Raw genomic sequence first — 56,348 nt, 5'->3', positions numbered from 1 at the left:
GAGCCACGAGCGCTGCGCGGCGAGCTTCTCCTCGGCCTCGGCCTGCGCGCCCGCGTCGCCTGCGGCGCGCGCCGCGGCGAGCTGCTCCTCGAGCTCCGCGATCGATGCCTCCAGCTGACCGCGCAGGCCCTCGCTGCGCGCCTTCGTCTCGGGGTTCGTCTTCCGCCAGTGCTCGTCCTCGAGCCGCTTCACGTGATCCTCGATCTTGCGCAGCCGCGACTCGATCTCGCGGAGGGCCTCGCGGGGCACGCGGCCGATCTCGTCCCAGCGCAGCTGCACCTCGGTCAGCTGCTTGCGGGCCGATGCGTGGTCGTCGACGGAGAGGATCGGCTCCGCCTCGTCGAGGAGCGCCTGCTTCGCGGTCAGGTTCGCGGCGTACTCCTCGTTGGTCTGCGCGACCTCCGCGGCCTTCGCCTCGTAGAGCACGTCGCCGGCGGCCTTGAAGCGGGCCCACAGCTGGTCGTCGAGCTTGCGGCTCGCCCGGCCCGCCGCCTTCCACTCGTCCAGCAGCGCACGGTAGGCGGGGATCCCGTCGATGCCCCGGGGCGCGAGTGCCTCCGCGGCGGCGATGATGCGCTCCTTGCGCTGGCGCACCTCCTTGTTGTTCGCGTCCATCTGCGCGAAGTGGGCGCGGCGGGCTGAATCGAAGGTCTGGCGCGCCGAGCGGAAGCGCTTCCAGAGCGCATCGGCCTGCGACTTGGGGATCTGCGGCCCGCTGCGCTGGGCGGACTGCCAGTCGGCGAAGAGCTGCTCGAAGGCCAGGCTCGTGTCCTTCCACCGGATGGACGCCTCGGGCTGGGCGGCCAGGCGCTCGGCCTCTGCCACGATCGCCTCGCGCTTCGCGACGGCCTCCTGCCGCGCCGCCTCCCGCTCTGCCTGCTGCTTCTCGCTGAGCTCGGCGGTCTTGCCGGCGAGCTTCTCGACGCGCTCGCGCAGCGCGGCGATGTCGCCCACGGCTGCCGGCTCGACGAGCTGCTCGCGCAGCTTCGCGACGGTGTCGGCGGCGGAGGCGTCGGCCGTGCCGCGCGCGATGCGAGCCTCGAGCAGGGTCACCTGACCCTCCAGGTCCGCGAACTTGCGCGTGAAGTAGGCGAGCGCCTCCTCGGGCGTCCCGTCGGGGAAGGAGCCGACCACCCGCTCGCCGTCTCCCTCGCGCACGTAGACGGTGCGCTCGTCGTCGACGCGCCCCCAGCTCGATTCGTTGCTCGCTGCACTCACGGTTCTGCTCACCTGTCGTGTGTGGGCCGGCGCGCCGACCGTACGGATAGTCCCCTCCACTATGCCACAGGGGCCCAGCGCGCGGTTGCCCAGGCGATGCGCGTGTGCGCGCGATGTCTGCGGTGCTCAGTAGCATGGCCGTGTGGATCCCAAGCCCCTCGCTTCGCCGACCGCGCCGCTCGCGGTGCGCATGAGGCCGCGCTCGCTCGACGAGGTGGTCGGCCAGCAGCATCTGCTCGGCCCGGGCTCGCCGCTGCGCACGCTCGCCGCCGGAGGCGACGGCGCAGGAGGCGCGGTCTCGGTGATCCTGTGGGGGCCTCCGGGCACCGGCAAGACGACCCTCGCCCAGGCGATCGCGCACTCCAGCGGGCGTCGCTTCGTCGAGCTCTCCGCGATCACCGCCGGCATCAAGGACGTGCGCACGGTGATGGAGCGCGCGCTCGACGACCGCGACCTCTACGACATCGCGACCGTGCTCTTCCTCGACGAGATCCATCGCTTCACCAAGGCCCAGCAGGACGCGCTGCTGCCGGGCGTGGAGAACGGCTGGGTGACCCTCGTGGCGGCCACCACCGAGAATCCCTCCTTCTCGGTCATCAGCCCGCTGCTCTCGCGTTCGCTGCTGCTCACCCTCGAACCCCTGCAGGACGGCGATCTGCGTACGCTGCTCGCACGCGCCGTCGAGGATCCCCGCGGCCTCGGGGGCGCGGTCGCGGTCGAGGACGAAGCACTCGATGCCCTCGTGCAGCTCGCCTCGGGAGACGCGCGCCGCGCGCTCACCGGCCTCGAGGCGGCGGCGTCCTCGGCGATCGCCCTCGGCGCGGCCGAAGAGGAGGGGGGAGCGGCTCCCGCCGTCACCCCCGACATCGTCTCCGCGGCGGTCGACCGCGCGCTGCTGCGCTACGACCGCAACGGCGACCAGCACTACGACGTGATCAGCGCCTTCATCAAGTCCATGCGGGGTTCCGACCCAGATGCCGCGATCCACTATCTCGCCCGCATGATCGAGGCGGGCGAGGATCCCCGCTTCATCGCGCGCAGGCTCATGGTGCACGCCGCGGAGGACGTCGGCATGGCCGATCCGCACGCGCTCTCGGTCGCCGTCGCCGCGGCGGAGGCCACCCAGCTCATCGGCCTGCCCGAGGCGCGCATCCCGCTCGCCGAGGCGACCATCTACATCGCCACCGCGCCCAAGTCGAACGCGGTGATCAGCGCGATCGACGCCGCCATCGCCGACGTCAAGGCGGGAAGATTCGGTCAGGTGCCGCTGCACCTGCGCGACGCGCACTATCCGGGCGCGAAGCGCATGGGGCACGGCAAGGGATACCGTTACCCCCACAGCGACCCGCGCGGCGTGTCCCCGCAGCAGTACCTCCCGGACGAACTGCGAGACCGCGTCTACTACCAGCCCACCGCGCACGGCAACGAGCGCGAGGTCTCCGAGCGGCTGGAGAAGATCCGCCGCATCACCCGCGGCGGATGAGCGGTCGCGAGCGCCCGCGCGACTCTTCCGCCGGTGGCCGGGACGGGCGCGGGTGCGCGGGGATCTGCTAAGCTGGTCGCTGGCCAACATCGCTTCCGCCGCCGGCTGCAGGCGGGATGCGCATGGCAGTCGCCCTGTAGCCGGGTTTCTGCGCTGGTCGTTCCCTCACCGAAGACGGTGCGCTGCGTCGCGTGCATGACGAGTTCATGCGGGCGCAGCCTGGCCGAGAGAACACGCGCCTCCCACCGGAGCGCGAAGAACATACAGAAACCCGAAAGGACCCACGTGTCGACTACCTCGCGTACTCGCTCCCAGACCCGCCGCTCCCGCGCGCTCGGGATCGCCCTCACCCCGAAGGCCGCCCGCTACCTCGAGAAGCGCCCCTACGGCCCCGGCCAGCACGGCCGCACCAAGCGCAAGAGCGACAGCGACTACGCCGTCCGCCTGCGTGAGAAGCAGCGTCTCCGGGCCCAGTACGGCATCCGCGAGAAGCAGCTCGTCATCGCCTTCAAGGAGGCCCGCCGTCAGGACGGCCTGACCGGTGAGAACCTGGTCGAGCTGCTCGAGATGCGCCTCGACGCGCTCGTGCTGCGCGCCGGCTTCGCCCGCACCACCGCGCAGGCCCGCCAGCTCGTGGTGCACCGCCACATCCTCGTCGACGGCAAGATCGTCGACCGCCCCTCCTTCCGCGTGAAGCCGGGCCAGCTGATCCACGTCAAGGAGCGCTCCGAGGCGCTCGAGCCCTTCCAGGTGGCGGCCGCGGGCGGCCACGCCGAGGTGCTGCCCAACGTCCCGGGCTACCTCGAGGTCGAGCTCGACAAGCTCCAGGCGCGGCTCGTGCGCCGCCCGAAGCGCGCCGAGGTCCCCGTGACCTGCGAGGTGCAGCTCGTGGTCGAGTACTACTCGGGTCGCTGAGCCGCCCACGGCAACTCACCAGGGGCGCCGGAATCCGAGCGATCGGGATCCGGTGCCCCTGGTGTTTTCCCGGGCGCCCCGCATCCCAGGCGCTAAGCTTGAGGGGTGCTTCCGAGGCGCGGCGACACGGCCGCGCGCATACGGCGAAGGAGGAAACCGGACATGCGCAAACTGAGCTGGCTGCTGAGCGGTGTCGTGCTGGGCTTCGTCGCAGCGCATTTCGTGAACGGAACGCCCGGCGGACGCCGCTTCTTCGAGCGCGTGAATCGCGGCGTCGAGGAGTTCAACCGCGCGTTCTCGACCGGCTACCACGAGGCGGAGGCCGCCGTGGATGAGCTCGCAGACGACGTCGAGTCGGCGCTGAGCAAGCTGCGCGACAAGAACGCCGCCGACTGATCCTCGCGGATCGCGGTCCCGCGGGCCGATCCGCCGCACCACCCCCGACCCCCCGACCGCCCTCACCTTCGAAGGACCCCCATCCCGATGCAGACCGCTGAGATCCGCCGCCGCTGGCTCGACTTCTTCGAGCAGCGGGGACACACCGTCGTGCCCTCCGCCTCCCTGGTGAGCGACGATCCCAGCCTGATGTTCACGGTCGCGGGCATGGTGCCCTTCGTGCCGTATCTCTCGGGGCTGGTGCCCGCGCCCTACCCGCGGGCCACGAGCGTGCAGAAGTGCATCCGCACGAACGACATCGAGGAGGTCGGCAAGACTCCCCGGCACGGCACCTTCTTCCAGATGTGCGGCAACTTCTCCTTTGGCGACTACTTCAAGGAGGACGCGATCCGCTTCGCCTGGGAGCTGCTGACGAGCAGCGAGGCCGACGGCGGCCTCGGCTTCGACCCGGAGGACCTGTGGGTCACCGTCTACGAGGACGACGACGAGGCGCTCGCGCTCTGGAAGCAGCACTCGACGCTGCCGGACGAGCGGATCCAGCGGCTGGGCAAGGACACGAACTACTGGTCGACCGGTCAGCCGGGGCCCGCCGGCCCGTGCTCTGAGATCTTCTACGATCTCGGACCCGAGCACGGGATCGACGGCGGCCCGGCCACCGACGACGACCGCTACGTGGAGATCTGGAACCTCGTGTTCATGCAGTACCAGATCACCGATGTCCGCTCGAAGACCGACTTCACCATCGTGGGCGAGCTGCCCAACAAGAACATCGACACCGGCATGGGTCTCGAACGCGTCGCCTTCATCAAGCAGGGCGTGCAGAACATGTACGAGATCGACCAGGTGCGGCCCGTGCTCGACCGTGCCGCCGAGCTCGCCGGGAAGCGCTACGGGGCGAACCACGAGGACGACGTGCGCCTGCGCGTGATCGCCGATCACGTGCGCAGCGGCCTCATGCTCATCGCCGACGGGGTGACCCCGTCGAACGAGGGCCGCGGGTACATCCTGCGCCGCCTGCTGCGCCGGGTGATCCGCTCGATGCGGTTGCTCGGCGTGGAGGGTGCGACCTTCCCCGAGCTGTTCCCGGTGTCTCGCGACGCGATGAGCGCCGCCTACCCGCAGGTCGCGAGCGACTTCGACTTCATCTCGCGGGCGGCTTACGCCGAGGAGAAGACCTTCCTGCGCACGCTCGCCTCGGGCAGCCAGATCCTGGACACCGCCGTCGACGCCGCGAAGCAGGCGGGCGCCGAGGTGCCCGGTGACACCGCGTTCCTGCTGCACGACACCTACGGCTTCCCGATCGAGCTGACGCTGGAGATCGCGGAGGAAGCCGGTGTCGACGTGGACCGCGGCGTGTTCGCGACGCTCATGCAGGAGCAGCGCGACCGTGCCAAGGCCGACGCGAAGGCGAAGAAGGGTCAGCGGGCGGACCTCTCCGTCTACAAGGAGCTGCGCGGGCTCGGCGAGACCGCGTTCGTCGGCTACGACGAGCTCGTGCATGAGAGCCGGGTGCTCGGGATCGTCGTCGACGGCGCCCCCGCTCCCGAGGCGCGCGAGGGGCAGATCGCGGAGATCGTGCTCGCCGAGACCTCGCTGTGGGCCGAGTCGGGCGGGCAGGACTCGGATCAGGGGCTCATCGTGGGCGACGGCTTCGAGGCCGAGGTGCTCGATGTGCAGAAGCCGGTGCCGGGCCTGATCGTGCACACGGTGAAGGTGACCGTCGGCACGGTCGCGCTCGACGCGCGCGCCGAGACCCGCGTCGACGCCGACTACCGCCGCGGCGCCACGCAGGCGCACTCGGGGACCCACATCGTGCACGCCGCGCTGCGGGAGGTGCTCGGCCCGAACGCGCACCAGGCGGGCTCCTACAACAAGGCGGGCTACCTGCGCCTCGATTTCACGCACAGCGATGCGCTCTCGGCGGAGACGAAGAGCGAGATCGAGGAGATCTCGAATCTCGCGATCCGCAGCGACTACGAGGTGGTCACGCGGGAGATGCCGCTCGAGGAGGCGAAGGCGCTCGGCGCAATGGCCCTCTTCGGTGAGAAGTACGGCGACCGGGTGCGCGTGGTCGACATCGGCGGTCCGTGGTCGCGCGAGCTCTGCGCGGGAACGCACGTCTCCAGCTCGGCCGAGGTCGGCATGATCAGCCTCGTCTCCGAGAGCTCCGTCGGCTCCACGAACCGCCGGGTCGAGTCCCTCGTCGGCATCGAGGCCTTCCGGAACTTCGCGGCCGAGCGCACCATCGTGCAGCAGCTCACCAGCGGACTCAAGGTGCCCCGCGCCGAGCTCGTGACGAAGGTGCAGGATCTCGGCGCCCAGCTGCGCGCGGCGGAGAAGAAGATCGCGGCGCTGGAGGCCGAGAAGCTCACGCAGCGGGTGCCCGAGCTGCTCGCCGGCGCAGAAGAACTGAACGGCGTGCGCGCCGTGCTCGGCTCACTCGGCGCCGTCGGCTCGGCCGATGAGGTGCGCGCCCTCGCGCTGCAGCTGCGCGAGCGGCTCGGATCGGATCCCGGCGTGGTCGTGCTCGCGGGGGAGTCGGCCGGCAAGCCGCTCGTGATCGCCGCGACGACGGCGGCAGCCCGCGATCGCGGCGTGCGCGCGGGCGATCTGGCGAAGCTCGGCGCGGGGGTCCTCGGCGGTGGCGGCGGCGGCAAGCCCGACCTCGCCCAGGGCGGCGGCAGCGATGTGGCGAAGATCGGCGACGCGCTCGCCGAGATCCGCCGGAGCCTCGCGGGCTAGTGCGGCGCGGAACCCGTCTCGCGGTCGACGTGGGCAAGGCCCGCATCGGCGTCGCCCGGTGCGATCCGCACGGGATGCTCGCCACGCCGCTCGAGACCGTGCAGCGCGATGGGGGCGGGGCGACCGACCTCGCCCGGATCCTTGCCCTTGCCGAGGAGTTCGAGGCGATCGAGGTGGTGGTCGGGCTCCCGCTCAATCTGCGCGGGGAGCGCACTCCGTCGACCGACGACGCGGTGCGCTTCGCCGAGCGGCTCGCCGCTCGCGCCTCAGCGGCGCCGCAGGGGCCGGCCGTGCGCCTCGTCGACGAGCGGCTCTCGACGGTCTCAGCGCAGGGTCAGCTGCGGCAGGCGGGGAAGAACACGAAGAACAGCAGATCCGTCATCGACCAGGCCGCGGCCGTGGTGATCCTCCAGCACGCGCTCGACGTGGAGCGCGCGCGGGGGGAGGCGCCCGGGCGCGCCGTCGAAGCGGCGACCGGTCCCGAGGAGGAGACCCGATCATGAACGCACGCGTACACGGAGAGCCCCGACATCTCGGGAGGCGGATCCTCATCACGCTGCTCGTCGTCATGGTCCTGCTCGGGGGCCTCGCCGCGGCGGGCGCCGTCCTGTGGTCGTCCTACGGCGCGCAGGTCTCGCAGGCGCTCGGGTGGACCAGCAACGACTACGAGGGGGAGGGGCACGGTGAGACGATCGTGGTCGTGACCTCCGGGGAGATCGGCGAGGACGTCGCGAACAGCCTGGAAGAGGCGGGCGTGGTGAAGACCTCGGAGGCGTTCTACGAGCTGCTGCTCGCCCAGGAGCCCGCGGTGGAGTTCATGCCGGGCTCGTACCGGCTGCGCTTGGAGATGAGCGCGCAGGCGGCGCTCGACGCGCTCCAGGATCCGGCGAACCGGATGGCGTTCACCGCGATGATCCCCGAGGGCAAGACCGTGGCGCAGACGCTGGAGATCGTCTCGGCCGGCGCGGACATCCCGCTCGAGGAGCTGGAGGCCGCCGCGGCCGATCCCGCGGCCTTCGATCTGCCGCCCGGGGTGAGCAGCCTCGAGGGCTGGCTCTTCCCCGCCACCTACGAGTTCGAGGGGGACACCACGGGAGCGGAGGCCGTCGCCACGCTCGTGAACCAGCAGAAGGCCGTGCTCGACGAATTCGGCGTGCCGCTCGAGGATCGCGAGCGCGTGCTCAACATCGCCGCGATGGTGCAGCGCGAGGCCGGACGCGCCGAGGACTTCGGCAAGGTGGCGCGCGTGATCCAGAACCGCCTCGACCAGGGCATGAAGCTGCAGATGGACTCCACCGCCCAGTACGGCATGGGCCAGCACGAGGACGGGAGCGTCTGGTCCACGGACGAGGCCCTCGCCGACGACAACCCCTGGAACACCTACGTCCACGAGGGCCTCCCGAAAGGCCCCATCGCGAATCCCGGGCGCGATGCCATCGCCGCCGCACTGAATCCGGAGCCGGGGGACTGGCTCTACTTCGTGGCGATCGACCTCGACACGGGGGAGTCGGTGTTCTCGAAGACCAACGAGGAGCACGAGGCCGCGGTGCAGCGGCTCAACGAGTGGTGCGCCGCGAACCCCGGCAAGGGATGCTGAGTGTCTGACGGGGTGCTGCGGGAGCGGCTCGCGGTCCTCGGCTCTCCGGTCGCGCACTCCCGCTCGCCGCTCATCCACCGAGCCGCCTACGCGGTGCTCGGCCTCGACTGGGAGTACGGCAGGGAGCGCCTGGAACCCGAGGGGCTTGCTGGCTTCCTCGCCGCGCGAGGCCCCGAGTGGCGGGGCTTCTCGGTCACGATGCCGCTGAAGGAGGAGGCGCACCGGATCGCCGCCGTGCGGGATCCCGTCGCCGAGGAGAGCGGCGTGGTCAACACCCTGCTCCGGATCGCGAGCGGCGTGGGCCGGAGGCCGAGCTGGGCCGGTTTCAACACCGATGTGGCGGGCCTGGCCTCCGCGATCGCGCGTGCGGGACTCGATGCGAGCGCCACCGTGGTGATCGGATCCGGAGCCACTGCGGTGTCTGCCATCCTCGCCGCGCGCAGCCTCGGCGCCGAGCGGGTGACCGTGCTCGCCCGCCGGCCGGAGGCGCTCGCCGAACTCGCAGCGCGCTTCGACGGCAGCCGTGAGCCGGGCGCACCGGCGGCCCTCACGGTGGCCTCCGCCCCGCTTTCGGCGGATCCGGGCTCGGTGGCGGCGGAGGCACTCGCCTCGGCCACGCTCACCGTGTCGACGCTGCCCGGCCCCGCGGGCGCGGGGCTCGCGCTGCCGCCCGGCGCCGAGCGCGTGCCCTTGTTCGACGTCGCCTACAGTCCGTGGCCCTCGCCGCTCGCCGGCCGGTGGGCGGCGGCCGGGGGGAGGGCGCACGCCGGCATCGAGATGCTCGTGGAGCAGGCGATCGTGCAGATCAGGATCTTCGCGCACGGCGATCCGGGGCGCCGGCTCGACGCCGAGGAGCGCGTGCGGGAAGCGATGCGCGACGCGGCGCAGCTCCCCGGTGTGGGAGGATAGAGGGTATGCTGCGTTGGCTCACGGCCGGAGAATCCCACGGCCCCGAACTCATTGCCGTCCTGGAGGGACTGCCCGCGGGCGTCCCCGTCTCGCTCGACGGGATCCGCGAGGATCTCGCCCGCCGGAAGCTCGGTTACGGCCGCGGTTCGCGGATGAAGTTCGAGCAGGATGAGCTGCACCTCTCGGGCGGCGTGGTGCAGGGCGTCTCGATCGGCGGCCCCGTTGCGATCCGGATCGGCAACACCGAGTGGCCGAAGTGGACCGAGGTGATGAGCGCGGAGAAGACCGAGCTCTCGGAGAGGTCCCGCGGGCGCGGGGCTCCGCTCACGCGGCCCCGGCCGGGACACGCCGACCTGACCGGTATGCAGAAGTACGGCTTCGACGAGGCCCGGCCGGTGCTGGAGCGCGCGAGCGCCCGTGAGACCGCGGCGCGCGTCGCGCTCGGAGCCGTCGCGCGGGCCTTCCTCGCCGAGCTGGGCATCCGGCTCGTCAGCCACACCGTCTCGCTCGGGGAGGTCGCGGTGCCCGCCGGAGGTCCGCTGCCACGGCCGGAGGATGTCGCGGCGCTCGACGCGGACCCGCTGCGCTGCTTCGACGCGCAGACCAGCGCGCGCATGGTCGCGGAGGTCGACGACACGAAGAAGTCGGGGGACACCATCGGCGGCGTGGTCGAGGTGCTCGCCTACGGCCTGCCCGTCGGCCTCGGTTCCTACGTGCACTGGGACCGGCGGCTCGACTCGCGTCTCGCGGGCGCCCTGATGGGGATCCAGGCGATCAAGGCGGTGGAGGTCGGGGACGGCTTCGAGACGACGCGGCGGCGCGGATCCGTCGCTCACGACGAACTGCACATCGCCGACGGCCGCATCGCACGCGAGACGGGGCGGGCCGGCGGCATCGAGGGCGGCATGACCACCGGCCAGGTGCTGCGGGTGCGCGCGGGCATGAAGCCCATCGCCACCGTGCCGCACGCCCTGCCCACGGTCGACACGGCCACCGGTGAGGAGGCGAAGGCGCACCATCAGCGCAGCGACGTCTCCGCGGTGCCCGCCGCCGGCGTCGTCGCCGAGGCGATGGTGGCGCTCGTGCTGGCCGACGCCGTGACCGAGAAGTTCGGCGGCGACAGCGTGGCCGAGACGAAGCGCAATCTCGAGTCGTATCTGGCGGCGATCCCCGAGCGGCTGGCGACCGTCATCGAATCGTGAGCGGTCACCGGCGGGTGAACCGGGACGCCGGTCCGCCGGCGGCGACCCGGCCGAAGCCCGGCCCGCCCACGCAGCCGCTGCGGCAGATCCCGGCAGCCGAGGCCGAAGCGGCGGCTTCGTCGTCCGAGCCGGGGCAGCTCCGCGCGCCGCGCAGACGCCGGCGGCGGCGCGGGAGGGGCGGATCCCGCCTGCCCGAGCGGGCGATCGTGTTCGTCGGCCCCATGGCGGCCGGGAAGACGAGCCTCGGGAAGCGCGTGGCGCGCGAGCTCGGCATCGAGTTCGTCGACACGGACGCGGTGTTCGTGCGTAAGCACGGGGTGATCGCCGAGTTCTTCGAGCGACACGGGGAGGCCGAGTTCCGCAGGCTGGAGGCCGAGGTGATCGCCGAGGAGCTCGCGGTCCCGGGGCCCCGCATCGTGGCGCTCGGCGGCGGCGCGGTCATCGCCGAGCAGACGCGCCGGCTGCTGCGCGAGCACCCGGTGGTGCTGCTGATGACCACGCAGGAGGCGGTACTGCGCACCGCGAATATCGCCCGCCGCCCGCTGCTGCGGGATGACCCGGAGGCGTGGGGCCGCATCCTGGAGGAGCGCCGCGGCTTCTACGAGGAGGTGGCCGACGTCACCTACCGCACGGACCGGGCGACGAAGGAGCAGCTCGCGCGCCGGGTGGCGCAGTGGGCGCGCGGCTATGAGCGGCAGCGACGGCGCGCGGACGGTGCGCGACGCCACCGTGATGCCGCGCACGAGCCGAGTGAGGGAGAGTAGCAGATGGGTGAGGCCGTGAAGATCCCGGTGACGGGCGAGAGCGAATACTGCGTGACCGTGGGGCGGGGCATCCTCGACCGCGTTCCCGAGGCGCTCGGCGACCGCGTGGCGAAGGTGCTGATCGTGCACACCGCGACGGTCGGGAAGCTCGCCGACGAACTGCGCTCCTCGCTGCAGCGGCGATACGGCCAGGTGCTCCTCGCCGAGGTCCCCGACGCCGAGGCCGCCAAGCGGGTCGAGGTGGCGGCGTTCTGCTGGCAGATCATGGGGCAGGCGGACTTCACCCGCACCGACGCCGTGATCGGGCTGGGCGGGGGCGCGGTCACCGATCTTGCCGGCTTCGTCGCGGCGACCTGGCTGCGCGGGGTGCGCCTGGTGCAGATCCCGACCACCGTGCTCGGCATGGTCGACGCCTCGGTCGGGGGCAAGACCGGCATCAACACGGCCGAGGGCAAGAACCTCGTCGGCTGCTTCTACGCGCCCTCCGCCGTGCTCTGCGATCTCGAGCTGCTCGACACGCTGCCGAGGAACGAGATCCTCGCGGGCTTCGCGGAGGTCGCCAAGTGCGGCTTCATCGCCGAGCCCGAAATCCTCGACCTCATCGAGGCCGACACCGCCCGCGCCACCGATCCCGCGAGCCCGGAGTTCCAGAGGCTCATCGAGCTCGCGATCGGGGTGAAGGCGCGCGTCGTCTCGGAGGACTTCCGGGAGGGCGGGCTGCGCGAGATCCTGAACTACGGCCACACCCTCGGCCACGCGATCGAGCACGCCGAGCGCTACCAGTGGCGGCACGGGGTGGCGATCGCGATCGGCATGATGTTCGCGGCGGAGCTGGGGCGCATGGCGGGATCGCTCTCCGACGAGGCCGTTGAGCGGCACCGCCGCGTGCTCAGCCTGCTGTCGCTGCCGCTGAGCTACCCCGCGGGCCGCTGGCCCGGGCTGCTCGCAACGATGCAGCGCGACAAGAAGGCGCGCGCCGGGATGCTCCGCTTCATCGTGCTCGACGAGATCGGCAAGCCCCGCGTGCTCGCCGGCGTGGACGAGTCCGTGCTCCATTTCGCCTACCAGGAGATCGCGAGCTAGGGTCCCGCCGGGCCCCGGCCAGGCCCGCTGCGCCGGTGCCCGGCTTCGGCCGGAACCGGGCACCGGCAAGGCTCAGGCCGTGACGGCCGCGCCGAGCCGGAAGCCCTGACCGGAGAGGATGAGCGCGAGCACGCGCCGGTCCTCCCGGTGCATGACGCCCTCGACGAAGCGGCCGAGCGCGCGATCGAGGGTGACCGCCCCTCGGCTCTCCGCCACCTTCTGCAGCACCGCGACGAGCGTGCGGGGAGCCAGCACCGCCTCCTCCAGGCCTGGGCGGCCGTCGATCTCGCGCTCGGTGCTGAGGTACTCGCCGAAGCCCTCGCCGTGCGCGCCCGTGAACACCTGCTGGCTGATGAAGGCCGCGCGTGCCGCGCGGAACAGCGAGTCGGCGTCGATCCCCTCGGGGAGCCGCCCCCGCTCGTCGGCGACGGCGGCCGCAGCGAGCAGCGCGTTCTCCTCGGGGAATTCCTCGTAGCCCCGGCCCGCGTCCGGGTAGTGCACGCGGTACGCGTTCGCGCCGAAGCGGTTGACGAGCTCGGCGCTCAGCCGTTCCAGTCCGCGGTAGCGGTGCGGGGTCTGCTCATTGGCGGTGGCGAGGATCGCGAAGCCCGGTGCGATGCGCACTTCCCGGCCCGCGTCCTCCTGCACGCCGAGCGCGTCACCGGGGCGCAGCTGCAGTATCCGGTTCAGGCGCTTCAGGAACTCGGCGGGCATGGCGTTGATCTCGTCGAGGATCACGGGCCGCCCCTCGGTCATGGCGCGCAGCAGCGGCCCCGGCACGAAGGCGCTCACGGTGGCGCCGTCCTCGGCGCGCAGCTCGTGTGCCCCGATGAGCTGTGCGCTCGTGATGTCGCCGTACCCGGAGACCAGCTCCGCTTCGCGTCCGAGGACCGCGTGCGAGAGGTGCTCCGCGAGCGCGGTCTTCGCGCCGCCCGTCTCGCCCACCAGCAGCACCGGCGAGCCGCTCGCCAGCGCGGGCCCGGCCTCGGCGATGATCTCGCGCATCTGCCGGGTGAGCAGCAGCCCGTCACGGAGTTCGCGCCGCGCCTCCCGCAGGCGCATCGCGCCGAGCGCGTCCAGCACGCCGTCCCGCCGGGAAGCCGTGGTGATGCCGCTCGGAACGGCCGGTTCCTCAGGGGCGTGCTCCCGGAGCCCGGCGGCGCGGCGCCGTTCCGCCGCGGTGAGCGCACGGCGCTGGGAGCGTGCGCGCGCCTCGATCCGCTCGGCCTCCGCGAGACGCCGGAGCCGTGCCGCGCGCTCGCGTTCGACGCCGACCGCGATCCGGAGGGTGCGGGCCCGCTCGTCGAGCGCCGCCTCGATCGTGGCCCGGCGGGCGGGATCGTGCAGCAGGCGGGCGAGCTGCGCGTCGAGCGAGGCGAGATCGCCGTCGTGCGCCGAGCCGGGATCCCCGGCCGCCTCGATCCGGCCGCCCCGGTCCGCCCCGCGGGGGACGACGCCGGCCGTGCCGCGCTCCTCCGCCGCGATCGCACGCAGCACGCGACGCCGCTCCTCCCAGAGCACCCGGGCCTCGTGCAGCACCGGATCCGCATCGAACGCCAGCATGCCCGTCACGCTATCACCCTGCACGGTCCCCGGGGCCGGCGCCCCCGGTAGGGTGTGTGCATGGACGCGCGCGAGGAGCTGCCCGCTCGCGAGCTCGCGGCGGCCGGCGAAGGACTGGCGGCGGCCCGCGAGGGGCTGGCGGCGGCGGGGGCACTGCTCGGGGTCACCGTCGCCGTGAGCGACGATCGATCCTGGGAGCTGGTGCGGACGGCGGGTGGCCGGGCCGAGCTGCGCGTGGGGCTCGGCTGGTATGCGGAACGGGGACACGGGGCGGATGAGGCGGTGGCGCTGGCCATGCTCCAGCTCTGGGGAGGGGGGCGCTTCGGCGGGAGGGCGCCTGCCCGTGCGCGCCGCGCCGACTCGCTCGCCGCCGCGCTGCCCGGCAGCGCACCGCTGCTCGCCGCCGTGACCCGGCTCCAGTCCGCGGCCGAGCTGCTCACCGCGATGCCGGGCCTCCGGCCCCGGCTCGAGGCCGCGGTGGTGCGCGGGCTCCCCGGCGATCTCGCGCCGCTGCCCCGCCACCTGCAGTGGCTCGTCCTGCTGCTGCGCTCCGGGGCCGGAGCCGGACCGGGCGCCGGGGCCGGGAGGCCGGCGGGCGGCGAGACGGCGAAGGTGACCGGCGCAGCGGGGGCCGCGGCGGAGGTCGCGAGGGAGTGGCGCGAGCTGTGGCGCCGCGCCGCTGCCGGCGCCGACCCGCTGCGGCGGGTGCTGGCCCCGGACCCCGGGCGGGATCCGCTCGAACGCTTCGAGCGCGCGCTGGCGCTGCTGCTGCCCCCGTATCGTCGGCTGCTCGCCATCGACGCGCGCGAGCGGGGCTGGGGCGAGCCGGGCGGAGCAGGAGGGACGGACGAGTCCGACCCGGGCGCCGACGGCGTGGCGGCGGGCGCGGCTGCGGGGGAGGCGGAGGCGGAGGCGCAGCAGGACGACGAGGGCGGCGGCGCCGGCGAGACCGCGCCGCCGGAGGACGAGGAGGACCCGGCCCGTCCCGGCGAAGGCCGCGAGCGCGCGGAGGGCGCGGATCTCTTCGCCGCCGAACAGGCCGGTTTCGTGCGAGCGGTGCTCGACACGCCCCTGCCAGCGGAGGGCGCGCTGCTCCGCGAGCTCGCCGAGATCGATGCGGCGGCCGAGGCGGGCGATCCGGCCCCGGACGAGGATCGTGAGAGCGCCGGAGGGGCGGGGGCGGGCGCCGCCCTCGCCGCCCGGCAGTACCGGGACCGCGCCGCCCGCCTCGCGGAGCCGATCGAGCGCATGCGGGAGGTGTGGGCGCGCGTGATCGCAGAGCGCGTCGCGAGCGTGCGCGCGCCCGGTCGCCGCGCCGCTCCCGAGGGGGAGATGCTGGATCTCGGCTCGCTCGCTCGCGCCGTCGCGGAGGCGAGCGCCGGCGTGGAGCGGCCCGCGGCCTACCTGCGCCGCGAGCGGAGGGATCGTCGCACGCAGCGTGCCGGCAGCACCGACTACGTGCTGCTGGTCGACCGCTCAGCATCGATGCGGGGACGCGCCGCCGAGGCGGCAGCGGATGCGGCGCTGATCATGCTGGAGGCCATGGCCGGTGCCGCCCGGGACATCGCGCACGCCGAGCAGCGGCACCGCGTCGATCTCGAGCTGGAACTGCGCACCGCGCTCGTGCTCTTCGACGCGGAAGCGCGCCTCGTCAAGCCGCTCTCCGCCGGCCTCGACGACGCGGAGCGGCTCGAGATGATCGCCGGCATCCGCTCGCCGCGCGGCTCCACGGCCGACGCGGCGGCGCTGCGGCTCGCGGCGGCGCAGCTCGGGCTGCTCGGGGGCGGCGGCGGGGAAGGCCGCGAGCGGCGGCGCGTGGTGATCGTCGTCAGCGACGGCGGCTCCGACGACGACGCCGCGGCCGCCGCGGAGCTGCGGCGGCTGCGGGCGGCGGGCGTCGGCGTGCACGGGATCGGGATCGCCTCCGACGAGGTGGTGCGGCGCTACGCTCCGAGCAGCCGGAGGATCGATGACCCCGAGCGGATCGCCGATGCGATCGGGGAACTGCTGGAGGGTGGTCTACCGTGACAGGCATGGGACTGGAGATGCTCGGAGCACCGGAGGATGACGGCCGCGATGGCCTGCGCCTCGCACGTGCGCTGTTTCCCGCGATGGCAGCGGAGCTCGACGCCGCCTACGCGGCCACGGCGGGAGGGGCGGACGTGCCCGGCGCGGCGGGCCAGGCAGGCGGCGAGCAGGGCGACTTCGACGCCTGGCTCGATGCGCGCGCCGCGCAGCTGCGGACCGAGTTCGCCGAGGCCCCGTTCGCGGAGTTCGGCGACGCGGAGGTGCGCGAACGCCTGGCGGAGGCGCACGCCGCTGCGCGGCGCATTGCGGGGTGGGTCGGCCTGCCCCTTCCCGAGCCCGAGGCCTTCGCCGCTGTCGGGGCCGACGTCGCGGGCCTGGCGGCGGCGCTGGGCGGCGATCCGACCCTCGCGCCGGTCTTCGCGCCGCACGGGCTCGGGGCCGAGGGCTGGCGCCGGCTCTTCGCCCGTGGCTCGGAGCTGCGCGGGGCCGAGCACGGGGGTCGCGCGCTCCGACTCGCGCTGGCGGGCGAGGTCGAGCAGGAGTTCGCGCTGCTCGACGCCGCACCGGGGGCGGGCACTCCCGCGGTGCGCGGCGAGGGTCCGGTGCGCTGGACGCTGCGGCTCGTGCCCGCCGGTCTCGCCCCCCCGGTGCTCGGCCTCGGCTACGCCCACGGCCCGCACGCGAGCCTCCCCGAGATGCTCATGCTCCAGCTCGAGCGATACCTCGCGGACCGTCCGCTGCTCGACGCGCGCAGCTTCACCTGGCTTGCCGGGCCGCTCGCGGACGGCAGGCTCGCCGCGCGTCACGTCTACGACGCGGCGGAGTCGACGGTGCGGATCAGCTCCCGGGAGCCGGGCAACCAGGGTCCGCATCTCGGCTCACGTCCGCCGATCGGCTGATCCCGGATCGGGCCTCCCGGTTCCGGCGCGCGGCGCGGCGCCCGAGCTCACTCCCAGGCGCTGATCGCCTCGTCCCGGGTCGAGGGCAGGCGGGTTCCGCGCCCCCACGCCAGGATCTCCTCCGGCACGCGCAGCGCCTCGGGATCGGCCCCGCTCTTCGCGATGATCTCGGCCACGGGCACCGTGCCGCCGGCCCGCCGGAGGATGCGTCCGCGCACCACGGCGCGGGCGTAGATCTCGGGGCGCCGGGCGGCGTCCGGTCGCACGAAGCGCTGCTCGATGTACACCGCCTGCTCGTCGAAACCGAGAATGCGCGATTCGATCCAGAACCGCATCCAGGGATTCAGCGAGCGACGGTACGAGATCGTCTGGCCCACGACCACCGGGTACCAGCCCTCGCGCCGGAACAGCTCCCACACCCCGTTGCGCTGGATCAGGTCGAAGCGCGCGACGTCCATGATCGAGAGGTACTTGCCGTTGTTCATGTGCCGCAGGATGTCCAGGTCGGTCGGCCAGACCCGGAAGCGCGAACGGCTGACGTCGCCGAAGCCGAGCCGGCGGCCCCGCGGGCCGACGAACCACTGATGCCAGAGGGTGCGGAAGATCATGTGCATGGGCGAGATCATAGGAGCGGTGCCCGCCCGCCCGCACCTCGATTGTGCGCGAGCTGCAAGGCGCCCGGCAGCCGCGGTGTACGATTGACTGGCGTCGCACGGCGCACGCACCCCGAAGAACCCGGAGAAGACTGAGCACATGGCAACCTCGAACGACATCAAGAACGGCACCGTGATCAAGGAGAACGGTCAGCTCTGGAGCGTGGTCGAGTTCCAGCACGTCAAGCCGGGCAAGGGCGGCGCCTTCGTGCGCACCAAGCAGAAGAACGTCGTCTCGGGCAAGATCATCGACAAGACCTACAACGCGGGCGCGAAGATCGAGACCGCGAACGTGGATCGCCGCGACTACCAGTACCTCTACCAGGACGGCGCCGACTTCGTCTTCATGGACCAGAGCGACTACGACCAGCTCACCGTCTCGGGCACCGTCGTCGGCGACGCCGCGAAGTTCATGCTGGAGAACCAGCAGGTGCAGATCGCCCTCCACGAGGGCGAGCCGCTGTACCTCGAACTGCCCGCCTCGGTGGTGCTCGAGGTCACCTACACCGAGCCCGGCCTGCAGGGGGACCGGTCCACCGGCGGCACCAAGCCCGCCACCGTCGAGACCGGCGCCGAGATCCAGGTGCCGCTGTTCCTCGAGACGGGCACGCGGGTGAAGGTCGACACGCGCACCGGGGAGTACCTCGGCCGCGTCAACGACTAGTCCCCGCACGCCATGAGTGCCCGGACCAAGGCGCGCAAGCGCGCCCTCGACATGCTCTTCCAGGCCGATGTGCGGCAGGAGCCGATCCTCAGCATCGTGAACGCCGAGGCGAAGCGAGCGGCCGGCGAGCCCGACCGCGCCGCGTCCTGGCTCTACGCGCGGGAGATCGTCGACGGAGTGGCGGACCACCGCGAGGAGATCGACGAGCTGCTCGTCAGCTACGCGCAGGGGTGGACGCTGGACCGCATGCCCCACGTCGACCGTGCGCTGCTGCGGATCGCCGCCTGGGAGATCCTCTTCAACGCGGAGGTTCCGGCGGCGGTGGCCATCGACGAGGCGATCGAGCTCGCCAAGGAGTACTCGACGGACGACTCCGGCCGCTTCGTCAACGGCGTGCTCGGCAAGATCGCCGACCACGCCGCGTCCTAGGGCATCCCCTCCACGGCCCCGGGGGCTGCTAAGCTAGACGGGTTGCAGCTTTTCTTTAAGAGCCGTCCCGTGAGGCGGAGAAGGGAGGCTCGAATATGGGTACGCGAACAGTGCTGGACGGCGCTGAGGTCTCGCGGGCGCTGACTCGAATCTCGCACGAAATCATCGAAGCGAACAAGGGCGTTGCGGGGCTGGTGCTCGTCGGCATCCCCACGCGCGGATCGCTGCTCGCGCGACGCATCTCCGACATCATCTCCCGCATCGAGGGAGCGGAGGTGCCGGTGGGCAGTCTGGACGTCACCATGTACCGCGACGACCTCGCCCATCACCCCACCCGTGCCCCGCAGCCGACCTCCATGCCCGCCGCCGGCATCGACGGCGCGACCGTCGTCCTCGTCGACGATGTGCTCTACTCGGGACGCACCGTGCGCGCAGCGCTCGACGCGCTGAACGATCACGGTCGCCCGCGGGCCGTGCGGCTGGCGGCGCTGATCGACCGCGGGCACCGCGAACTGCCGATCCGCGCCGACTACATCGGCAAGAACCTGCCCAGTTCGAAGCACGAGCGCATCTCGGTGCGGCTCGCGGAGATCGACGGCGAGGACGCGGTGACGATCGGAGACGGCCCCGGTGCGGCGGCCCTAGGGGAGGGCGCCGTATGAGGCACCTTCTCGACACGCGCACGCTCAGCCGCGACGACGCGATCCTCATCCTCGACACCGCGGAGGACATGGCGGACGCGCAGCAGCGCGAGATGAAGAAGCTGCCGGCGCTGCGCGGCAAGACCGTCGTCAACCTCTTCTACGAGGATTCGACGCGCACCCGCATCTCCTTCGAGGCCGCCGCGAAGCGGCTCTCGGCCGACGTCATCAACTTCAGCGCGAAGGGCTCCTCGGTCTCGAAGGGGGAGTCGCTGAAGGACACGGCGCAGACCCTGCAGGCCATCGGCGCCGACGGCGTGGTGATCCGGCACCCCGCCTCGGGCGCCCCCGACCGGCTGGCCCGCAGCGGCTGGATCGACGCGGGCGTGCTCAACGCCGGCGACGGCACGCACGAGCACCCCACCCAGGCGCTGCTCGACGCCTTCACCATGCGCCGTCGGCTCTTCGCCGGGGACAGCCGGGGCCGCGACCTCGACGGGGTATCCGTGGTGATCGTCGGCGACATCGCCCACTCCCGGGTGGCACGCTCGAACCTCTGGCTGCTGAACGCGCTCGGCGCGCACCTCGCCTTCGTGGCGCCGGAGACGCTGCTGCCCTACGGAGCCCGGGACTGGCCCGTCAGGATCCACCACTCCCTCGACGATGCGCTGCGCGAGGAGCGCCCCGAGGTGGTGATGATGCTGCGCATCCAGAGCGAGCGGATGCACGCCGCGTTCTTCCCCAACGAGCGCGAGTACGCGCGCAACTGGGGCCTCGACGACGCCCGCCTCGCGGGTCTCGGCGAGGAGACGATCGTGATGCACCCCGGCCCCATGAACCGCGGCCTGGAGATCTCCGCGCGCGCGGCCGACTCCGAGCGCTCCACCGTGCTCGAACAGGTCGCCAACGGCGTCTCGGTGCGCATGGCCGCCCTCTACCTGCTGCTGTCCGGCGAACGGAGTACCTCATGAGCAATCCCGAGCTCCTCATCCGCGGCGCGCGCCTCGCCGCCCAGCTCACCGAGCGCGGCGGAGACCCGGGCGACGCCCCGGCCGTCGATCTGCGCATCTCGGACGGCCGCATCGTCGAACGAGCGGCGCAGGCGGACGGCGGGCTCGCGGCCCGCGACGGCGAGCGGATCATCGAGGCCGAGGGCCTGATCGCGCTCACCGGCCTCGTCGATCTGCACACGCACCTGCGCGAACCGGGCTTCGAGCAGTCCGAGACGGTGCTCACCGGCACGCGGGCGGCCGCGGCCGGCGGCTTCACGACCGTGTTCGCGATGGCGAACACGCTCCCCGTGCAGGACACGGCGGGCGTGGTGGAGCAGGTGCAGCGCCTCGGGGACGCCGCCGCCTACGCGACGGTGCGTCCGATCGGCGCCGTCACCGAGGAGCTCGGCGGCGAGCGGCTCAGCGAGATCGGCGCGATGGCCCAGTCCCGCGCCGCAGTGCGGGTCTTCTCGGACGACGGCAAGTGCGTGCACGACCCGCTGCTCATGCGCCGCGCCCTCGAGTACGTGAAGACCTTCGACGGGGTGATCGCGCAGCACGCGCAGGATCCGCGCCTCACCGAGGGCGCGCAGATGAACGAGGGCGCCCTCTCCAGCGAGCTCGGCCTGAAGGGATGGCCGGCGGTCGCCGAGGAGTCGATCATCGCCCGCGACGTGCTGCTCGCCGAGCACATCGGCGCCCGCCTGCACATCTGCCACCTCTCCACGGCGGGCTCGGTCGAGGTGGTCCGCTGGGCGAAGGCTCGCGGCGTGCAGGTGACCGCCGAGGTCACGCCGCACCACCTGATCCTCACCGAGGAACTGGTGCGCAGCTACGACCCCCGCTACAAGGTGAACCCGCCGCTGCGCCGCGAGGAGGACGTGCGCGCGCTGCGCCGCGCGGTCGCCGAGGGCGTCATCGACATCATCGCCACCGACCACGCCCCGCATCCGGTCGAGGCGAAGGAGTGCGAGTGGGACGCCGCGGCCTTCGGCATGGTCGGACTCGAATCCGCGCTGCCGATCGCGCTGCTCACGCTGATCCAGGAGGGCCACGTGAGCTGGGCCGAGCTGGAGCGGCTGCTCTCGCAGCGGCCCGCGGAGATCGGGCGGCTCGCCGGGCATCCCGCCGCGCTTGAGCCGGGGGCCGTCGCCGATCTCGTGCTCGTGGACCCCGCCGGCGTCAGCGTCTTCGACCGGGCGCGGCTGCGCGGCCGCAGCGTGAACTCGCCCTATCTCGGCATGGAACTGCCGGGCCGGGTCGCGTACACGGTCCGCCACGGGTATCTCACGCTCGACGACGGCGAGCTCGCTGAGCCGGAGGCGGTCGCGGCGGCCGCCGGGCAGGGGGGCGAACGGTGAGCCAGACCAGCTACGTGATCCTGATGGCGGCCGTCGCGGGGCTCGCGCTGCTCGGCATGTGGTTCGCCTGGCGCGCCCGCGCGCGACGGGACCGCGGCGTCGAGGCGCCCGCGGCCGAGCTCTCGGGCGCCACCCTGCTGCACCTGCCACGCGCCTCCTACGTCTCGACCACCCCCGAGGGCTCGCCCTTCGAGCGGGTGTCGATCCCGAGCCTGCGCTACAAGGGCTACGCCGAGCTCACCGTGCTCAGCGACGGCGTGATCATCGCCGTCACCGGCGAGACGCCCGTGCGGATCCCCGCCGGACGGCTGCGGGGAACCGGCACGGCGAGCGGGCGCGTCGGCAAGGCCGTCGAGCGCGACGGCCTCTCGCTGCTGCGCTGGGCGGCGGGGGAGCGCGTGCTCGAATCCAGTTTCCGCCTCGCGAACCCGGCCGAGCAGGCCGCGTTCGCCAAGGCCATCGATCAGATCTCAACCCACGCTTCGACGTCTCGGGAGGGCGCGAAATGAACACTGTCACTGCCACCCACTCCGCCTCCGAGGTCACGGCGCCGCCGGCATCCGCCGTGCCCCTCGGTCCCGCCGTGCTCGTCCTGGAGGACGGCACCCGCTACACCGGCCGCGCCTACGGCGCCACCGGCCGCACCCTCGGTGAGCTCGTCTTCTCGACCGGCATGACCGGCTACCAGGAGACCCTCACCGACCCCTCCTACGCCGGTCAGATCGTGCTCATGACGGCGCCCCACATCGGGAACACCGGCGCGAACGACACCGACATGGAGTCGCGCAAGATCTGGGTCGCCGGCTTCGTGGTACGCGATCCCGCGCGCCGCGTGTCGAACTTCCGTGCCCAGCGCTCCCTCGACGAGGACCTCGTCGCCGACGGGGTGGTCGGGATCTCCGGCATCGACACCCGCGCCGTCACCCGCCATATCCGCTCGGCCGGCGCCATGCGCGCCGGGGTGTTCTCGGGCAGTGAGCTGGAGCTCCCCGAGGAGGAGCAGCTGCGCCTGGTGCGCGAGCAGGAGCCGATGGCGGGCAAGAACCTCTCCGCGGTGGTCACCACGCCCGAGCGCTACGAGGTGCCCGTCGCCGACGGCGTCGAGCGGATCGGCACGATCGCGGTGCTCGATCTCGGCGTCAAGCGCGCCACCGTGCAGTACCTCTCCGAGCACGGCTTCGACGTGATCGTGCTGCCCGCCACCACCTCGCTCGAGGAGATCCGCGCACTCGCCCCCGACGCGCTGTTCTATTCGAACGGCCCCGGCGATCCCGCCGCGAGCGACGCCCAGGTGGAGGTGCTGCGCGGGCTCCTGCGCGACGGCGTGCCCTACTTCGGCATCTGCTTCGGCAACCAGCTGCTCGGCCGCGCCCTCGGATTCGGCACCTACAAGCTGCCCTTCGGCCACCGCGGCATCAACCAGCCCGTGCTCGACAAGCGCACCGGCCGGGTCGAGATCACCTCGCAGAACCACGGCTTCGCGGTCGACGCCCCCATCGAGGGCGAGCTCGATTCGCCCGCCGGGCTCGGCCGGGTGCAGGTGAGCCACTACAGCCTCAACGACCAGGTGGTCGAGGGGCTGGAGTGCCTCGACATCGCGGCCTTCTCGGTCCAGTACCACCCGGAGGCCGCGGCCGGTCCGCACGACGCCTTCTACCTCTTCGATCGTTTCCGCCAGCTGGTCAAGGAACGGGCCGCGCAGCCCGCCGCCGGCGCAGAAGGAGCCAACTAAGCCATGCCCAAGCGTTCAGACATCAACTCCGTCCTCGTCATCGGCTCCGGCCCGATCGTCATCGGGCAGGCCGTCGAGTTCGACTATTCGGGAACCCAGGCCTGCCGCGTGCTGCGCGAGGAGGGCGTGCGCGTCATCCTCGTGAACTCGAACCCGGCGACGATCATGACCGACCCCGACTTCGCGGACGCCACCTACGTCGAGCCGATCACGCCCGAGGTCATCGAGTCGATCATCGTGAAGGAGCGCCCCGACGCGATCCTGCCCACCCTCGGCGGCCAGACCGCCCTCAACGCCGCCATGCAGCTGCACGAGCGCGGGATCCTCGAGAAGCACGGCGTGGAGCTCATCGGAGCGAAGGTCGATGCGATCCGCCGCGGCGAGGACCGCCAGATCTTCAAGGACCTCGTCATCGAGTCGGGCGCCGATGTGGCGCGATCGCACATCGCCCACACGCTCGAGGAGGCGAAGGAGTTCGCGAAGGATCTCGGCTACCCGCTCGTCGTGCGGCCCTCCTTCACGATGGGCGGGCTCGGCTCGGGCTTCGCCTACACCGAGGAGGACCTGATCCGCATCGCCGGCGACGGCCTGCACTACAGCCCGACGAGCGAGGTGCTGCTCGAGGAGTCGATCCTCGGCTGGAAGGAGTACGAGCTCGAGCTCATGCGCGACACGGCCGACAACACGGTCGTGGTGTGCTCCATCGAGAACGTCGACGCCGTGGGCGTGCACACCGGCGACTCGATCACGGTCGCGCCGGCACTCACGCTCACCGACCGGGAGTTCCAGAAGCTCCGCGACATCGGCATCGACATCATCCGGCGCGTCGGCGTCGACACCGGCGGCTGCAATATCCAGTACGCCGTGGACCCGAAGACGGGCCGCATCATCGTCATCGAGATGAACCCGCGCGTCTCCCGCTCCTCGGCGCTCGCCTCGAAGGCGACCGGCTTCCCGATCGCGAAGATCGCCGCGAAGCTGGCGCTCGGCTACCGCCTCGACGAGATCCCGAACGACATCACCCAGAAGACGCCGGCGAGCTTCGAGCCGACCATCGACTACGTCGTGGTGAAGACCCCGCGCTTCGCCTTCGAGAAGTTCCCGGCCGCCGACGACACGCTCACCACCACCATGAAGTCGGTGGGCGAGGCGATGGCGATCGGCCGCAACTTCACCACCGCGCTGCAGAAGTCGCTGCGCTCGCTGGAGAAGCGGGGCACTTCGTTCCACTGGGCAGACGAGCCCCAAGAACGCGAAGCGTTCGACGGGTCGGCTGGTGCCGCTACAGCGGCAGCCCGCAGGGCACAGCGAGTCGAGGAGCTGCTGGAGCGGATCAAGCGCCCCACGGACGGCCGGATCGTCGACGTGCAGCAGGCACTGCGGCTCGGCGCGACCATCGAGCAGGTCTTCGAGTCGACCGCGATCGACCCCTGGTTCCTCGACCAGATCGTGCTCATCAACGAGGTGGCCGAGCTCGTGAAGACCTCGCCGCAGCTCACCCTCGACGTGCTGCGCGAGGCGAAGGACCACGGCTTCTCCGATGCGCAGATCGCCGCGATCCGGGGTGTCTCCGAGTCGGAGATCCGCGGCCTGCGGCACGGCCTCGGCTTGCGACCCGTTTACAAGACGGTCGACACCTGCGCGGGCGAGTTCCCCGCGCTCACGCCCTACCACTACTCCTCCTACGACCTCGAGACCGAGGTCGCGGCGAGCGATCGCAAGAAGATCGTGATCCTGGGCTCCGGCCCGAATCGCATCGGCCAGGGCGTCGAGTTCGACTACTCCTGCGTCCACGCCTCCTTCGCGCTCTCCGAGGTGGGGTACGAGACGATCATGATCAACTGCAACCCCGAGACGGTGTCCACCGACTACGACACCTCGGACCGCCTCTACTTCGAGCCGCTGACGCTCGAGGACGTGCTGGAGGTGATCCACGCCGAGCAGCGCTCGGGCGAGCTGCTGGGCGTCGTGGTGCAGCTCGGCGGGCAGACCGCGCTCGGGCTCGCCCAGCCGCTCAAGGACGCTGGGATCCCGATCCTCGGCACGACCCCCGAGGCGATCGACCTCGCCGAGGAGCGCGGCGCGTTCTCGGGGATTCTGCAGCAGGCGGGCCTCGTCGCCCCGCGCAACGGCACCGCGATCGACATGGAAGGCGCGATCCGCGTCGCCGAGGAGATCGGCTACCCCGTGCTCGTGCGGCCCTCCTTCGTCCTCGGCGGGCGCGGCATGGAGATCGTCTACGACACCGATTCCCTGCGCGGCTACTTCGACCGCATCGAGGGCCACGCGCTCGTCGGCCCGGGGCACCCGCTGCTCGTGGACCGGTTCCTCGACGACGCCATCGAGATCGACGTCGACGCGCTCTACGACGGCGAGCAGCTGTACGTCGGCGGCGTGATGGAGCACATCGAAGAGGCCGGGGTGCACTCGGGGGACTCCAGCTGCACGCTGCCCCCCGTCACCCTCGGCCATGATCAGATCGCACGGGTGCGCGAGGCGACGCTCGGCATCGCCGAGGGCATCGGCGTGCGCGGCCTGCTCAATGTGCAGTTCGCGATCGGGCAGGGCGTGCTCTACGTGCTGGAGGCGAACCCGCGCGCTTCGCGCACGGTGCCCTTCGTGTCGAAGGCGCTCGGGATCCCGCTCGCCAAGGCGGCCTCGCGCATCATGGCGGGGGAGACCATCCAGCAGCTCATCGACGCCGGCTTCCTGCCGGAACGAGACGGCTCACGGGCCCCGATCGACGCGCCGATCGCGGTGAAGGAGGCGGTGCTGCCGTTCAAGCGCTTCCGCACCCATGAGGGGCTCGTCGTGGACTCGCTGCTCGGGCCGGAGATGCGCTCGACGGGCGAGGTCATGGGCATGGACCGCGACTTCCCGACGGCCTTTGCGAAGAGCCAGTCGGCCGCGGGGAGCGAGTTGCCCACGAGCGGCACCGTCTTCCTCTCGGTGGCGGATCGCGACAAGCGCTCGATCGTGCTCCCGGCCCTGCGCCTGCAGGAGCTCGGCTACCGGATCCTCGCCACGCAGGGCACCCAGGTGGTGCTCGCCCGCAACGGCATCTCCTCCGAGGTGGCGCGCAAGCACTCCGCGCACGCCGACGGCGACACGATCGTGGACCTGATCAACCGCGGTGAGATCGACATGATCGTGAACACCCCCTCGGGCTCTGCCGCGCGCGCCGACGGCTACGAGATCCGCGCGGCGGCCATCGCAGCCGACAAGCCGATCTTCACCACGATCTCGGAGCTCTCCGCGGCGGTGGGGGCGGTCTCGGCGCAGCAGCAGGGCTTCGCGGTGAAGTCGCTGCAGGAGTACGAGCGGGATCGTCAGGCCGCGAAGGCCGCGGCCGGGGCGGCCTGAGCGTGGCCGCTTCGTTCTCGGATCGGCTCGGCGAGGCCCTCGCCGCCCGGCGGCACCTCTGCGTGGGGATCGACCCGCACCGGGGGCTGCTGGCTGACTGGGGCCTCGCCGATGACGCGGCCGGCGCCGAGCGCATGGGCCGTGAGGTGGTCGCGGCCGCCGCTGGGGTGGCGGCCTGCGTGAAACCGCAGATCGCCTTCTTCGAGCGCTTCGGCTCCGCCGGCTACGCCGCACTCGAACGAGTGCTGGCCGACGCTCGCGGCGCGGGCGTGCCGGTGATCGCGGATGTGAAGCGCGGAGACATCGGGACGAGCTTCGCAGCGTACGCGGAGGCGTGGCTGGCTCCGGGGTCCCCGCTGGAGGCGGACGCGATGACGGTCGCCGCGTATCAGGGATTCGGCAGTCTCGCGGGCGCCTGCGAGCTCGTGCGGGAACACGGCAAGGGGCTGTTCGTGCTCGCCGCGACCTCGAATCCCGAGGCCCGGGAGGTGCAGCGCGCCCAGCGCTCGGACGGTCGCTCCGTGGCGCGTGCGATGGTCGATGACGCGCTCGCCTGTGTCTCGCCGCGTGACACGCACGTGAGCTCGGTCGGCGTGGTGCTGGGCGCCACGCTTCGGCTCGAGGACTTCGGCATCGACACCGGCCTGCCGCCGGCCAGGCCGGCGCTGCCGGTGCTGGCGCCCGGCTTCGGGCACCAGGGGGCTCGCATCGAGGACGCCCGGGAGATCTTCGGCGGTCTCGGCTGGGCGCTGCTCGCGAACGAGTCGCGCAGCCTGCTCGGCGGGGGAGCCGAGGGGCTCGCGACGCGTATCCGTGAGCGCTCCGAGCTTGTCGGCGAGGCGCTCGCGAGCCCGTAGCATACGATGCCATCAGCCGTTTTCGACCGCCGACTGGAGCACCCATGATGAACGACCGTGAGACGCCCGCCATGCCCGAGGTGGATCGCGTCGCGGCCAACCGCGCTGCGATCGCGGCCCGCCGGGCGCGTGCCGAGCTGAAGCGGCGCCTGCGTGCCGGCGAGATCTCGCCGTTCCGGGTGCTGGAGCAGTCGCGGGTCCCCGGCAGCCCCGCGGCCTCGCTGCGCATCACCGACTTCCTGCTCTCCTTTCCCTCGGTGGGCGCCGTGAAGGCGGAGCGGATCCGCGAGCAGCTCGCGATCTCGGAGCGCAAGCGGCTCGGGGGGCTCGGCGCGCTGCAGCGTGAGCGGCTGGAGTCCTTCGTCCGCGAGCGCACCGGTGCCTCGCCGGCCGGGGGACCGCCGCCGCTGACCGTGCTGGCCGGTCCCACCGCGGTCGGGAAGGGGACGGTCGCCGCCTACATCCGCGAGCACTACCCCGACATCCGGCTCTCCGTGTCGGCGACGACGCGGGCCCCGCGGCCCGGTGAGGAGGAGGGTGTTCACTATTTCTTCGTCGACGACGAGCGCTTCGACCGGATGCTGGCCGGCGGGGAGCTGCTGGAGTGGGCGACGGTGCACAACCGCTTCCGCTACGGCACCCCGCGTGGTCCGGTGGTGGAGGCGGCCGAGCGCGGCGAGCCGGTGCTGCTCGAGATCGACCTGCAGGGCGCCCGGCAGGTACGGGCGAGCATGCCGGAGGCGCGGCTGGTCTTTCTCGCGCCGCCGAGCTGGGAGGAACTGGTGGACCGGCTCGTGGGGCGCGGCACCGAGGATGCGGAGGAGCGGGAGCGCCGGCTCGCGACGGCTCGCGTGGAGCTGGCTGCGGCGGACGAGTTCGACGAGGTGATCGTGAACGACGAGGTGCCGCGTGCGGCGGCGCGGCTCGTCGAGCTGATGCGCGGCGAGTGACGGGCCGCGCCGAGCGGTTCGGGCCGTGCGGGTCCGGCACGCGATAGCGTGGAGTCGTGACCCAGAGCCTCCTCGACTCCGCCGCCAGCCTGGGCTCCGTGCTTTACGCAGCCTCCCTCGACGAGGTGCTGGGGCTCGATCCGAAGCAGTTGCTCGGGATCCCGCTCGCCCTGATCGGGGCGGCGCTCCTCGCGTTCGGGGCGCAGTACCAATCGCGCGGCCTGAACAAGGTGGAGCGGATCGTGGGGGTGAGCGCCGGCGCGGGGCTGTCGTTCAGCCACATGCTGAATCTGCTGCGGCGTCCGTCCTGGGTGCTCGGCACGGCGCTGCTCGGGATCGCGGTGCTCTTCCAGATCGGCTCCCTGTCATTGTCGCCGCTCATGATCGTCCAGCCGATCGGCGTGGTCGGGCTGGTGATCACCTCGATCCTGAACTCCCGGATGAGCGGGGTGCGGCTGGGGAAGCGCGTGCGGAGCTCGATCGCGCTCTCGGTGCTCGGCATCGTGGTGTTCGTGTCGATCGCCGCCTACACCGCCGTGGACCGGAAGGTCACCGATCAGAAGCTCATCACGATCCTGATCACCTTCGCGGTGGTGCTCGCGCTCGCCCTCCTGCTCTTCGTCGCCTTCCGGCATCGCGGCGTGGCCCTGATCTACATCGTGGGCGCGGGCGTGCTCTACGGCTTCGTGGCGACGTTCGCGAAGGTCGTGATCGGGCGGCTGCAGCAGGGCGAGTTCGAGTGGCTGACGTGGACCTGCGTCGCGGCGCTGATCGTGGGCGCGCTGCTGGGCATGGTGTTCGTGCAGAACGCCTACTCCTCGGGCCCGCCCGACCTGGTGGTGGCTGGGCTGACGGTCATCGACCCGATCGTGGCGGTGCTCATCGGCATCGTGGTGCTGGGCGAGGCTGCGGCGGCACCGCCCTGGGCGGGCGCCGCGTTCGTCGTGTCGGGTGCGGTCGCGGTCGTGGGCGTCATCGGCCTGGCGAAGTACCATCCGCAGACGGGGCACTCGGCAATCGAGGGGCACCGCCACGGTTCCGCCGCGGCTGAGGAGGGGCTCGGGCAAGACCCCGGGGCTTGACAATTTAGGCGCACCTAACCATCATGTGATGTGGCCCCCGCTGGGGTGCCCGGGCACTCGCCCGCACATCCATCGAAGGGATCGCACGTGCGCCTCACACGCCTGCTCGCCGGCCTCACCGCGCTCACGCTCGCCGCTGGGCTCGTCGGCTGCTCGTCAGAGGCGGACGACGCCGAGGACCACACGGACGGCGCCGGTGGCTTCCCGGTCACCGTCGAGCACGTCTACGGCACCACCACCATCCCCGCGAAGCCGGAGCGCATCGCCTCCGTCGCGTGGGCGAACCACGAGGTGCCGCTCGCGCTGGGCGTCGTCCCGGTCGGGATGAGCAAGGCCACCTGGGGGGACGACGACGGCGACGGCGTGCTCCCGTGGGTCGAGGAACGCCTCGACGAGCTCGGCGCCGAGACCCCCGCGCTCTTCGACGAGACCGACGGCATCGACTTCGAGGCGGTCGCCGACACGCAACCGGATGTGATCCTCGCCGCCTATTCCGGACTCACCCAGGAGGACTACGACACCCTCTCCAAGATCGCGCCCGTCGTCGCCTACCCCGACACCGCGTGGGGCACCTCGCTCTCGGAGATGATCGAGCTGAACTCGGCGGCGATCGGCATGCCCGAGCAGGGGGAGGAACTGATCGCGGAACTCGAGCGGGAAAGCGCGGCCGCACTCGACAAGCACCCGCAGCTGATCGGCAAGAAGCTCCTCTTCGCCTTCGTGAACCCCTCGGACCTCTCCAAGATCGGTTTCTACACGGTGCACGACACCCGGCCCGGCTTCCTCGCAGAGCTCGGCCTCCCGCAGCCCGCGGCCGTCGAAAGCGAAAGCGAGAAGACCGAGGACTTCTACGTGGAGTTCAGCGCCGACGCCGTCGACCGCTTCGCGGACGTCGACGTCTTCGTCACCTACGGCGACGCCGAGGGGGAGATCGTGCGGCAGCTGCAGTCCGATCCGTTGTTCTCCCAGATTCCCGCAGTCGCCGAGGGCAGGATCGCGATCCTCGAAGACTCCACGCCGCTCGCGGCGGCCGCCAACCCGACCCCGCTGTCGATCGCCTGGGGGCTCGACGACTACTTCGCCCTGCTCGCAGGCGCCGCGGATCCGGCAGGCGAGTGAGCTCCCGCGCGCCGAGCGCACCGGTCGCGGACACCGCCGCCCCGGCCGAGCCGGACACGCCTCCCGCAGCGGGGCTCGCCGATCCGGGTGCGGCCCTCGGCGCACTGAAGCGCGGCGCCGGGAGCCGCGCGCTGTGGCTCGCCGGGCTGCTCGCGCTCGTGCTGCTGCTCTGCGCCGTCTCCGTGGCCGTGGGCGTGCGCACCGTCGGCGCGAGCGAGATCCTCTCCGCGCTGCAGGGGTCGGCGGACACGGTCGGCGAGGCTGCGGTGACGAAGCGCCTGCCGCGCACCGTGCTCGCCGGGCTCGTGGGCGCCGCCCTCGCGCTGTCAGGCTTGACCATGCAGGCGGTGACCCGCAATCCGCTCGCCGAGCCCGGCATCATGGGGGTGTCGAGCGGTGCGGCGCTTGCAGTGGTCGCGAGCATCACCTTCTTCGGGGTGTCCGGTCCCTTCGCGCTCATGGGCGTCGCGATCGCCGGCGCGGCCGCTGCGGCGCTGTTCGTGTATCTCGTCGGCTCGCTCGGCGGATCCCCGACCCCATTCAAGCTGGCGCTCGCCGGAGCCGCGAGCGGCGCCGCCTTCGTGTCGCTCACGACGGCGATCATGCTGCCGCGCGTCGATCTGCTGCGCACCTTCCAGTTCTGGCGCGTCGGCAGCGTGGGCGGCGCGAGCTGGGAGAGCATCGGCGTCGCCCTGCCCTTTTTGCTTGGGGGCGCCGTGATCTGCGCCTGCACCGCGCGGGGAATGAACTCCCTGGCGCTCGGCGACGAGATGGCAACGGGCCTCGGTGAGCACGTCATGCGCACCCGGGCCGTTGCGGCGTGCGGCGCGGTGCTGCTCTGCGGGGCGGCCACGGCGGCCGCGGGTCCCATCGGCTTCGTCGGGCTCCTGGTGCCGCATCTGTGCCGCACCCTCTTCGGCCCCGATCACCGGTGGCTCCTCCCGCTCACGGCGCTCTCGGGAGCGGCGCTGCTGCTCGGCGCCGATGTCATCGGGCGGGTGATCGCAGGTCCCGAGGAGGTCGAGGTCGGTGTGATCACCGCGTTCCTCGGCGCGCCGTTCCTGATCTGGATCGTCCGCCGGCAGCGGGTGCGCGCGCTATGAGCACCGCTCGCACCGTCGATCGGCCGGGCGCCGCCGCGCCCCGGGCCGGCCGCGCCGCCGCAAGCACCATTGCGGCCGTGGGCGCCGCGCGCCGCCGCCACCTGCGGCGTCGCCGGCTCGCGATCACCGGGCTCGCCATCGCCGTGATCGCGGGGTTCACCGTCACCCTCATGGTGGGTCACACCTTCTACGGGCTCGACGAGGTCGTTCCCGCGGTGCTGGGCGCCGATGTCCCCGGCGCATCGTTCACCGTCGCGGAGCTGCGCCTGCCCCGCGCCACTCTCGCGATCCTCGTCGGCTTCGCCTTCGGCATCGCCGGCGCCACCTTCCAGACGATGCTGGGGAATCCGCTCGCCTCGCCCGACATCCTCGGCGTGAGCTCCGGCGCGGGGGCCGCCGCCGTGTTCGGGATCGTCGTGCTCGGCCTGGGCGACGGCCCCGCGGCCGCGTTCGCACTGCTCGGAGCGCTGGCCACCGCCGCCGCGATCTTCCTGCTCGCGAACCGTGGCGGCTTCGTCGGCACCCGTTTCATCCTGGTCGGCATCGGCCTCGCCGCGATGCTGCAGAGCGTCACCTCCTACATGGTGGCCCGGGCCGGGGAGTGGGACATCCAGCGGGCGATGCAGTGGCTCACGGGCAGCCTGAACGGCGCGCGCGGGGAGCAGATCCTCACCCTCGCGATCGCGTCCGCCGTGCTACTGCCCCTGCTCTTCGCGGGCTCCCGATCGCTGGAACTCGTGCGCCTCGGACCGGACGCCGCCACCGGGCTCGGAGTACCGGTGGGACGTGTCCGGATCCTCATGATCGCCGCCGCCGTCGCGCTGCTCGCCTTCGCCACGGCGAGCGCGGGGCCGGTCATGTTCGTCGCGTTCATGGCCGGGCCCATCGCGAGCCGCCTCGCCGGGCCCGCCGGCTCCGCCCTGCTGCCCGCCGGCCTGACGGGCGCGCTGCTCGTCCTGCTCGCGGACCTCGCGGGCCAGAACCTCCTCGACGGCCGATACCCGGTGGGGGTCGTCACCGGCGTGCTGGGCGCGCCCTACCTCATCCTCCTCCTCATCCGCATGAACCGCAGGGGACAGACCGCATGAATGCTCGCACCCGTCAGCTCACCGCCGAGGCGCTCAGCGTCGGCTACGGCGACCTCACCATCCTCGACGGCCTCGACCTCGCCTTCGAGCCGGGGCGCATCACCGCCATCGTCGGGCCGAACGGCTGCGGCAAGTCGACGCTGCTGCGCAGCTGCGCCCGGCTGCTGACGCCGCGCGAGGGGCGGGTGCTCCTCGACGGCAGCGCCATCCACCAGCGCCCCACCAAGGAACTGGCGCGCGTGCTCGGCCTCCTGCCGCAGAGCCCGATCGCGCCCGAGGGCATCTCGGTCGCGGAGCTCGTCGGCCGCGGCCGCCACCCGCACCAGCGCGCACTCGCCAGGTGGAGCGCGCGCGACAGCGAGGTCGTGGCGGCGTCGCTGGAGGCGACCGGCACCGCGGAGCTCGCGGATCGCGCCGTGGACGAGCTCTCAGGCGGGCAGCGGCAGCGGGTGTGGATCGCGCTGGCACTCGCCCAGGAGACGGAGGTGCTGCTGCTCGATGAGCCGACCACCTACCTGGACGTGACGCATCAGCTCGAGGTGCTCGACCTGCTCCGCCAGCTGAACCGGGACCGCGGCACCACCGTGGTGATGGTGCTGCACGACCTCAATCTCGCCGCACGCTACGCCGATGTGCTCGTCGCCATCCGCGAGGGCAGGATCCGGGCCGCGGGGACGCCGGCGGAGGTGCTCGTGCCGGAGCTGGTGCGCGAGGTGTTCGCGCTCGAAAGCCGCGTCATCGCCGACCCGGTCTACGGGAGCCCGCTGGTGGTGCCGATCAGCCGGCACCACCCCGGAGCGCGGATGGACGCCGGGGCGGGGGAGCCGCGCGCCGGGGTCGCGGCGGGCGCCGGGTGAGCGGGCGCGGGGAGCATCGGGTGGAAACGAGAGCAGGGGAGCGCACGGTGGCAGGACTGGAAGCACGGGAGACGCGGCACGCGGCTCGGCGGCGAGCGGGAGGGGACCGGCCCGAATCGGCCGAAGCGGACGACCGCGCGCGGCTCGGAGCGTCTCAGGATGCGGTCGTGGAGAGCCCGTTCGGCGTCGCCCGCGCGCGGGTCGAGCGGGTCGAGCGGGTCTCGCCGAGTTTCGCGCGGATCACCCTTGGGGGCGACGCGCTGCGCGCCTTCGGCAACCCGGAGCGCACGCTGGACCAGCGGATCAAGCTGATCTTCCCGCCCGGCGACGGCGTGCTGCCCGAGCTGCGCGACAGCGGGGAGTGGTATGCCGAGTGGCTCGCACTGCCCGAGGAGCAACGGGGTTCCATGCGCACCTACTCGATCCGGCGCATCGAACTCGAGCCCGACGGCGCGACGCGCTTCGTGATCGACTTCGTGCTGCACCTCGCCGACGGCGCGACCGGCCCGGCCTCGCTCTGGGCGAGCCGGGCCCGCCCCGGACAGGAGCTGCTCGTGGTTGCCCCGCGCCGCGGCCGGCTCGACGGCGGCGGAATCGAGTTCGAGCCGGCGGGGGCGCGCGACCTGCTGCTCGCGGGCGACGAGACCGCGGCGCCCGCCATTGCGCGCATTCTGGAGGAGCTGCCGCGCGACGCGCGCGGGGCGGCGTTCATCGAGGTGCCGCTCGCCGAGGACCGGCTGGCGATCGATGCCCCCGCCGGTGTGGAGCTCCGGTGGCTCGCGCGTGGTCCGGGAGACGCGCACGGCGCCGAGCTGATCCCCGGGGTGATGGCCTATCTGGGACGGGAGCCCGTGGCTGACGCTCTCGTCACCGAGCTGCCCCGGTCCGAGGGCGTCGCCGCCGACGCCCTGCTCTGGGAGACCCCGGCGTTCTCCGCGCTGGGCGAGGACATCGTGGAGCCGGCGGAGCAGGGCGGCGCCGAGTCCGCCCGCTACCACTGGATCGCGGGCGAGAGCAGCGTCGTCACGAGCCTGCGGCGGCATCTCGTGAAGGAACTCGGGATTCCTCGATCCCGCGTCGCGTTCATGGGGTACTGGCGCCGCGGCGTCGCCATGAAGGGCTGAGCCGAGCCTCGGTGCCCTCAGCCGAGATGCTCGCGTGCCCCCCGGCCCGGCCGGAACGCCGAGACGCTCGGCTCGCCCGCGAGCCAGAAGCGCCACGGGAAGGCCCGGCCTCCGGCCTCCCCGGCGACGCCCACGCGGGGTCCCCGGGCGATCGGAGCCGGGGTCGCGACGCCGTCACTCGCCGGGAGGCGCAGCTCGAACGGCGCGGCGAAGAGGTCCCTGCCGTCGTGCTCCTCGCGGCGGATCCCCAGCGCCCCGGCGAGATTGCCCGGGCCCCGGGCGAGCAGGTGGTCCGCGGGCGGCGCCGAGCGGCGCGTGAGCCGACGGGACCGTGCCAGCTCGGCGCCGTCGACGACTTCGCCGGCCCGCAGCAGCACCCCGGAGGCGATGCCCTCTGGTGAGCACACGAGGTTCAGGGCGAAGTGCATGCCGTAGCTGAAGTAGACGTAGGCGTGTCCGGGTGGCCCGAACATCGAGGCGTTGCGCTCGGTCCGGCGGTCGCGCGCGTGCGAGCCCGCGTCGTAGGGGCCCGGTGCGCCGACCCCGTGGTACGCCTCGACCTCGGTCACGCGGACCGTCACCGGCCCCTCGGGCGAGTGGACCGTGAGCCGGGCCCCCAGCAGCATCGGAGCGACTTCCAGCGCCGGGGATCGGAAGAGCTCGCGGGTCACCGCTCCATTCTCGCAGGAGCGTGCGCCGTCGCGCGCACCGGCAGGGGCGTGCCCCTACGCTCTGGGCGATCGCGGGCCGTGCCTCCGGGCGCGTGCCGTACCCTGAGGGCGGGGCCTCGCCGGGGCCGGAGGAGGACGCTGATGAGCCAGGAGCCCGTTCCGTACCGTGTCACGCAGACGGGGCGCTTCCCCTGGTGGACGCTCGCGACCACCGGGGTGCTCGTCGGGCTCGTCGGCCTCGCCTTCCTCGTCTGGCCCCTGTTCGCGGGAAGTTGGGCCGTGGCGATCCTGTTCGGCTCCGCCCTCATCGTGAACGGGCTTGCGCTCATCACACGTGGTGGCTCGGCCCCGATGCTGGGAGGGGTCCTGCTCCTGCTCGCGGGGGTGCTCGCGATCGCCTTCGCGGAGCTGACCGTCGCGGCGCTCGTGAGCTTCGTGGGCGCCGGGCTCATCGTGCTCGGCGTGATCTGGATCGCGATCGCGGCGCGCATCTCCCGGCGGAGGGCGCTCGGGATCGTCCCCGGCGCCGTGATGCTCCTCGGCGGGGTGGTCGCGCTCGTCTTCCCCGGGCTGGCGCTGTCGATCGTCTCGGTGGTGGGCGGGCTGTGCATGCTGCTGCTCGGCGTGCTGATCGTCTCCGCTGCCTGGCGCCTGCGCGGAGCGCGGGGGACGACGACCACGATCATCGTGTAGCCCGCTCGCTCACTCGCCGGCGGCTTGCGCGCCGCGGCGGCGCCGGGCGGGGCGGATGAGCGCAGCCGCGGCGGCGGCTCCGGCCGCGCAGGCGAAGGCGGGGACGAGGCCGAGTCGCTCGCCCACGAGGCCCCAGAGCGAGGATCCGCACGCCTGGCCGACCGCGAGGGCGAGAAAGGCGAGGCTGACGCCCCGGGCGACCCGCTCCGGGGTAAGCCGTGTCGCCCACACGAGCAGCAGCCCGGTGAGGGCGATGTAGGCCGCCCCGAAGACGGCGCTCGCCGCGAAGGCCGTCAGCGGATCGCCTGGCCGTGCGGCCATGCCGCCCGTCGCGATGGCGAGCGCGGCGCACACCGCCACCCACGCCCGGGTCAGGCCGGCGATCCGCACGAGCAGACCGGCCCCCGCGCCGATGACGCCGCAGACGCCGAGCACGAGCCAGCTCGTCTGGGCGAGGGACTCCTCGATTCGGCCCTCCTCGGTGAGCAGGGTGAGGCCGAAGGTCCACACGGCGGCGCTTGCGATGCCGGCGGCGCCGGCCGCGAGCAGCAGCCGGAGCCTGCCGGCGACGGCCTCCTCCGGCGCCGCGCGCCGCGCAGGGGAGGTCGCAGCGGGCTGCTCGGGCCGGCCGGCGTCGACGAGCGAATCGGCGACGTCCACCGCCGGTGCGGCATCGGCGTCTCGCGGCGGCAGCGTGCGAGCGACCCACCAGGTGACCAGGACGCACACCGCGGAGAAGAGCGCCCAGGCGAGGCGCCAGTGATCGGCGAGGGCTACGGCGATCGGGCCGGCGAGGGCGACACCGAGTCCGGTTCCGGAGTTGATCGCGGTCTGCACGGAGTCGCGACGATCGGGGTTCACGGCGCGCGCTGCGGCCTCGGCGAGCGGAGGCGAGGCGATCCCGGTGCTCGCACCGCCGACCACGGCGCCGACGGCGAGCACGAGCGGGTGCGGCGCCAGGGCGACGGTGAGCGTCGCGCACGCGGCGGTCACCCCTGCCGCGACCGCCACCGCGCGGCTGCCCCAGCTGCGGGTGAGCGCTCCGGCGGCGAGCACGGCGAGGCAGTAGCTGAGGTAGGACCCGGCGGCGATCGCCCCGCCCGCGCCTGCGTCGAGCGCGAACTCGTCCTGGAAGGCGGGCATGAAGAGCCCGTAGGCGAAGCGGGCGAAGCCGTAGCTCGCGGCGATGAGGGCGATGCCGCTCGCGGTGAGGGCGAGCGGGCTCGGCGGGGCGTGCGCGGTGCGGGTGAGCAGCATGGGCGTGAGGGCCTCCCGGGTTGCTTTACTGATCTGTGAACCCGGCCAAGCTATACTGCACTGATCGGTGAAGTCAACGGGGTGGAGGCCGGGATGACAGCGGGGTATGAGGTGGAAGACGGGGATCCGGTGCGGCTCACTCCCGGAGCGCGGCGGCTGCTCGACGTCGCCTCCGAGCTCTTCTACCAGCACGGCATCCACGCGGTGGGCGTGGACCTCATCGCGCGCGAGTCGGGGGTCACCAAGCGGACCCTCTACGACCGCTTCGGTTCGAAGGACGCGCTCGTGCTCGCCTATCTGCGGGAGCGCCACCGGAGCTGGTGGGAGGAGCTGGAGGAGCGGCTGCGCCACGCCGCGCGTCCGCGCGCGCTCGCCTTCTTCGACGCCTACCTGGAGCCGGCCGTTCCGGTCGACCGCGGCTGCGCGTACCTCAACGCCTCCGGCGAGCTCGACCGCGACCACCCGGGATACGCCTTCGTGCAGCAGCACAAGCTGGCGGTGCGTGAGCGCCTCGCGGAGGTCGTGCGCGAGGATGCGGCCGTCGGCGCGAGCCAGGGCGCGGGGGATCGACGGGACGTCCGCGCGCCGGGACTCGATGACGAGCTATGCGATCATCTCTTCCTGCTCCTGGAAGGTGCGGTGGCCCACCGCGGCATCGGCGGCGGCGACGGGAGCCTGCGACGCGCACGCGCATTCGCCGCCCGCCTCCTCTCCGCCGCGGAGCCTCCGCCGCGGGCGCCCTCGGGCGATGCGCCGACCGTCGCGCCGAGCGCGAGCGCGCACGGTAAGCTGTGAAGGTCGTGCCAGGGGCGTTAGCTCAGTCGGTCAGAGCAGCGGACTCATAATCCGTCGGTCGCGGGTTCAAGCCCCGCACGCCCTACTCCTCGGGACCTCGCGGTGCCCGCGCCGTGATCCTTCAGGCGGCGTTGGGGTCGTAGCCCGCGTCGATGAGCGAGGCGGCGCGCTCGGTGTGCGGGCTGAGGTCGAGCATATCGGTGCGCAGTCCGAGGTCCCGGTCCACGTGCAGCGCCATGGAGTGGGCGGCGCTGCGCACGTCACGCGCCTCGATCGCCTCGAGCACCGCCCCGTGGTCCTTGTGCATCGTCTCGAGCGTCGTGCCCAGGATCACCCGGCCGTCGGCCGCAGCGCGCTGCAGCACCGACATCACTCCGAGGTAGAGGTCCTTCAGCAGCCTGCTGCCGCTGGCTTCCACGACGAGCAGGTGGAAGGATCCGGGTGCGGTGCTGGCGTCGCAGCTGTCGACCGGCTCCGGGCCGGCGGCGACGGACCGGGCGTACGCCTCCCGAAGGGCGCCGAGCCGCTCCTCGCTGCGGTTGATCGCCGCGTGCTGCGCCGCCTCGATCTCGAGCGAGCGACGGTAGACGAGCACCTCCTCCAGATCGTGGTCCGCGAGGAACTCCGTGAGGATCGTGCTCACCGGCGTGCGCGAGCGGACGAAGGTGCCGACGCCGGGCACGGTCTCCAGCATGCCGAAGGCCGCGAGCGATCGGACGGCCTCGCGCACGGTCGACTTTCCGACGCCGATGAGCTGCATGAGCTCGGGCTCCTTCGGGATCATCTCGCCCACGCGCCACTCGTCCCCGGCGATCTTGCCACGCAGGAAGTCGAGGGTCTCCCGGGCCTTCCGAGAGCCGCGCGTCGTCGTAGTCATGTGTGAGCAACCCCTGATGCCGAGTGAGAACCTCCCTCAACTATAGTCAGCGCGGCTGTGCGCGGCGGCACGGGCCGGACGGCCGGCACCCCCGCCGAATCGCACAGCAGATCAGATCTTATACATCTGATGTACAGGCTCGACGGTGGTACGGTGCCAGACATGACCGCTTCAGACTCACTGCCGTCCGCTGCGCCCTACGACGCCCTGCTGATCTGCTCCTTCGGCGGGCCGAACCACACCGACGACGTGATCCCGTTCCTCAAGAACGTGACCCGGGGCAAGGGCATCCCCGAGGAACGGCTCGCCGAGGTCGGCGAGCACTATCACCACTTCGACGGGCGCAGCCCCATCAACGAGCAGAACCTCGAGCTGCTCGATGCCGTCCGCGCCGAACTCGGCAGGCGCGGGGTCGCACTCCCGGTGATCTGGGGGAATCGCAACTGGCACCCCTACACGGTCGACACGCTGCGGGACGCGAGCGCCTTCGGGGCGCGGCGGATCCTGACGCTCGTCACGAGCGCCTACGCGTCCTACTCGGGCAGCCGCCAGTACCGCGAGCATCTCGCCGCGGCGGTCGCCGAACTTGGCGAGGACGCCCCGCGGATCGACGTGCTGCGCCCGTTCTTCAACGATCCTGGCTTCGTCACCGCGAACCTCGAGGCGATCGAGGAGGCTGCCGCGCAGCTCGACGGAGGGCTGGACGGCGCCCACGTGCTCTACGTCACCCACTCGATCCCGCACACCATGCAGGATGCCTCGGCCGTCACCGGCCCCGGATACCGCGAGCAGCACGAGGACGTTCGGGCCACGATCGACGCCGCCCTCGCCGAGCGCCACGGCGCGCCGCTCGGCTCCTCGCTCGCATACTGCTCCCGCTCCGGCGACCCGCGAACGCCGTGGCTCGAGCCGGACGTCAACGACCACATCGAAGCGCTCGTCGCGCAGGGCGTGCGCAAGCTCGTGATCGCGCCGATCGGCTTCATCTCCGACCACATGGAGGTCGCATTCGACCTCGACGTCGAGGCCATGGAGACGGCGGAAGAGCACGGGGTCCAGGCCGTGCGCGCAGGAACGGTGGGCGTGCGTCACAGCTTCGTGAGCGGGCTCGTCGACATGATCCTGGAGCGCGCCGCACGCGAACGCGGCGAGGAGACCGTCCCCCGGACCGTCGGCGCCCTCCCCGCCTTCCCCGATGAGGCGCCGGCGGGCAGCTGCCGGATGCGGCATGGCGAGGTGACCGGGATTCCGGTCCTCGCGGGGACGGCCGACTGAGCACGACGCGCAACGGCGCCGGGCAGGCGCGCGCACCGATCGATGAGGAGCAGAGGATGAACGAACCGAGCCGTGCCGAGCACGTCGACCACAGCGACGTCGCCGAGCAGATCAACGCAGCCGTGAACTACACCATGTACGCCGTGTTCCGGTGGGAGCGCGGGGCGGGGGTGGGCGTCTCACCCGCGTGGGGAGGAATCGTCCGCGGCCTGCTGGGCGAGCTCGATGGGATCGCGGGCCTGCGCACGCGGGGCTGGTACGACGTCTCGGGCTACCGCGCCGATGCCGACATGCTGGTGTGGTGGCACGCGCCCAGCCCGGAGGCGCTGCAGCGCGCGTACCGGGCGGTGCTGGAGTGGGGCGGTGGCCGCATCGCGCCGGTCTGGTCCACCATCGGCGTCCACCGCGCGGCGGAGTTCAATCGCGGCCACGTGCCCGCATTCCTCGCCGGGGACGCGCCGAAGCACTACGTCTGCGTCTACCCCTTCGTCCGCGGCCGCGAGTGGTACCTGCTGCCCGACGCCGAGCGTCGTGAGCTGCTGCGGGAGCACGGCGCGGCCGCGCGGGACTACGGCGATGTGCTGGCCAACACGGTCGCATCCTTCGCGCTCGGAGACTACGAGTGGCTGCTCGCCTTCGAGGCGGACGATCTGCTCCGCATCGTCGACCTGATGCGCGAGCTGCGCGCGACGGGGGCACGCCGCCACGTGATCGAGGAGACGCCGTTCTTCACCGGTCCGCGCTGCGCCCCCGAGGAACTCCTCGCTCGCGCCGCGGCGTGACGGGCGGACGGGCAGCGAAGCCGGCATTCACAGGGCTTTCCCCGGCGCAGCGAGCCGGAAACGGCCGCTGAGCTTGGGGGGATCCGCACGTTTAGCCGAGCCTTTCCTTCCTTGCGGTCGGCTCGGATTCGCGTAGCGTAGAAGCAACGCAGAATGAAAGGGGTACATTCGATGGCTACCAAGCAGATTACCGTTCCCGCCGCGCAGGGCGACCTGCACCGACCCACGGGCGTCGCGCAGTACCTGACCCCCGTCGTCCACGACCTCGTGGCGCTGGCCGTCAACGGCAAGCAGGCTCACTGGCACGTCCGCGGCGAGAACTTCATCGGGGTCCACGAGTTCCTCGATCAGGTGGTGGATCACGCCCAGGCCGGCGCGGACGAGGTCGCGGAGCGGATCGTCGCGCTCGGGCTGCCGGTCGATGCCCGCATCGGTACCGTCGCGGCGCGCACCTCCGCTCCCGAGCTGAGCGACGGCTTCCAGCAGTCCGACGTCACGGTGCGCGAGGTGGTCGCGCAGATCGACGCCGCGCTCGAGACCATCTACGCCGCCGTGAAGGGGCTGGACGATGTGGACCTCGTGAGCCAGGACATCGTCATCGCCCTCGCGCAGCAGCTCGACAAGGACCGCTGGTTCCTCTTCTCCCACTTCGCGGAGTAGCACGCCGCCGGGCCTCGGCCCCTTGCGGACGAACGGGTGCGCCCCGTGCCGGAGACGGCACGGGGCGCACCCGTTTCTACGCTCGTCCAAACATCGGATGAGGATGTGGTAGCTTTCTGATGTAAGGCGAGCCTTACTCACATCTCATGTGCAGGGAGAGGCGGGACATGCTGGGCACGCTGATGATCGGACTCCGCGAGGGACTGGAGGCCGCGCTCGTGGTGAGCGTCCTGCTCGCCTATGTGCAGCAGCTGGGCCGACGAGACGCGGCGCGGAAGATCTGGCTCGGCGTGGCGGCGGCCGTCGGCCTCTCCCTCGTGCTCGGTGCCGTGCTGACCTTCGGTGCCTACGGGCTGTCGTTCCGTGCGCAGGAGATCATCGGCGGATCGCTGTCGCTGCTCGCGGTCGCGATGGTCACCTGGATGGTGTTCTGGATGCTCCGGGCCGCCCGCGGCCTGAGCAGCGCGCTCCGCGGCCAAGTGGACCGCGCCCTGCTCGGCGGTGGCTGGGCCGTGGCGGCCATCGGCTTCGTCTCGGTGGGGCGCGAGGGTCTCGAGACCGCGCTCTTCATCTGGGCGACGACGCGCGCCAGCGAGGTCTCGCCCCTGCTCGGCTTCGGGAGCGCCGTGTCGGGGATCCTCCTCGCCGTCATCCTCGGCTGGGCGCTGTTCCGGGGCATGGTCCGCATCGACCTCGGCCGTTTCTTCCGGTGGTCGGGCGTGCTGCTGATCCTCTTCGCGGCCGGGGTGCTCGCCTACGCGGTCCATGATCTGCAGGAGGCGGCGGTGCTCCCCGGCCCCTTCGCCGAGGCGCCCGCGGGTGCGGGCGCCTTCGTCGCCGCGTGGTACGGGGACGCCGCCTGGGCCTTCCGCATTCCGCACCTCATCGCCCCCGACGGCCTGCTCGGCGCACTGCTGAAGGGCACGCTCGGCTTCTCGCCAGAGATGACGAAGCTCGAGGTGATCGCCTGGTTCGCCTACCTGATCCCCACGCTCACCGTCTTCCTCCGTGCGTCCTTTGCACAGCAGCGCCGGCCCCAGAGCCCGCAGACGTCGAGTCCTCCGATCCCCGCCTCCTCGAAAGGAACGCCGTGAACACTCCCCGACCCCGACCCCGACTCGCGGGCGGCCTCATCGCCCTCACCGCAGGCGCCCTCGCGCTCACCGGCTGCGTGCCCAACGCGGCACCCGACGGTGGCGCGAAGATCGCGGTGACCGCGAGCGACACCGAATGCGCGGTCGAGACGGCCGAGGCGCCGAGCGGCACCCTCACCTTCGCGGTGCGGAACGACGGAACGAAGGTGAACGAGTTTTACGTGCTCGGCGCCAACCGGCTGACCATCGTCGGCGAGGTCGAGAACATCGCACCGGGATCGAGCCGCGAGCTCACGGTGCAGGTGGGGCCCGGGGAGTACTACACGAGCTGCAAGCCCGGAATGATCGGCGAGGGCGTGGGGGAGGCGCGCTTCACCGTCAGCGGCGAGGCGATCGAATCCTCTCCGGAGCAGGACGCGATCGTCGCGCAGTACATCGGCTACGTGAAGAGCCAGGCCGAGGAGCTCGTGCCCCAGGTGCAGCGCTTCGTCGACGCCTACGCGGCCGGAGACGACGCCGAGGCGAAACGGCTCTTCCCGATCGCGCGCATCAGCTACGAGCGGATCGAGCCGACGGCGGAGCAGTTCGGCGACCTCGACCCGAAGATCGACTACCGCAAGCCCGGCGCCGACGAGGAGGGGCTCGAGTTCACCGGCTTCCACCGCATCGAGATGGACCTGTGGAACGCCGAGGCGGTCGCGAACGGCGACTACCCCGGGGATCCGGATCTCACGCCCCTCACCTCCGAGCAGCGCGCCGAGCTCGGTGCGAAGCTCGTCGCGGACGTCACCGAGCTCAAGGACAAGGTCTCCGATCCGGGATTCACGCTCACGCTCGCGGATATCACCGAGGGCGCGAAGGGACTGCTCGACGAGGTCGCCGCCCCCGACGGCAAGCTGCCCGGCGAGGAGAACGAGTTCGCGCACACCGATCTCTGGGACTTCACCGCGAACGTCGAGGGCGCGCAGGTCGCCTTCGACACGGTCAGGGAGCTCGCGGTGGCGAACGGCGCGCAGGACCTCGTCGACGATCTCGACCAGCGCTTCGCTGACATGTTCACCGCGCTCGGCGAGTACGGCTCCTACGAGCAGGGATTCGTGTCCTACGACACCGTGGGCGACGCGGAGCGCCAGGGGCTCGCGGCCAAGCTCAACGCGCTGAGCGAGCCCATGTCGCGGCTCACCGCCGCCGTGGTGAAGGGCTGATCGGATGGCCGACACGCCGACGCTCGCCGGGGAGGCGGCGCCGCCGGAGGAGCCCGGCGGATCGGGGCGTCCGGAGGAGCCGGCCGGGAGCGCCGTCGGCGGAGGGGCGCCCTTCCGGCCCAGTCGCCGCGGTCTCTTCGGGCTGCTCGGCGCCGGGGCTGCCGGGCTCGCGCTCGGCGGCGCCGGCGGTGCCGCTGCCGCCACCCTGGCCGCCGGTGCCGCGAGCGAAGGGGCGGGAGGCCGAGCAGCGGTCCCTCTGCGCGGGGCGCACCAGGCGGGTATCGTGACGCCGGCGCAGGATCGCCTCCACTTCGCCGCCTTCAGCGTGGTCTCGGGCACGAGCCGCGACGATCTCATCGCCCTGCTGCGCGACTGGACGGCGGCGGCCGAGTCGCTCACGGGCGGGCGCCCCGTGGGCACCGGCGTCGAGCCGGAGAACCCCCTGCTGCCGCCCGACGACACCGGCGAGGCGGAAGGGCTGGGGCCTGGGCGGCTGACCCTCACCTTCGGGCTCGGCCGGGAACTGTTCGTGGGGGCCGACGGCGAGGGCGACCCGTATGGCATCCGCGATCGCCTGCCCGCGCAGTTCGAGCCCCTCCCGTCCTTCGCGCTCGATCTGCTCGAAGAGTCCCTGAGCGGCGGCGAGCTCTGCGTGCAGGCATGCGCCGACGACCCGCAGATCGCGGTGCACGCCATTCGCAACCTCGCCCGCATCGCGGTCGGGCGCGCCCATCTCAAGTGGAGCCAGCTCGGTTTCGGCCGCACAGCCTCCACCTCGCGCGCGCAGGACACGCCCCGCAACCTCTTCGGCTTCAAGGACGGCACGGCGAATGTGATGGCCGAGGAGCGGGATGCGCTGGAGGAGTTCGTCTGGGTGGGGGAGGAGGCCCCCGAGTGGCTGCGCGGCGGAAGCTACCTCGTGGCGCGCAAGATCCTCATGACGATCGAGAACTGGGATCGCACCTCGCTCGCCGAGCAGGAGCGCGTCTTCGGGCGCACCAAGCTGGAGGGCGGGCCGCTCTCCGGCGGCGCCGAATTCGACGCCCCCGATTTCGCCGCCGCGAAGAGCGGCGCGCCGCTGATCGATCCCGAGTCCCACGTGCGCCTCGCGCACCCGGAGCAGAACGGCGGCGTCCGCCTGCTGCGCCGCGGCTACAACTACGTCGACGGCTCGAACGAGCTCGGGCAGCTGGGCGCCGGGCTGTTCTTCATCTCCTTCCAGCGGGATCCGGCCGCCTTCGTGCGCGTGCAGCGCTCGCTGCGGCACGACCTGCTGAACGAGTACATCCGGCACATCGGATCGGGCCTGTGGGCGGTGCCGCCCGGCGCCGCCAAGGGGGAGTTCCTGGCTCAGGCGCTCTTCGAGTAGCGGCCGGGATCAGGCCACGGTCGCGACGACCACGCGCGAGTCGAGGTACTCCTCCACGAATCGCCCCAGCACCATGTGCGAGGCCCGCACATCCGCGGTCTCGACCCGCTCGAGGATCGCGTCGACCTCGGCGGGATGGAAGTAGCCGTGGGAGGCGTAGGCGCGCACCCGCGAGCTGAACGACGCCGTGTCGAGCTCGGGGTGGAACTGCGTGGCGTAGACGTTCCGGCCGACCCGGAAGGCCTGGACGGGGCAGGTGGGCGAGCTGGCGAGGACCACGATGCTGGGCGGCACCTCCGAGATCGCCTCCTTGTGACCGACGAAGGCGTCGAAGGCGGGGGGCAGCTCGTGGAAGAGCGCGTCACGCGCTCCCGCCTCGGTGAGCCGGATCCGCACCGCCTGCGAGGTCTCGCCGTAGGTGCGGTCGACGCGCGCCCCCTGGTGCGCGCCGATGGTGCCGATGCCGTAGCAGACGCCGAGGAAGGGGAAATCCTGCTCGACGACCCGGTCGAGAAGGCGTGCCAGTTCACCCTCGACGCGGAGCTCCGTCGCGGACTTCTTCTCGGCCGGCTCGCTCACCGTGAAGGGGCTCCCCGCGAGGATGATCCCCGAGTAGGCGGCGAAGTCGACGGGTCCGAGCGGGCTGCGGTCGATCCGCCGCCACTCGAGGTCCTCGGGGAGCAGGCCGGTCAGGCGGCAGTACGCCGCGTGCTCGTCCGCGGCCTCGCTGTCCTCACCCCGGGTGGTGATGAGCAGAAAGGGCTTCATGGGTTCTACCGTACCCTGGCGGCGCGGAGCGTGCCGCCGCGTCTCGAAGTGTGACGCGGCGGCACCCGTCAGTCGTACGAGCGAACGGCGACCACTGCGTTATGACCCGCCCAGCCGCTCAGGGGCAGAGCATGGCTCTGCCCGCGGCGTTGGCGCGGAAGCCTACGGGCTTCCGAAGGGGCTGCACATATCGACTCAGTCGTGGGAGCGAATCGCGACCACGGCATTATGCCCCCCGAACCCGAAGGAGTTCGAGATGGCGAGCTGCGGGCCGTCGCCGAGGGGCTGCGCCTGGGTCGACACCGAGAGCGGGATCTCGGGGTCCTGCTCCACGAGGTTGATGGTCGGCGGGGCGATGCGGTGCTTGACGGCGAGCACGGAGAACACCGCCTCCAGCGCACCGGTGCCGCCGAGCAGGTGGCCGGTGGAGGCCTTCGTCGCGGAGACGGGGATCTCGTGTGCGCGGTCGCCGAAGACGCGGTGCAGCGCCGTGTACTCGGCGATGTCGCCGACGGGCGTCGAGGTGGCGTGGGCGTTGACGTGGGTGACGTCCTCGGGGGAGGCGCCGGCCGCTTCGAGGGCGAGCAGCACGGCACGGCTGGCACCCTTGCCCTCGGGCTCGGGAGCGGTGATGTGGTAGGAGTCGGCGGTGACGCCGCCGCCGGCGAGCTCGGCGTAGATCTTCGCTCCGCGGGCGAGGGCGTGCTCCTCGGTTTCGAGGACGAGCGCGGCGGCGCCCTCCGCCATGACGAAGCCGTCGCGGCCGGTGTCGTAGGGGCGGGACGCGGCGGCCGGATCGTCGTTCCGCTTGGAGAGCGCCTGCATGGAGGAGAAGGCGGCGAGCGTGATGGGGTGGATCGTCGACTCGGATCCACCCGCGATGACGACGTCGGCGAGCCCGGCCTGCAGGTGCTCGTAGGCGTTCACGAGGGACTCGGTGCTCGATGCGCAGGCGGAGGCGACGGTGCGGGCGTAGGCGCGCGCCTCGAAGTGCATGGAGACGGCGGCGGCCGGCGCGTTGGGCATGAGCATGGGCACCGTCAGCGGCATGACGCGGCGCGGACCCTTCTCGCGCAGGGTGTCCCAGGCGTCGAGCAGCGACCACAGGCCGCCGATACCGGTCGCCCAGTCGACGCCGAGGCGCTCCGACTCGAGTTCCGGGCTGCCCGCGTCGGCGAAGGCTTCCTTCGCGGCGACGAGCGCGAACTGGCTGGAGGGGTCGAGGCGCTTCGCGACGGGACGTTCGAGCACCTCGCCGGGGTGGACGCGAGCCGAGGCCGCGAAGCGCACGGGCAGCTCGTAGCGGTCGACCCAGTCATGGTCGAGGCTCCGCGCGCCGGACTCACCGCGGAGCAGCGCCTCCCAGCTTTCGGGCGCGGTCCCGCCGATGGGGCTGGACGCACCGATACCGGTGACGACAATCTTCTTGGTCATGTGTGCATGCTCCGCGGGATCGTGTGAACGAGTGGGGTCTGTGGCGCGTGAGGCGCCGGATTCGGGTGCGGCGGAAGGCCGCGGCGCGGGGAGGCGGGCTTGGATCCCGCCTCCCGGACGCAGTGCTTAGGCCTGGGCCTTCACGATGAAGTCGACGGCGTCGCCGACGGTCTTGAGGTTCTTGACCTCCTCGTCGGGGATCTTCACGTCGAACTTCTCCTCGGCGTTGACCACGATGGTCATCATCGAGATCGAGTCGATGTCGAGGTCGTCGGTGAAGGACTTGTCGAGTGCCACGACGTCGGCCGCGATCCCGGTCTCGTCGTTGATGAGCTCGGCCAGACCGGCGAGGACCTCTTCGTTGCTGAATGCCATGGTGTATCTCCTTGGATTGTGAATGTGGCGGTCAAAGTTTAGTGGGGCCACGGCTGCGGATGCGGGGCGCTCGCCGGGCGAGTTCAGGGGATCTCGACGACCTGAGCGCCGTAGACGAGGCCGGCGCCGAAGCCGATGGTGAGAGCGAGCCCTCCGGACACCTCGGGGTGCTGCTCGCGCAGGGCGTGCATGGCGAGCGGCACGGACGCGGCTGAGGTGTTCCCCTGCATCTCGATGTCGCGGGCGATGAGCACGCTCTCGGGCAAGTGGAGCTGCTTGGCGAACTCGTCGACGATGCGCATATTCGCCTGATGGGGGATGAATGCCGCGAGGTCCGCCGGGCCGATGCCTGAGGCCTCGAGCGTGCGGCGCGCGACCTTCGCCATTTCCCACACCGCCCATCGGAAGACCGTCTGCCCGTCCTGGCGGAGCGTCGGCCACGGCACCACGCCGGGGTTCGCGCGGTACTCCTCGAAGGTGGACGTCATGCGGATCGCGTCCCACTTCTCACCGTCGGAACCCCACACGGTCGGGCCGATGCCCGCGTGGTCACTGGGACCGACGATGACGGCTCCGGCGCCGTCGCCGAGGAGGAAGGAGATGCTGCGGTCGGTGGGGTCGACCAGCTCGGAGAGCTTCTCGGCGCCGATGACGAGGACATTCGCGCAGGTGCCGGCGCGGACGAGCGCGTCCGCCTGAGCGACCCCGTACACGTAGCCGGCGCACGCCGCAGAGATGTCGAAGGCCGCGGCCGGCGTGATGCCGAGGCGGTGAGCGGCGAGGGAAGCCATCGAGGGCGTGACCGCGACATTCGAGATCGTGGAGATGATGATCCCGTCGACCTGGGAGCGATCGAGCCCGGATTCGCTGATCGCCTGCTCGCCGGCTTCCACCGCGAGGTCCACGGCGCCGATGCCGTCGCTCGCCCGGCGCCGCTGCACGATGCCGGTGCGCTGGCGGATCCACTCGTCAGAGGAGTCGATCGGCCCGATCAGCTCCTCATTCGGGACGTCTCGATCACCGCGGGCCACCCCGAGGGAGAGGATGCGGGTGTGCGTCGGTCCCGTCGGCTGGACGAGTGATGCCATGGGTGGGGTCCTTTCGGTCGGTCGGGAGGCCGGTTCAGGCGGCTTCCGAGATCAGCGCCACGGCGGCGTCGAGATCGGAGGGGGAGCTGATCGGGGCGCTCGGCACGCCCTTGAGGGCGCGCTTCGCGATGCCGGTGAGCGCACCGGCGGGTGCGAGCTCGATGAAGGCGCCGATGCCGTGCTCGGCGAAGCCGGCCATGCAGGCGTCCCAGCGCACCGGGTTCGCCACCTGCGAGACGAGCAGCTCGAGGAAACGCTTCCCCTCGGTGACGACCGAGCCGTCCGCGTTGCTCCAGATGGTGTGCGCGGGATCGGCGACCGCGACCGCGGCGGCCGCCTCGCGGAGCGCGGGAATCGCCGAGGACATCGCCTCCGTGTGGAAGGCTCCCGCGACCTGCAGCGGGATCACGCGTGCACCGCGCGGCGCGTCCTCGGCGAGCGCGGCGAGCGCGCTGCGCTCCCCGGCGGCGACGATCTGCCCGCCGCCGTTGCGGTTGGCGGGCGTGAGCCCGTGCGCGGCGATCTGGGCGAGCACATCGTCCTCGACGCCGCCGACCACGGCCGCCATGCCGGTCTCGGCGCGGGCGGCGGCCTCGGCCATGGCTCGGCCGCGCACGCCGACGAGCCGCAGCGCGTCGCCCGCGCCGAGGATGCCGGCGGCGGATGCCGCGGCGAACTCGCCCACCGAGTGGCCGGCGATTCCGGCGGCGGCGAGATCGACGCGGGCGCTGAGCTCGCGCCAGGCCAGGAGGCTCGCCGCGACGATGAGCGGCTGGGCGATCGCGGTGTCGCGGATGGTCTCCGCGTCGCTCACGGTGCCGTGCGCGATGAGGTCGGCTCCGGCGTGCTCGGAGGCTTCGCCGAGGAAGTCGCGGGCGCCCGGAAGCTCGAGCCAGGGGTTCAGGAATCCAGGAGTCTGGGAGCCCTGTCCAGGGCAGGCGATGACAATCACAATTTCCAGTTTCTCAGATCGATGCCGCAGATCCTGCATATTCTCCATCATGTTTCGGGAGAATTGTTGTGGCAGACCTCACTTCGTGGCGGGCCCCGTGCGGCCCCGCTGCTGCGCGATGGAGCCCACGATCAGGGCGGACTGCAGGATGAGCGCCTCGCGCGCTCCGGTCGCGTTCCAGCCGATCACCTCGGACACCTTCTTGAGGCGGTACCGCACGGTGTTCGGGTGGACGAACAGCTCGCGGGCGGTGGCCTCCAGCGATCGACCGTTGTCGAGGTAGCACCACAGGGTCTCCAGCAGTTCGCCGGAGTGGGCGGAGAGCGGCTCGTACACCTGCTCGATGAGCGTGCGCCTGGCGAGCCCGTCTCCGGCGAGCGCGCGCTCGGGAAGCAGGTCGTCCGCCAGGACGGGCCGCGGCGAGTGACGCCAGGAGCGCGCGACGGCGACCCCGGCGAGCGCGGCCCGGGCGCTGCGCGAGGCGTCGACGAGGTTCTCTACGGCAGGGCCGAGCACGAGCGGACCGTCCGAGAATCCGTCCGCGAGCCGGCCGGCGATGTCGAGGAAGCTCAGTGGCTCCGCGCCGTTCTCCGCGTCCCGCGTGTGCGCCTCCACGCGTCCGAGCACCAGCACGAGCCGCGTGCCCTGCAGTCCGACGAGCACGTCGGCTCCGGCGTGGCGTGCGGTCCGCCGCAGCTGATCCACGTCGACGGAGCGGTCCGCGGTTCCCACGAGCACGGCGGCCTCGCCCTCGCCGTGCCAGCCGAGCGCGGCGATCCGGCTCGGCAGCTCGTCGTCGCTCTCCCCGGTGAGGATGGAGTCGACGACGAGCGCTTCGAGGCGCGCGTCCCACAGGCCGCGCGCCTCGGCCGCGCGTGCGTACACGTCGGCGGCGGCGAAGGCCACGTCCCGCGAGTAGTGCAGCACCGCCTCGCGCAGCGCCTCGCTGCGCGGTGTGACCCGCTCCTCCACCACGGACACCACCACGCGGATCAGCTGCAGGGTCTCCTGCAGGCTGATCGAGCGCAGCAGCTCCCGCGGGGCTGCGCTGAAGACGTCCGAGGCGATCCAGGGCGTCGAACTCGGATCCTCGTACCACTGGATGAAGGACGCGATCCCCGTCTGGGCGACGAGACCCACCGCCGAGCGACGGCTCGGCGGCATATTGCCGTACCACGGCAGGGTCTCGTCGAGCCGGGTGATGATCCGGGTCGAGAGTTCACCGGTGATGGTCTTCAGCCAGGCGAGCTCCTGCTGCTTCGTGCGGTCCATGTGGTCCGTTCGTCCGGCGCGCGGGGCCGGCCTTAGGCCTCGCCGCCCGCTCCGCCGGTGGTTCCGGCGTTGACGTCGTCGAGGCGGTAGTGCTCGGCCGCGCGCAGCGGGATGCCGGCGTCGATCTTGCCCTGCGCGGCGAGTCGCTGCAGCACCTTCACCACCACGGACTCGCGGTCGATGCCGAAGTAGCGGCGTGCGGCGGCGCGCGTGTCGGAGAAGCCGAAGCCGTCGGCGCCGAGCACCGAGTAGTCGCCCGGCACATAGGCGCGGATCTGCTCGGGCACCATGGTCGCCCAGTCGCTGACGGCCACGAAGGGGCCCTCGGCGTCCTGCAGCTTCTCGGTCAGGTAGGGGACCCGGGTCTCCTCGCCGGCGTGGCGGAAGTTGTGCTTGTCGGCGGCGATCCCGTCGCGCTGCAGCTCGTTCCAGCTGGTGACGCTCCACACATCGGCCGCGACGTTCCAGTCCTCCGCGAGCAGGCGCTGCGCCTCGATCGCCCATGGCACAGCCACGCCCGAGGCGAGGATCTGCGCGCGATGCTCGCCCGCGCCCGCCTCGCTGACGCGGTGGATGCCGCGCACGATGCCGTCGACGTCCACGTTCTCCGGCTCGGCCGGGTGCACGATCGGCTCGTTGTACACCGTGAGGTAGTACATGACGTTCGGATCCTCGTGCTCGCCGCCGTACATGCGCTCGATGCCGGCGCGCACGATGTGGCCGATCTCGTAGCCGTAGGCGGGGTCGTAGGCGACGACGGCCGGGTTGGTCGAGGCGAGGGCGAGGGAGTGCCCGTCGGCGTGCTGCAGGCCCTCACCGGTGAGCGTGGTGCGACCGGCGGTGGCGCCGATGATGAAGCCGCGCGCCATCTGGTCGCCAGCGGCCCAGAAGGCGTCGCCGGTGCGCTGGAAGCCGAACATCGAGTAGAAGATGTAGATCGGGATCATCGGCTCGCCCTGCGTGGAGTACGAGGTACCGACGGCGGTGAACGCTGCCGTGGCGCCGGCCTCATTGATGCCGACGTGCAGCAGCACGCCCTCCGGGCTCTCCTTGTAGGCGAGGAGCAGATCCCGGTCGACCGAGACGTAGTTCTGGCCGTGCGGGTTGTAGATCTTCGAGGACGGGAAGTAGGAGTCCATGCCGAAGGTGCGCGCCTCGTCCGGGATGATCGGCACGAAGCGGGGACCGAAGCCCTTGTCGCGCATGAGGTCCTTGAGCATGCGCACGAACACCATCGTGGTCGCCGCTTCCTGCGTGCCGCTGCCCTTCGCCGCGATGGCATAGCTCTTCGGCTCGGGCAGCGCCACCTCGGTGTGCCGCGAGCGTCGGTCGGGCAGGTACCCGCCGAGCGCGCGACGGCGCTCGTGCATGTACTGGATGGTCTCGTCGTGCTCGCCCGGGTGGTAGTAGGGCGGGCGGTAGGGATCCGCCTCGAGCTGCGCGTCCGTGATGGGGATGTGCATGGTGTCGCGGAAGAGCTTCAGGTCCTCCAGCGTCATCTTCTTCATCTGGTGGGTCGCATTGCGGCCCTCGAAGTGGGGGCCGAGGCCATAGCCCTTGATCGTCTTCGCGAGGATCACGGTGGGGCGGCCCTTGTGGTTCATGGCGGCCTGGTATGCCGCGTACACCTTGCGGTAGTCGTGGCCTCCGCGGCGCAGACCCCAGATCTGCTCGTCGGTGTAGTCCTCGACGAGCTTCAGGGCTCGCTCGTCGCGGCCGAAGAAGTGGTCGCGCACGAAGCCGCCGTTCTCGGCCTTGTAGGTCTGGAAGTCGCCGTCGGGCGTCGTGTTCATGAGGTTGAGCAGCGCGCCGTCGGTGTCGCGGTTGAGGAGCTCGTCCCACTCGCGGCCCCAGATGACCTTGATGACGTTCCAGCCGGCGCCGCGGAAGAAGCTCTCGAGCTCCTGGATGATCTTGCCGTTGCCGCGCACCGGGCCGTCGAGGCGCTGCAGATTGCAGTTGATGACGAAGGTGAGGTTGTCGAGTCCCTCGTTCGCGGCGACCTGGAGCTGGCCGCGGCTCTCGACCTCGTCCATCTCGCCGTCGCCGAGGAAGGCCCAGACGTGCTGGTCCGAGGCGTCCTTGATGCCGCGGTTGGTGAGGTACTTGTTGAACTGCGCCTGGTAGATCGCGTTGATCGGGCCGATGCCCATCGACACGGTCGGGAACTGCCAGAAGTCGGGGAGCAGCCGGGGGTGCGGGTAGCTGGGAAGGCCGTTCGGGGCGTGCGACTTCTCCTGCCGGAAGCCGTCGAGCTGGTCCGCGCTCAGGCGGCCCTCGAGGAAGGCGCGGGCGTAGACGCCGGGGGAGGCGTGCCCCTGCACGAAGATCTGGTCGCCGCCGCCGGGGTGGTCCTGGCCGCGGAAGAAGTGGTTGAAGCCGACCTCGTAGAGGGCTGCGGCGGAGCCGTAGGTGGAGATGTGGCCGCCGACGCCGATGCCGGGCCGCTGGGCGCGGTGCACGGTCATCGCGGCGTTCCACCGGATCCAGGAGCGGTAGCGGCGCTCCACGTCGTGGTCGCCGGGGAAGTCGGGCTCGTCGGCCGAGGCGATCGTGTTCACGTAGTCGGTCGTCGGCACCTGGGGCACGTTGAGGTGGAGCTGGCGGGAGCGGTCGAGCAGGCTCGTCATGATCTCGCGGCCGCGGCCGGCGCCCCGCTCCGACACCACGGCGTCGAGCGACTCGCGCCACTCCGCAGTCTCCTGGGGATCCATGTCGTCGTTGTCCGGCGCGTACGGATCCTGCGTGTTCACAGCCAAGATTGTGCTCCATTCACCATGAGGGGTGCTGTCGCGGCGCGGGTTCCTGCGTCCGGGCACAGCACTAGAGTCACCCGCGAAGATCTGCGGGGGTAGCTCCAGACTAGCGAATGTCCACCATGGAGCCCGCACATTCCTTGTTGATTGTGTGAAATCCGTACAGTGCCCGCGTTTACGCTGCGCGTTCCGCATTTCTCGGTCGATGGTGGTGCGTAACCGGTTGCCGGAGCCAGGCCGGCCCCGGCCCGGGTGATCCTGGGTCGGATGGTCGCTAGGCTGGGGGCCCCGCACATCGATGGCGTCGTCCGGCGCCGGATTGGAGGCAGCATGGTGCTCGAGGTCGGCGCGCAGGCGCCCGATTTCACGCTCTCGGATCAGCACGGCGAGGAGCTGACGCTCTCGGAGCTCGTTGCGGAGGGGCCGGTCGCGCTGGTGTTCTTCCCTCTCGCGTTCTCGGGCATCTGCACGGGCGAGCTGTGCGAGCTGCGCGACAACCTCTCGGTGTTCTCCGACAGCAAGGTGCGCCTGCTCGGCATCTCGGTGGATTCCGTGCCGGCGCTGCAGGCGTGGGCGCAGCAGGAGGGCTACGAGTTCTCGATCCTCTCCGACTTCTGGCCGCACGGCGCTGTGGCGCAGGCCTACGGGGCCTTCGTCGAGGAGCGCGGGATCGCGACGCGCGCCACGCTCGTGATCGGGGAGGATCGCCGCGTGCTCGCCTCATTCGAGACGGAGCCGGGGCAGGCCCGAGACTTCGGGGCCTACCGCGAGGCCCTCGCCGCGATCTGATCCGGGACTCGGCGCGCCGCTCCGATGGGCTTCGGCCTGCCGCTGCGGCGCGCTGAGCTAATTCGTCCCCGCGGGCGGACGTCCCCTACAATCGGGGGGTCCGCTCCGCGGGCGAGGGCCTGTAGCTCAGCTGGTAGAGCGCCACGTTTACACCGTGGATGTCGTCGGTTCGATCCCGGCCGGGCCCACTGCCTGTGATTCGCCAGCTGGCGGCGAGACCGTGCCATTCCGCTGAGTCCGCATGTTGCAGTGGCGCAGGGGCGTGCGGACTCAGCGGAAGGGTGCGGACTCGACCGGGAGACGGCCAGGGTGCCCGCGGGAGCGAAGGCGGTCGAGCCTCAGGCGGCCGCCGAAGCGGACGGGCCGGCGGTCTCCAGCGAGCGGCGGAGGGCGTCGGCGTCGATGCCCTGGGCGGTGAGGAAGTCACGGGCCGGGCACTGCGCACGCAGGATGCCCAGCAGCACGTGCGAGGCGCCGATGGTCTTGTTCTTGAGCCGGAGCGCCTCGCGCAGGGCGAGTTCCAGGGCCTTCTTCGCGTCGCGGGTGAAGGGAATGCGAGCCGGGCGGTGCCCGGCGGCGTCGAGGGCCCCCGGTCCGAACACTGCGTCGGCGCGCTCGCGGACGGCGGCGAGGTCGATGCCGAGGCTCTGCAGGGCCTCGCTGTCGATGCCGGACGCCACCAGCTCTGCGCGGAGCGATTCCCGCAGCCGCTCGGGATCGACGTCGAGCCGCCGGAGTGCCGCCGCCGGGGTTTCCTGGCCCGTCAGCGCCATCAGAAGATGGCGGGTGTCGATGGATCGCGACGCGGTCGCGCCGGCGACGTCCTGCGCTGCGGCGACGGTCGCCCGGGCTTCGTGGCTGAGACGTTCGAACATGGATTCCTCCTCAGTGGTGCTTCTTGTGCGCGGCCTGCCGGGTGACGCCGAGCGCGTCCGCGATCTGCTGCCAGGACCAGCCGAGCGCTCGGGCACGCTCGACGTGCAGCGTCTCCAGCCGGTCCGCCAGCACGCGCAGGGCGCGGACCGCGCGGAGCCCCACACCGGGGTCGTCGCTGATGGCCGTGTCGAGCAGTGCGTCATCCATATGTCAATAATGGTTGACACTCTCGCTGGTGTCAACCCGAGCTGACATGTATCACGCGCATGCGCCCGCTCGGCCGCCGGGACTCCCGAGATGCCAGTCGGGATCCCGCGCCAGTGCTCCCGGGACCGAGGCCGGCCCCTCCGAGGCTGCGGAGCAGCGCCGCGGTGCGCTCGCTCAGCGGGGGAGGGCGGCCTCGATCGCGGAGACGATGGCCGGATCGAGCGGCTCCACCGTCGGGCGGAAGCGCTGGACCGAGCCGTCGGGCGCGACGAGGAACTTCTCGAAGTTCCACTTCACGCGACCGGCCTTGCCGTCCTCGTCCGGTACCTCGTGCAGCAG

52 protein-coding genes, 2 tRNA genes and 1 pseudogene (2 of these 55 only partly in view) are annotated in these 56,348 nt (G+C 72.0%); 39 read left to right on the top strand and 16 right to left on the bottom strand.

The genetic code is table 11. From position 1 onward, the window contains the following. Window positions 1-1,218, bottom strand: partial view of a DUF349 domain-containing protein gene (locus tag B4915_RS04035; protein ID WP_105804535.1) — the 5' portion only. It extends 18 nt beyond the left edge of the window; 1,218 of the gene's 1,236 nt are visible here — the first part of the coding sequence; its start codon is at window positions 1,216-1,218; its stop codon lies beyond the left edge, outside the window. Between the two features lie 190 nt (window positions 1,219-1,408). Here B4915_RS04035 and B4915_RS04030 point away from each other — a divergent pair, with 190 nt between their 5' ends. From B4915_RS04030 to aroB, 10 genes are all read left to right on the top strand, one after another. Further along, window positions 1,409-2,701: a replication-associated recombination protein A gene (locus B4915_RS04030; protein WP_105804599.1), complete on the top strand. Its 1,293-nt coding sequence runs from the start codon at window positions 1,409-1,411 to the stop codon at window positions 2,699-2,701. 285 nt (window positions 2,702-2,986) lie between these two features. Further along, complete coding sequence (gene rpsD, locus B4915_RS04025; protein WP_105804534.1) at window positions 2,987-3,616, top strand: 30S ribosomal protein S4; 630 nt, start codon at window positions 2,987-2,989, stop codon at window positions 3,614-3,616. 162 nt (window positions 3,617-3,778) lie between these two features. Then, window positions 3,779-4,012 carry a hypothetical protein gene (locus B4915_RS04020; RefSeq protein WP_105804533.1) on the top strand — a complete coding sequence of 78 codons (234 nt, stop codon included), beginning with the start codon at window positions 3,779-3,781 and terminating at the stop codon, window positions 4,010-4,012. Between the two features lie 87 nt (window positions 4,013-4,099). Beyond that, window positions 4,100-6,754, top strand: a complete 2,655-nt coding sequence (gene alaS / locus B4915_RS04015; protein WP_105804532.1) for an alanine--tRNA ligase — start codon at window positions 4,100-4,102, stop codon at window positions 6,752-6,754. Beyond that, window positions 6,754-7,257: a Holliday junction resolvase RuvX gene (gene ruvX, locus B4915_RS04010; RefSeq protein ID WP_105804531.1), complete on the top strand. Its 504-nt coding sequence runs from the start codon at window positions 6,754-6,756 to the stop codon at window positions 7,255-7,257. The genes alaS and ruvX overlap by 1 nt, the downstream gene beginning before the upstream one ends. Next, window positions 7,254-8,351, top strand: a complete 1,098-nt coding sequence (gene mltG, locus B4915_RS04005; protein ID WP_105804530.1) for an endolytic transglycosylase MltG — start codon at window positions 7,254-7,256, stop codon at window positions 8,349-8,351. Before ruvX ends, mltG begins: the two co-directional genes overlap by 4 nt. Next, the gene (locus B4915_RS04000; protein WP_245907326.1) at window positions 8,352-9,260 is read left to right on the top strand and encodes a shikimate dehydrogenase family protein; all 909 of its coding nucleotides are present in this window, start codon (window positions 8,352-8,354) and stop codon (window positions 9,258-9,260) included. A 5-nt stretch (window positions 9,261-9,265) separates the two neighbouring features. Continuing rightward, window positions 9,266-10,462: a chorismate synthase gene (gene aroC / locus B4915_RS03995; RefSeq protein WP_105804529.1), complete on the top strand. Its 1,197-nt coding sequence runs from the start codon at window positions 9,266-9,268 to the stop codon at window positions 10,460-10,462. Then, window positions 10,459-11,226 carry a shikimate kinase gene (locus tag B4915_RS03990; RefSeq protein WP_105804528.1) on the top strand — a complete coding sequence of 256 codons (768 nt, stop codon included), beginning with the start codon at window positions 10,459-10,461 and terminating at the stop codon, window positions 11,224-11,226. Before aroC ends, B4915_RS03990 begins: the two co-directional genes overlap by 4 nt. Before the next feature lie 3 nt (window positions 11,227-11,229). Continuing rightward, window positions 11,230-12,309 carry a 3-dehydroquinate synthase gene (gene aroB / locus B4915_RS03985; protein ID WP_105804527.1) on the top strand — a complete coding sequence of 360 codons (1,080 nt, stop codon included), beginning with the start codon at window positions 11,230-11,232 and terminating at the stop codon, window positions 12,307-12,309. Between the two features lie 72 nt (window positions 12,310-12,381). Here aroB and B4915_RS03980 read toward each other — a convergent pair whose 3' ends face one another. Then, window positions 12,382-13,872 (bottom strand): AAA family ATPase, encoded by a 1,491-nt coding sequence (locus B4915_RS03980; RefSeq protein ID WP_245907325.1) that lies wholly within the window; start codon window positions 13,870-13,872, stop codon window positions 12,382-12,384. 60 nt (window positions 13,873-13,932) lie between these two features. On the opposite strand from B4915_RS03980, the gene B4915_RS03975 reads away from it, so the two are divergent. Both B4915_RS03975 and B4915_RS03970 read left to right on the top strand, forming a co-directional pair. Next, the gene (locus tag B4915_RS03975; RefSeq protein WP_105804525.1) at window positions 13,933-15,900 is read left to right on the top strand and encodes a vWA domain-containing protein; all 1,968 of its coding nucleotides are present in this window, start codon (window positions 13,933-13,935) and stop codon (window positions 15,898-15,900) included. A 5-nt stretch (window positions 15,901-15,905) separates the two neighbouring features. Beyond that, window positions 15,906-16,799, top strand: a complete 894-nt coding sequence (locus B4915_RS03970) for a hypothetical protein (protein WP_245907324.1) — start codon at window positions 15,906-15,908, stop codon at window positions 16,797-16,799. 47 nt (window positions 16,800-16,846) lie between these two features. Here the strand turns inward: B4915_RS03970 and B4915_RS03965 are convergent, their stop codons facing one another. Continuing rightward, window positions 16,847-17,413: a thioesterase family protein gene (locus tag B4915_RS03965; RefSeq protein WP_181158449.1), complete on the bottom strand. Its 567-nt coding sequence runs from the start codon at window positions 17,411-17,413 to the stop codon at window positions 16,847-16,849. A gap of 139 nt (window positions 17,414-17,552) precedes the next feature. On the opposite strand from B4915_RS03965, the gene efp reads away from it, so the two are divergent. The 16 genes and pseudogenes from efp to B4915_RS03885 all read left to right on the top strand — a co-directional run bounded on the left by efp (window position 17,553) and on the right by B4915_RS03885 (window position 34,814). After that, complete coding sequence (gene efp, locus B4915_RS03960) at window positions 17,553-18,116, top strand: elongation factor P (RefSeq protein WP_105804523.1); 564 nt, start codon at window positions 17,553-17,555, stop codon at window positions 18,114-18,116. Between the two features lie 12 nt (window positions 18,117-18,128). Continuing rightward, window positions 18,129-18,545, top strand: a complete 417-nt coding sequence (gene nusB, locus B4915_RS03955; RefSeq protein WP_105804522.1) for a transcription antitermination factor NusB — start codon at window positions 18,129-18,131, stop codon at window positions 18,543-18,545. 92 nt (window positions 18,546-18,637) lie between these two features. Continuing rightward, window positions 18,638-19,207, top strand: a pseudogene (pyrR, locus tag B4915_RS03950) (bifunctional pyr operon transcriptional regulator/uracil phosphoribosyltransferase PyrR); the annotation flags it as partial. Beyond that, window positions 19,204-20,157, top strand: a complete 954-nt coding sequence (locus tag B4915_RS03945) for an aspartate carbamoyltransferase catalytic subunit (protein ID WP_105804520.1) — start codon at window positions 19,204-19,206, stop codon at window positions 20,155-20,157. The pseudogene pyrR and the gene B4915_RS03945, both read left to right, overlap by 4 nt. Continuing rightward, window positions 20,154-21,539 (top strand): dihydroorotase, encoded by a 1,386-nt coding sequence (locus tag B4915_RS03940; protein ID WP_105804519.1) that lies wholly within the window; start codon window positions 20,154-20,156, stop codon window positions 21,537-21,539. The genes B4915_RS03945 and B4915_RS03940 overlap by 4 nt, the downstream gene beginning before the upstream one ends. After that, a complete protein-coding gene (locus B4915_RS03935; protein ID WP_105804518.1) occupies window positions 21,536-22,048 on the top strand; it encodes a PH-like domain-containing protein in 513 nt (170 codons plus the stop codon). Before B4915_RS03940 ends, B4915_RS03935 begins: the two co-directional genes overlap by 4 nt. Further along, complete coding sequence (gene carA, locus B4915_RS03930; RefSeq protein WP_105804517.1) at window positions 22,045-23,271, top strand: glutamine-hydrolyzing carbamoyl-phosphate synthase small subunit; 1,227 nt, start codon at window positions 22,045-22,047, stop codon at window positions 23,269-23,271. Before B4915_RS03935 ends, carA begins: the two co-directional genes overlap by 4 nt. A gap of 3 nt (window positions 23,272-23,274) precedes the next feature. Next, entirely contained in the window at window positions 23,275-26,634 is a 3,360-nt protein-coding gene (gene carB / locus B4915_RS03925; RefSeq protein ID WP_105804516.1) for a carbamoyl-phosphate synthase large subunit, read from the top strand. Between the two features lie 2 nt (window positions 26,635-26,636). Next, window positions 26,637-27,491 (top strand): orotidine-5'-phosphate decarboxylase, encoded by an 855-nt coding sequence (gene pyrF / locus B4915_RS03920; protein ID WP_105804515.1) that lies wholly within the window; start codon window positions 26,637-26,639, stop codon window positions 27,489-27,491. A 47-nt stretch (window positions 27,492-27,538) separates the two neighbouring features. Beyond that, a complete protein-coding gene (gene gmk, locus B4915_RS03915; protein WP_105804596.1) occupies window positions 27,539-28,441 on the top strand; it encodes a guanylate kinase in 903 nt (300 codons plus the stop codon). Between the two features lie 56 nt (window positions 28,442-28,497). Beyond that, window positions 28,498-29,523: a DMT family transporter gene (locus B4915_RS03910; protein ID WP_181158448.1), complete on the top strand. Its 1,026-nt coding sequence runs from the start codon at window positions 28,498-28,500 to the stop codon at window positions 29,521-29,523. Window positions 29,524-29,610: 87 nt separating this feature from the next. Beyond that, complete coding sequence (locus tag B4915_RS03905) at window positions 29,611-30,642, top strand: iron-siderophore ABC transporter substrate-binding protein (protein WP_105804514.1); 1,032 nt, start codon at window positions 29,611-29,613, stop codon at window positions 30,640-30,642. After that, window positions 30,639-31,745: a FecCD family ABC transporter permease gene (locus B4915_RS03900; protein ID WP_105804513.1), complete on the top strand. Its 1,107-nt coding sequence runs from the start codon at window positions 30,639-30,641 to the stop codon at window positions 31,743-31,745. Before B4915_RS03905 ends, B4915_RS03900 begins: the two co-directional genes overlap by 4 nt. Then, window positions 31,742-32,833 (top strand): FecCD family ABC transporter permease, encoded by a 1,092-nt coding sequence (locus B4915_RS03895; RefSeq protein WP_105804512.1) that lies wholly within the window; start codon window positions 31,742-31,744, stop codon window positions 32,831-32,833. The genes B4915_RS03900 and B4915_RS03895 overlap by 4 nt, the downstream gene beginning before the upstream one ends. Beyond that, entirely contained in the window at window positions 32,830-33,690 is an 861-nt protein-coding gene (locus tag B4915_RS03890; RefSeq protein ID WP_105804511.1) for an ABC transporter ATP-binding protein, read from the top strand. Before B4915_RS03895 ends, B4915_RS03890 begins: the two co-directional genes overlap by 4 nt. Window positions 33,691-33,857: 167 nt before the next feature. Continuing rightward, window positions 33,858-34,814: a siderophore-interacting protein gene (locus B4915_RS03885; protein WP_105804510.1), complete on the top strand. Its 957-nt coding sequence runs from the start codon at window positions 33,858-33,860 to the stop codon at window positions 34,812-34,814. Window positions 34,815-34,831: 17 nt separating this feature from the next. Here the strand turns inward: B4915_RS03885 and B4915_RS03880 are convergent, their stop codons facing one another. After that, a complete protein-coding gene (locus tag B4915_RS03880) occupies window positions 34,832-35,485 on the bottom strand; it encodes a DNA-3-methyladenine glycosylase (RefSeq protein ID WP_105804509.1) in 654 nt (217 codons plus the stop codon). Window positions 35,486-35,626: 141 nt separating this feature from the next. Here B4915_RS03880 and B4915_RS03875 point away from each other — a divergent pair, with 141 nt between their 5' ends. Beyond that, entirely contained in the window at window positions 35,627-36,178 is a 552-nt protein-coding gene (locus tag B4915_RS03875) for a DUF308 domain-containing protein (RefSeq protein WP_105804508.1), read from the top strand. A 9-nt stretch (window positions 36,179-36,187) separates the two neighbouring features. On the opposite strand, the gene B4915_RS03870 is transcribed toward B4915_RS03875, so the two are convergent. Then, window positions 36,188-37,435: an MFS transporter gene (locus B4915_RS03870; RefSeq protein WP_105804507.1), complete on the bottom strand. Its 1,248-nt coding sequence runs from the start codon at window positions 37,433-37,435 to the stop codon at window positions 36,188-36,190. A 93-nt stretch (window positions 37,436-37,528) separates the two neighbouring features. On the opposite strand from B4915_RS03870, the gene B4915_RS03865 reads away from it, so the two are divergent. Then, entirely contained in the window at window positions 37,529-38,230 is a 702-nt protein-coding gene (locus B4915_RS03865; RefSeq protein ID WP_105804506.1) for a TetR/AcrR family transcriptional regulator, read from the top strand. An 11-nt stretch (window positions 38,231-38,241) separates the two neighbouring features. Beyond that, window positions 38,242-38,315, top strand: a tRNA-Ile gene (locus tag B4915_RS03860). 36 nt (window positions 38,316-38,351) lie between these two features. Here the strand turns inward: B4915_RS03860 and B4915_RS03855 are convergent. After that, window positions 38,352-39,107 carry a FadR/GntR family transcriptional regulator gene (locus B4915_RS03855; protein ID WP_105804505.1) on the bottom strand — a complete coding sequence of 252 codons (756 nt, stop codon included), beginning with the start codon at window positions 39,105-39,107 and terminating at the stop codon, window positions 38,352-38,354. A gap of 162 nt (window positions 39,108-39,269) precedes the next feature. On the opposite strand from B4915_RS03855, the gene B4915_RS03850 reads away from it, so the two are divergent. The 6 genes from B4915_RS03850 to efeB all read left to right on the top strand — a co-directional run bounded on the left by B4915_RS03850 (window position 39,270) and on the right by efeB (window position 45,492). Beyond that, entirely contained in the window at window positions 39,270-40,382 is a 1,113-nt protein-coding gene (locus tag B4915_RS03850; RefSeq protein ID WP_105804504.1) for a ferrochelatase, read from the top strand. Between the two features lie 56 nt (window positions 40,383-40,438). Further along, entirely contained in the window at window positions 40,439-41,164 is a 726-nt protein-coding gene (hemQ, locus tag B4915_RS03845) for a hydrogen peroxide-dependent heme synthase (RefSeq protein ID WP_105804503.1), read from the top strand. Between the two features lie 171 nt (window positions 41,165-41,335). Beyond that, on the top strand, window positions 41,336-41,824 hold the full coding sequence (locus B4915_RS03840; RefSeq protein ID WP_105804502.1) for a Dps family protein: 489 nt from the start codon (window positions 41,336-41,338) through the stop codon (window positions 41,822-41,824). Between the two features lie 167 nt (window positions 41,825-41,991). Continuing rightward, window positions 41,992-42,918, top strand: coding sequence for an iron uptake transporter permease EfeU (gene efeU / locus B4915_RS03835; protein WP_105804501.1), 927 nt, complete (start codon window positions 41,992-41,994; stop codon window positions 42,916-42,918). After that, entirely contained in the window at window positions 42,915-44,123 is a 1,209-nt protein-coding gene (gene efeO, locus B4915_RS03830; protein ID WP_105804500.1) for an iron uptake system protein EfeO, read from the top strand. Before efeU ends, efeO begins: the two co-directional genes overlap by 4 nt. A 4-nt stretch (window positions 44,124-44,127) precedes the next feature. Continuing rightward, the gene (efeB, locus tag B4915_RS03825; RefSeq protein WP_105804499.1) at window positions 44,128-45,492 is read left to right on the top strand and encodes an iron uptake transporter deferrochelatase/peroxidase subunit; all 1,365 of its coding nucleotides are present in this window, start codon (window positions 44,128-44,130) and stop codon (window positions 45,490-45,492) included. 9 nt (window positions 45,493-45,501) lie between these two features. Here the strand turns inward: efeB and B4915_RS03820 are convergent, their stop codons facing one another. The 7 genes from B4915_RS03820 to aceE all read right to left on the bottom strand — a co-directional run bounded on the left by B4915_RS03820 (window position 45,502) and on the right by aceE (window position 54,140). After that, a complete protein-coding gene (locus B4915_RS03820) occupies window positions 45,502-46,260 on the bottom strand; it encodes a glutamine amidotransferase (RefSeq protein ID WP_105804498.1) in 759 nt (252 codons plus the stop codon). 195 nt (window positions 46,261-46,455) lie between these two features. Next, window positions 46,456-47,694: a beta-ketoacyl-[acyl-carrier-protein] synthase family protein gene (locus tag B4915_RS03815; RefSeq protein ID WP_105804497.1), complete on the bottom strand. Its 1,239-nt coding sequence runs from the start codon at window positions 47,692-47,694 to the stop codon at window positions 46,456-46,458. Between the two features lie 126 nt (window positions 47,695-47,820). Then, a complete protein-coding gene (locus B4915_RS03810; protein ID WP_017794148.1) occupies window positions 47,821-48,069 on the bottom strand; it encodes an acyl carrier protein in 249 nt (82 codons plus the stop codon). An 83-nt stretch (window positions 48,070-48,152) separates the two neighbouring features. Next, complete coding sequence (locus B4915_RS03805) at window positions 48,153-49,157, bottom strand: beta-ketoacyl-ACP synthase III (RefSeq protein WP_105804496.1); 1,005 nt, start codon at window positions 49,155-49,157, stop codon at window positions 48,153-48,155. A 34-nt stretch (window positions 49,158-49,191) separates the two neighbouring features. Continuing rightward, window positions 49,192-50,109, bottom strand: coding sequence for an ACP S-malonyltransferase (locus B4915_RS03800; protein ID WP_105804495.1), 918 nt, complete (start codon window positions 50,107-50,109; stop codon window positions 49,192-49,194). A gap of 78 nt (window positions 50,110-50,187) precedes the next feature. After that, entirely contained in the window at window positions 50,188-51,381 is a 1,194-nt protein-coding gene (locus B4915_RS03795) for a PucR family transcriptional regulator (RefSeq protein WP_105804494.1), read from the bottom strand. A 32-nt stretch (window positions 51,382-51,413) separates the two neighbouring features. Then, a complete protein-coding gene (aceE, locus tag B4915_RS03790; protein WP_105804493.1) occupies window positions 51,414-54,140 on the bottom strand; it encodes a pyruvate dehydrogenase (acetyl-transferring), homodimeric type in 2,727 nt (908 codons plus the stop codon). Window positions 54,141-54,467: 327 nt separating this feature from the next. On the opposite strand from aceE, the gene B4915_RS03785 reads away from it, so the two are divergent. Continuing rightward, window positions 54,468-54,926, top strand: a complete 459-nt coding sequence (locus tag B4915_RS03785; RefSeq protein WP_105804492.1) for a peroxiredoxin — start codon at window positions 54,468-54,470, stop codon at window positions 54,924-54,926. A 115-nt stretch (window positions 54,927-55,041) separates the two neighbouring features. Next, a tRNA-Val gene (locus tag B4915_RS03780) sits at window positions 55,042-55,114 on the top strand. 150 nt (window positions 55,115-55,264) lie between these two features. On the opposite strand, the gene B4915_RS03775 is transcribed toward B4915_RS03780, so the two are convergent. The 3 genes from B4915_RS03775 to B4915_RS03765 form a co-directional block, all read right to left on the bottom strand. Further along, window positions 55,265-55,801 carry a Clp protease N-terminal domain-containing protein gene (locus tag B4915_RS03775; protein WP_105804491.1) on the bottom strand — a complete coding sequence of 179 codons (537 nt, stop codon included), beginning with the start codon at window positions 55,799-55,801 and terminating at the stop codon, window positions 55,265-55,267. 10 nt (window positions 55,802-55,811) lie between these two features. After that, window positions 55,812-56,009, bottom strand: coding sequence for an RNA polymerase subunit sigma-70 (locus tag B4915_RS03770; protein ID WP_105804490.1), 198 nt, complete (start codon window positions 56,007-56,009; stop codon window positions 55,812-55,814). Between the two features lie 174 nt (window positions 56,010-56,183). Beyond that, window positions 56,184-56,348 carry the end of a glutathione peroxidase gene (locus B4915_RS03765; RefSeq protein WP_105804489.1) on the bottom strand. Its footprint extends 321 nt past the window's final position, so 165 of the gene's 486 nt are visible here — the last part of the coding sequence; its start codon lies beyond the right edge, outside the window — the gene reads right to left on this strand; its stop codon occupies window positions 56,184-56,186.

The sequence above is a fragment of the Leucobacter massiliensis genome, assembly GCF_002982315.1.
Lineage (GTDB): Bacteria > Actinomycetota > Actinomycetes > Actinomycetales > Microbacteriaceae > Leucobacter > Leucobacter massiliensis.
This window is presented reverse-complemented; position numbering and strand designations above follow the sequence as displayed.

Excerpts from the sequence above, each read along its gene's own strand:
- B4915_RS04030 (WP_105804599.1), top strand. The coding sequence starts at position 1,409 with ATGAGGCCGCGCTCGCTCGACGAGGTGGTCGGCCAGCAGCATCTGCTC.
- B4915_RS04020 (WP_105804533.1), top strand. The coding sequence starts at position 3,779 with ATGCGCAAACTGAGCTGGCTGCTGAGCGGTGTCGTGCTGGGCTTCGTC.
- alaS (WP_105804532.1), top strand. The coding sequence starts at position 4,100 with ATGCAGACCGCTGAGATCCGCCGCCGCTGGCTCGACTTCTTCGAGCAG.
- mltG (WP_105804530.1), top strand. The coding sequence starts at position 7,254 with ATGAACGCACGCGTACACGGAGAGCCCCGACATCTCGGGAGGCGGATC.
- aroC (WP_105804529.1), top strand. The coding sequence starts at position 9,266 with ATGCTGCGTTGGCTCACGGCCGGAGAATCCCACGGCCCCGAACTCATT.
- aroB (WP_105804527.1), top strand. The coding sequence starts at position 11,230 with ATGGGTGAGGCCGTGAAGATCCCGGTGACGGGCGAGAGCGAATACTGC.
- B4915_RS03980 (WP_245907325.1), bottom strand. The coding sequence starts at position 13,872 with ATGCTGGCGTTCGATGCGGATCCGGTGCTGCACGAGGCCCGGGTGCTC.
- B4915_RS03975 (WP_105804525.1), top strand. The coding sequence starts at position 13,933 with ATGGACGCGCGCGAGGAGCTGCCCGCTCGCGAGCTCGCGGCGGCCGGC.
- B4915_RS03970 (WP_245907324.1), top strand. The coding sequence starts at position 15,906 with ATGGGACTGGAGATGCTCGGAGCACCGGAGGATGACGGCCGCGATGGC.
- B4915_RS03965 (WP_181158449.1), bottom strand. The coding sequence starts at position 17,413 with ATGCACATGATCTTCCGCACCCTCTGGCATCAGTGGTTCGTCGGCCCG.
- efp (WP_105804523.1), top strand. The coding sequence starts at position 17,553 with ATGGCAACCTCGAACGACATCAAGAACGGCACCGTGATCAAGGAGAAC.
- nusB (WP_105804522.1), top strand. The coding sequence starts at position 18,129 with ATGAGTGCCCGGACCAAGGCGCGCAAGCGCGCCCTCGACATGCTCTTC.
- B4915_RS03945 (WP_105804520.1), top strand. The coding sequence starts at position 19,204 with ATGAGGCACCTTCTCGACACGCGCACGCTCAGCCGCGACGACGCGATC.
- B4915_RS03940 (WP_105804519.1), top strand. The coding sequence starts at position 20,154 with ATGAGCAATCCCGAGCTCCTCATCCGCGGCGCGCGCCTCGCCGCCCAG.
- carA (WP_105804517.1), top strand. The coding sequence starts at position 22,045 with ATGAACACTGTCACTGCCACCCACTCCGCCTCCGAGGTCACGGCGCCG.
- carB (WP_105804516.1), top strand. The coding sequence starts at position 23,275 with ATGCCCAAGCGTTCAGACATCAACTCCGTCCTCGTCATCGGCTCCGGC.
- gmk (WP_105804596.1), top strand. The coding sequence starts at position 27,539 with ATGAACGACCGTGAGACGCCCGCCATGCCCGAGGTGGATCGCGTCGCG.
- B4915_RS03895 (WP_105804512.1), top strand. The coding sequence starts at position 31,742 with ATGAGCACCGCTCGCACCGTCGATCGGCCGGGCGCCGCCGCGCCCCGG.
- B4915_RS03890 (WP_105804511.1), top strand. The coding sequence starts at position 32,830 with ATGAATGCTCGCACCCGTCAGCTCACCGCCGAGGCGCTCAGCGTCGGC.
- B4915_RS03875 (WP_105804508.1), top strand. The coding sequence starts at position 35,627 with ATGAGCCAGGAGCCCGTTCCGTACCGTGTCACGCAGACGGGGCGCTTC.
- B4915_RS03870 (WP_105804507.1), bottom strand. The coding sequence starts at position 37,435 with ATGCTGCTCACCCGCACCGCGCACGCCCCGCCGAGCCCGCTCGCCCTC.
- B4915_RS03865 (WP_105804506.1), top strand. The coding sequence starts at position 37,529 with ATGACAGCGGGGTATGAGGTGGAAGACGGGGATCCGGTGCGGCTCACT.
- B4915_RS03855 (WP_105804505.1), bottom strand. The coding sequence starts at position 39,107 with ATGACTACGACGACGCGCGGCTCTCGGAAGGCCCGGGAGACCCTCGAC.
- B4915_RS03850 (WP_105804504.1), top strand. The coding sequence starts at position 39,270 with ATGACCGCTTCAGACTCACTGCCGTCCGCTGCGCCCTACGACGCCCTG.
- hemQ (WP_105804503.1), top strand. The coding sequence starts at position 40,439 with ATGAACGAACCGAGCCGTGCCGAGCACGTCGACCACAGCGACGTCGCC.
- B4915_RS03840 (WP_105804502.1), top strand. The coding sequence starts at position 41,336 with ATGGCTACCAAGCAGATTACCGTTCCCGCCGCGCAGGGCGACCTGCAC.
- efeU (WP_105804501.1), top strand. The coding sequence starts at position 41,992 with ATGCTGGGCACGCTGATGATCGGACTCCGCGAGGGACTGGAGGCCGCG.
- efeB (WP_105804499.1), top strand. The coding sequence starts at position 44,128 with ATGGCCGACACGCCGACGCTCGCCGGGGAGGCGGCGCCGCCGGAGGAG.
- B4915_RS03820 (WP_105804498.1), bottom strand. The coding sequence starts at position 46,260 with ATGAAGCCCTTTCTGCTCATCACCACCCGGGGTGAGGACAGCGAGGCC.
- B4915_RS03815 (WP_105804497.1), bottom strand. The coding sequence starts at position 47,694 with ATGACCAAGAAGATTGTCGTCACCGGTATCGGTGCGTCCAGCCCCATC.
- B4915_RS03810 (WP_017794148.1), bottom strand. The coding sequence starts at position 48,069 with ATGGCATTCAGCAACGAAGAGGTCCTCGCCGGTCTGGCCGAGCTCATC.
- B4915_RS03805 (WP_105804496.1), bottom strand. The coding sequence starts at position 49,157 with ATGGCATCACTCGTCCAGCCGACGGGACCGACGCACACCCGCATCCTC.
- B4915_RS03795 (WP_105804494.1), bottom strand. The coding sequence starts at position 51,381 with ATGGACCGCACGAAGCAGCAGGAGCTCGCCTGGCTGAAGACCATCACC.
- B4915_RS03785 (WP_105804492.1), top strand. The coding sequence starts at position 54,468 with ATGGTGCTCGAGGTCGGCGCGCAGGCGCCCGATTTCACGCTCTCGGAT.
- B4915_RS03775 (WP_105804491.1), bottom strand. The coding sequence starts at position 55,801 with ATGTTCGAACGTCTCAGCCACGAAGCCCGGGCGACCGTCGCCGCAGCG.
- B4915_RS03770 (WP_105804490.1), bottom strand. The coding sequence starts at position 56,009 with ATGGATGACGCACTGCTCGACACGGCCATCAGCGACGACCCCGGTGTG.